Below are 42,040 nucleotides of genomic sequence, written 5' to 3' on the forward strand. Positions count from 1 at the left end.
CTTCGGCCTCGCGCGTTCGTCGAACACGACGCCGGTCGTCGTGATGCGTTTCGAATCGGAGACGCAGGAAGGGCTCGCGCGCATCCAGGCGGACTTCCGCCGCGTGCTGACGGCCGCGAAGCCGGACGTCAAGCTGCCGTTCTGAGCCTGGGCGGCCTGCGGGCCGCCGCCGGCGCGACGATGGTCGAAGGATCGTCGCGCCATTCCCGAAAAGCGGCGCACGCCGACGGCGTGCGGCCGCTTTTTGCCTGTGTGGTCCCCCGGGCGCGATAAAATCGCGTCTTTATGCCTGTCGCCGGCCGTCCGCCGGCGTTTTTTCAGCGTGCAAAAGATTCTGATCGTGCGCGTGTCGTCGCTGGGCGACGTCGTGCACAACATGCCCGTGATCGCCGATATCCGGCGCCGCCACCCCGACGCGCAGATCGACTGGCTCGTCGAGGAGAGCTTCGTCGACCTCGTGCGGCTCGTCGACGGTGTGCGCGACGTGCTGCCGTTCTCGCTGCGCCGCTGGCGCAAGAAGCCGCTCTCGGGTGCGACGTGGCGCGAGATCCGCGCGTTCCGCAAGCGCCTCGCGGCCGAGCAGTACGACCTCGTGATCGACTGCCAGGGTCTCATCAAGACGGCCTGGGTCGCGAGCTGGGCGCGCGGCCCGCTCGCGGGCCTCGGCAACCGCACCGACGGCGCGGGCTACGAATGGCCGGTGCGCTTCTTCTATCGCAAGCGCGTGCCGATCGCACCGCGCACGCACGTGGTCGAACGTTCGCGCCAGCTGGTCGCGGCCGCGCTGGGCGACCCGGCGCCGACGCCGGCGGATCCGGTCGACTTCGGCCTCGATACGCGTGCGGCGGCGCTCGCGGTCGCGGCGCTCGGCCTGAACCTGCCGGTGCCGTACGTGGTGTTCGTGCATGCGACGTCGCGCGCCGACAAGCAGTGGCCGGACGCCGCCTGGATCGAGCTCGGCCAGGCGCTCGTGCGGCGCGGCGCGTCGCTCGTGCTGCCGTGGGGCAACGACGCGGAGCGCGCGACCAGCGAGCGGCTCGCGAAGGAGTTCGGCGCGGCGGCGATCGTGCCGCCGAAACTGTCGCTGCCGGCCGTCGTCGGCCTGATCGACGGCGCAGCCGCGACGGTCGGGGTTGATACAGGTCTGGTTCACATCGCGGCCGCGCTGAAGCGTCCGACGGTCGAACTGTACAATTTCGCGACGGCCTGGCGCACCGGTGGCTACTGGTCGCCGAACGTCGTCAACCTCGGCACGGCGGGGCAGCCGCCGTCGATCTCGCAGGTGAAGGCGGTGCTCGCGGGCTTCGGTCTGCTGTGATGCCCGTCATGCCTGCCCTGCCCGTCACGCACGCGAACCGATCATGAGCGAATCCCAGATCATCGAAGTCCCGTCCGCCGACTGGAGCGGACACAACCTGTCGGCGCCGCGCGAGCAACTGCTCGCCGCGGTCGAGGAAGGCAAGGTGCTGTATTTCCCGCACCTGCGCTTCGCGATCGAAGGCGGCGAGGAAGCGCTGCTCGATCCGGCGCTCGCCGATCCCAAACGCAAGAACATCAGCCTCGCGCCGAACGGCGGTGCGCTCGCCGGCGTGCTCGGCGACAGCGTCACGCAGTCGGCCGTGCGCGCGCTGGTCGCGCGCTTCCAGCAGCAGGCCGGCACGCTCGTCGACGGCCTCTTTCCCGAATATCGCGGCAAGCTGCGCGTCGCGCCGACGAGCCTGCGGCTGATGCAGGTCGAGACGCGCCAGACGTCGTGGCGCAAGGACGACAGCCGGCTGCACGTCGACGCGTTCCCGTCGCGGCCGAACTACGGCGAGCGGATCCTGCGCGTGTTCACGAACGTGAACCCGGCCGGCCAGCCGCGCGTATGGCGCGTCGGCGAGCCGTTCGAGGACGTCGCAAAGCGCTTCCTGCCGAAGATCCGGCCGCAGTTCCCGGGTTCGGCGTGGCTGCTGAACCTGCTGCACGTGACGAAGTCGCCGCGCAGCGCGTACGACCACCTGATGCTGAACCTGCACGACAGCATGAAGGCCGATCTCGACTACCAGAAGACGTGCCCGCAGCAGACGATGCCGTTTCCGCCGGGCAGCGTGTGGATATGTTTCTCGGATCAGACTTCGCACGCTGTGATGTCCGGCCAGTTCATGCTCGAGCAGACCTTCTTCCTGCCGGTCGACGCGATGGTGCGTCGCGAATGCGCGCCGCTCGGGATTCTCGAGCGCCTGCAGGGCAGGGCGCTGGTTTGAGCGCGCACCGCATCCTCCGCGGTGACGGAGTCCGCTCATGCTGAGGGCGATCTATCGCGCGCTGTGGTGGCTCGTTGCACCGATCGCGGTCATCCGGCTCTGCGTGCGCTCGCGCAAGGAGCGCGGCTATCGCGAGCACATCGGCGAGCGCTTCGGCCACGTCGTCGGCCGTTCACCGGACGATCGCGCGCCGCTGATCTGGGTGCATGCGGTGTCGGTCGGCGAGACGCGCGCCGCGCAGCCGCTGATCGACGCGCTGATGCGCGCACGTCCCGACGCGCGCATCCTGCTCACGCACATGACGCCGAGCGGCCGCGCGACCGGCGAGCAGATCTTCGGCGACCGCGTGCTGCGCTGCTACCTGCCGTACGACATGCCGGGCGCGGTGCGGCGCTTCCTGCGCGCATGGCGGCCGACGCTCGGCCTCGTGATGGAAACCGAGGTGTGGCCGACGCTGATCGACGAGTGCCGCCGCGCGGACGTGCCGCTCGTGCTGACCAACGCGCGGATGTCCGCGCGCTCGCATCGGCGCGCGGCGAAGTTCGGCGCGGCGACGCGCGACGTGTTCGGCGGTTTCTCGCGCGTGCTCGCGCAGAGCCCGGCCGACGCGGAGCGGCTGACGTCGCTCGGCGCGCGTAACGTGACGGTGCTGGGCAACCTGAAGTTCGACATGACGACGCCGCCGGAGCTGGCGGCGCGCGGCCACGCATGGCGCGACGCGATCGGCACGCGGCCCGTGTGGGTCGCAGCAAGCACGCGCGAGAACGAAGAGGCGCTGGTGCTGCAGGCATTTGCGGCGATGAAGACGCCCGGTGCGCTGCTGATTCTCGTGCCGCGTCATCCGCAGCGTTTTGCCGAAGTCGAGGCGCTCGTCGCGCGCAACGGATTCAAGTGCGTGCGGCGTTCAGCGTGGGGCGCGGACGCGGCGGCGCTCGCGGCCGGCCGGCCCGCCGCGGCGGAACCGCTGCCGGCCGACGTGACGGTGCTGCTCGGCGATTCGATGGGTGAACTCGGCGCGTACTACGCGGCCAGCGACGTCGCGTTCATCGGCGGCAGCCTGCTGCCGCTCGGCGGGCAGAATCTCATCGAGGCGTGTGCGGTCGGCGTGCCGGTGCTGATCGGCCCGCACGTGTTCAACTTCACGCAGGCGACCGCCGATGCGGTCGCGGCCGGCGCGGCGATGCAGGTCGCGGATCCGCTCGATCTCGCGCATGTGCTCGACGCGCTGTTCGCCGATCACGCGCGCCGTATCGCGATGGGCGCGGCCGGTGCCGCGTTCGCGTCGCGTCATCGCGGCGCGACCGCGCGCTCGGTCGACGTGCTCGCGGCGTTGCTGCCGCCGGTCGAGCGCGGCAGCGGCGCGATGCCCGGCGCAACGGACGCGTCGGAAGCATCCGGCGACTGAGCGGGCGGCGCAAGGCCGCCCCGGGCAGGCGAGGCGGCAGCGGGCCGCCGCGCCGCCGTTCACACCGTCAACAATCCCTTCTTCTCGATGAACGCGACGACGTCCGCGAGGCCTTCGAGCGCCTTCAGGTTCGTCATCACGTAAGGCCGCTCGCCCCGCATCTTCTTCGTGTCCGAGGCCATCACGTCGAGGTTCGCCCCGACGAGCGGCGCGAGATCGGTCTTGTTGATCACGAGCAGGTCGGATTTCGTGATGCCGGGGCCGCCCTTGCGCGGAATCTTCTCGCCGCCGGCGACGTCGATCACGTAGATCGTCAGGTCCGACAACTCGGGGCTGAACGTCGCCGCGAGATTGTCGCCGCCCGACTCGATGAACACGATGTCGGCGTCCGGAAAGCGCGACAGCATCCGGTCGACGGCCTCGAGGTTGATCGACGCATCCTCGCGGATCGCCGTGTGCGGGCAGCCGCCCGTCTCGACGCCCATGATGCGTTCCTCGGGCAGCGCGCCCGCGACCGTCAGCAGGCGCTGGTCTTCCTTCGTATAGATGTCGTTCGTGATCGCGACGAGGTCGTAGCGCTCGCGCATCGCCTTGCACAGCATTTCGAGCAGTGTGGTCTTGCCGGAGCCGACGGGGCCGCCGATGCCGACGCGCAGCGGCGGCAGTTTCTTCGTGCGGCGGGCGGAGGAGGGAGCGGGTGCGTTCATGGTGTGGGTCGGGTTCAGGAGCGGAACAACCGCGAGTACTGGGTTTCGTGCCGCGCGGACAGGATGCCGAGCTGCGGCGCGAACGTGTTGATGGCGTCGGGTGGTGTCGCAAGCGCGCGGCGTACGGCCGCGTCGATCGCGCCGCGCAGCGCGACGATGATGCGCTGGCCCGCGAGCTGGCCGAGCGGCACGGCCTTCAGCGCGGCCGACGTCTGGTTCTCGACCCAGCCGAATGCGTACGCGGCGAGCGTGGCGTCGGCACCGGCGTCGTGCGCGGCGGCCGCGTAGGCGAATGCGGTCGGCAGTGCGACCGGCGACAGCGACGCGAGCGTCGCGCGGCGCGCGGCATCGCCCCATTCGAGCGACGCGCAAAGCTGCCCGAGCGACCAGCCCATCTGCTCGGTCTCGCGGCGTAATTCCGCCGATTCGCGGCTCGCGACGAACCATGCGTTTTCGCGCGCGAGCGCGTCCGCGTCGTGCGCCTGCCAGCGCGCGAGCTGGTGCGCGAGGAACGGCAGCTCGCCGTGCGCGAGCACGTCGGTCAGCCCGCTGGCGATCCAGTCGCGCGCGGTGTCGGCGTCGCGGATCAGGTTCGCGTCGAGCGCGGCTTCGAGTCCCTGCGAATAGCTGTACGCACCGATCGGCAGCGCGGGCGACGCGAGATGCAGCAGCGCGACGAGTTCAGTGGTGGTCATGACCGTGGTGGCCGTGCGAGCAGCCCGGACCATGCTGGTGATCGTGATCGTGCGAGTGGCCGTGGTGTTCGCCGAATACCTGCTGCGCGAGCGCGTAATCCTCGGCGAACGTGGCATCGTGCCCGTGCTTGTGGCCGCCGCCGTACGCACCGGCTTCCGGCTGGAATGGTGCGCTCGCTTCGTCGACCTGCGTGCCGAGCCGGCGCAGCATGTCGGCAAGCACCGGATCGGCTTCGAGCTTCAGATAGCCGTCGCCGATCTCGACCGGCGTGTGACGATTGCCGAGGTGATACGCGGCGCGCATCAGCGTGAGCGGGTCGGCCGCGCGCACGAGCAGCACGGTCTCGGGCGCCGCGGCGATTCGCACGAGCGCGCCGTCGTCGGCGACGAGCACGTCGCCGTCGCGCAGCACGGTGCCGCGCGGCAGCAGGACCGCGACGTCCTCGCCCGTGTCGAGCGTCGCCGCGAGGCGGCTCTTGCAGCGGGCGTCATAGGCGAGCGTGAGCGTCGGCGCACGCGCGACGAGCGACGCGGCGAGCTTCACGTTCGGGGCAATGCGTTTGTCGAGGGTGCGCATGGAGCGAAAACCGGAAATCAGAACAGGAAATAGCGCTGCGCCATCGGCAGCACCGACGCCGGCTCGCAGGTGAGCAGCTGGCCGTCGGCGATCACGTCGTAGGTTTCGGGATCGACGCTGATCGACGGACGCCACGCGTTGTGGATCATGTCGGCCTTCGTCACGTTGCGGCAGTTGCGCACCGGCACGATGCGCTTCGCGAGTCCGTAGCGTTCGGCGATGCCGGCATCGGCGGCCATCTGCGACACGAAGGTCAGCGACGTGCGCGCGAGTGCGCCGCCACGCGTGGCGAACATCTCGCGGTAGTGGACCGGCTGCGGCGTCGGGATCGACGCGTTCGGGTCGCCCATCTGCGCGACCGCGATCATCCCGCCCTTCAGGATCATCGACGGCTTGATCCCGAAGAACGCCGGCTCCCACAGCACGAGGTCGGCCCACTTGCCGGGCTCGATCGAACCGACTTCATGCGCGATCCCGTGCGTGATCGCCGGGTTGATCGTGTATTTCGCGACGTAGCGCTTCGCGCGGAAGTTGTCGTTGCGCGCGTTGTCTTCCGGCAGCGCGCCGCGCTGCACCTTCATCTTGTGCGCGGTCTGCCAGGTGCGGATGATCACTTCGCCGACGCGGCCCATCGCCTGCGAATCGGACGACAGCATCGACAGCGCGCCGAGATCGTGCAGGATGTCCTCGGCCGCGATCGTCTCGCGGCGGATCCGCGATTCGGCGAACGCGAGATCCTCGGCAATCGACGGATCGAGGTGATGGCACACCATCAGCATGTCGAGATGCTCGTCGAGCGTGTTGATCGTGTACGGGCGCGTCGGGTTGGTCGACGACGGCAGCACGTTCGCCTCGCCGCACACCTTCAGGATGTCGGGCGCATGGCCGCCGCCCGCGCCTTCGGTGTGATACGTGTGGATCGTGCGGCCCTTGAACGCGGCGACCGTCGATTCGACGAAGCCGGCTTCGTTCAGCGTGTCGGTGTGGATCGCGACCTGCGTGTCGGTGTCGTCGGCGACGGAAAGGCAGTTGTCGATCGCGGCGGGCGTCGTGCCCCAGTCCTCGTGCAGCTTCAGCCCGATCGCGCCGGCTGCGATCTGTTCGACGAGCGGCTGCGGCAGGCTCGCGTTGCCCTTGCCGAGAAAGCCGAGGTTGATCGGCCAGCCGTCGGCGGCCTGCAGCATCCGCTCCATGTGCCACGGGCCCGGCGTGCAGGTCGTCGCATTGGTGCCGGTGGCCGGCCCCGTGCCGCCGCCGAGCATCGTCGTGACACCCGACGCGAGCGCCTCGTCGATCTGCTGCGGGCTGATGAAGTGAATGTGCGTGTCGATGCCGCCCGCGGTCACGATCAGCCCTTCGCCGGCGATCACTTCGGTCGCCGCGCCAATGGCGATCGTCACGCCCGGCTGGATGTCCGGATTGCCGGCCTTGCCGATCGCGGCGATGCGGCCGTGCTTGATCGCGATGTCGGCCTTCACGATGCCCCAATGATCGAGGATCACCGCGTTCGTGATGACCGTGTCGGGCACGTCGGCGGCCACGCGCTGCGACTGGCCCATGCCGTCGCGGATCACCTTCCCGCCGCCGAATTTCACTTCCTCGCCGTAGGTCGTGAAGTCGCGTTCGATCTCGATCAGCAGTTCGGTATCGGCGAGCCGCACGCGGTCGCCCGTCGTCGGCCCGAACATTTCCGCGTATGCGCGGCGGCTCAAGCGTAATGTCATGTGCTGTTCCTGAAGAGCGGGGCGCGGCTTACAGCGGCCCCATCACCTTGCCCTGAAAACCGTAGACGGCGCGTTCGCCGGCCAGCTCGACCAGCTCGACGGTGCGCGTCTGGCCCGGCTCGAAGCGCACGGCGGTGCCGGCTGCGATGTTGAGCCGGAAGCCGCGCGCGGCCGTGCGGTCGAACGACAGCGCGTCGTTGACTTCGAAGAAGTGGTAGTGCGAGCCGACCTGTACAGGGCGGTCGCCGGTGTTCGCGACGACGAGCGAGCGCGTCGCGCGGCCCGCGTTCAGTTCGTGCTCGCCGTCGTCGGTGAGGATTTCGCCGGGGATCATGCGTGCTACCTCGGTCACGGAATCGGGTGGTGGACGGTGACGAGCTTGGTGCCGTCGGGGAAGGTCGCCTCGACCTGGATGTCGGGGATCATCTCCGGCACGCCTTCCATCACGTCGTCGCGCGTGAGCAGCGTCGTGCCGTAGTGCATCACCTCGGCGACGGTCTTGCCGTCGCGCGCGGCTTCCATCAACGCGGCGGTGATGAACGCGACCGCTTCCGGATAGTTGAGCTTCAGCCCGCGCGCGCGGCGGCGCTCGGCCAGCAGCGCCGCCGTGAAGATCAGCAGCTTGTCCTTTTCTCGGGGAGTCAGTTTCATGAAGGCAATCGTTCAGGAAAACGTAATTTTTATCGGTGCGCGGGGTTCCGGCCGGGGCGCGGGTCATCGTAGCACCGCGCCGTTTTTCGTGCGTCGTGTAGCCGTTATGTAAGCAGCAAGGCGCGTGCCATGTCGATGGAACGCGTCTCGATGCGCGATCGTGGTGCGCGATGCATGAATCGTGGGCAGGGTAGGCGGCGCGGCTGCGCCGAAACGGTGCGTGCCGGGCCGAGCGCTCAGGTCTGCCAGAGGCGCAGCGGCCGTGCGTCGACGCCGTGCACGAGCGGCCGCAGGTAAAGCCAGCAGTCGGCGAAGTGACGCTGCAGTGCTTCCATCGACGTCGATACCGCGCGCACCAGCACGATGCCCGGCGTCACGCAGGTCGCGCCCGCGCGCAGTGTGTCGTCGAACGGCATCCGCACGGCGAGCGCTTCGGCGAGCGCGGTATCGCACGCGGCGCCAGCCGCCCACAGCGTGCCGTACACGGGAAAGCCGGCGAGACCCTGCAGTGCGCCGCGCAGCGGATCGTGCGCGTCGAGCAGCGCGCGCTCGGTCCATAGCGGCCGTCCATCGGCATCGACGAGTGCCGAACCCGATGCGATGCGGCCCGCCGACCACGTTTCGCCGGCCGCCTGCCGGCCGAGCTGCGTCGCGTCCCAGCCGATCGCGCTCGCGCCGGCGCCGAGCGTTACCGTGAAGTCGAGCGCGGCGTGGGCCGCGTCGAAGAACAGATTGTTTTGCGGCAGCCAGTCGAGCTTCGCGTGCTCGCCGACCGTGATGCCGATGCGCTGCGTCGCGTCGAGCCCGTTCGACTTGTACCACTTGGTCGCGCCGGGTGTCGTCAGCACCGCGTGCGTGCCGTCGCCGAGCGTGATGTCGATGTCGAGTCGGTCGCCGCCCGCGACGCCGCCCGGCGGGTGAACGATGACCGCGTGACAGATCGCGTCGCCCTCCGGATACAGCGGCCGCTGGACGCGCAACGGGCCGTCGTGCAGCCGGTGGACGAGCGTCGTGCGCGCGCCGTGCCGTTCGAAGCCGAGTTCGAGACGGCCGCGCCACGACTTGGCGACGGCGGGGCGGGACAGCGGGGCGTGGGAGTCGAGGGCGGACATCGGCGGCAAGCGGGAAACGACGGAAACGGGCGCGAAGAACGTGGATGCTACCGGAACAATAATGCAGATGCCGCGTTCGTTGGAAGCGCGGCGTGCGGCCGCACCGCGAACCGGCCGCCCGTGCGCGCTGCCGTGCCGCCGCTCACACCGCGATCAGTTCGCGCACACCGTTCGTTTCCATGTCGCGCGCATCGCCGCCCGCGATGACCTCGCCGCGGCTCATCACCCAGTAATGGTCCGCGATCGAGCGCGCGAAGTCGTAATACTGCTCGACGAGCAGCACGGTCATTTTCGATTCGTCGACGAGCTGGCGCAGCGTGCGGCCGATGTCCTGGATGATCGACGGCTGGATGCCCTCGGTCGGCTCGTCGAGGATCAGCAGCTGCGGCTCGCTCATCAGCGCGCGGCCGATCGCGAGCTGCTGCTGCTGGCCGCCCGACAGGTCGCCGCCGCGTCGCACCCGCATGTCCTTCAGTACCGGGAACAGGTCGTAGATGCGGTCGGGCACTTTCGACGGCGCCTTGCGGCTCGCCGCGCCGACGAGCAGGTTTTCCTCGACGGTCAGCCGCGGAAAGATGTCGCGGCCCTGCGGCACGTACGCTAGCCCGGCCGCGACGCGCGCATACGGCGGCAGCGCGCCGAGCGCCGTGCCGCGCCACGACACACTGCCACTTTTCGCGGCGACCACGCCCATCAGGCAGCGCAGCAGCGTGCTCTTGCCGACGCCGTTGCGGCCGAGCAGCACGGTGAGCTTGCCGTCGTCGGCGGCCAGCGTCACGTTGCGCAGGATATGGCTGCCGCCGTAGTACTGGTTCAGTGCGTCGATCTTCAGCATTGGATTACCGTCCGAGGTAGGACTCGATCACCGCGTCGTCGCGCTTGACCTGGTCGAGCGTGCCTTGCGCGAGCACCGCGCCTTCGGCCATCACCGTTACGCGGCCCGTGTCGCCCGCGAGCGCCGCGACGAATTCCATGTCGTGTTCGACGACCATCATCGAGCAGGTGCCGCGCAGCGTGTTCAGCAGCTTCGCGAGTTCCATCGTCTCGTGGTCGGTCATCCCGGCGGCCGGCTCGTCGAGCAGCAACAGAGCCGGGCGCTGCATCAGCAGCATGCCGATCTCGAGCCGCTGCTTCTGACCGTGCGACAGCTCGCCGGCCGCGCGATACGCGTCGCTTTCGAGGCCGATCAGCGCGAGCGTCTCCTCGATCTTCGCCTGTGCGGCGCGATCGAGCCGCGCGCGCAGCGACGCGAGCCAGCCCTTGTCGGTCTGCATCGCCAGTTCGAGGTTTTCCCACACCGGATGCTGTTCGAACACGGTCGGCTTCTGGAACTTGCGGCCGATCCCCGCACGTGCGATCTCGGGTTCGTTCATCCTCGCGAGGTCGATGGTCTGGCCGAGAAAAACCTTGCCCGCATCGGGTCGCGTTTTGCCGGTGATCACGTCCATCATCGTCGTCTTGCCCGCGCCGTTCGGGCCGATCACGCAGCGCAGTTCGCCCGCGTCGATCGCAAGCGACAGCTTGTTCAACGCGCGAAAGCCGTCGAAGCTCACCTCGATGTCCTCGAGGTAGAGGATCGTGCCGTGCGACGTGTCGATGCCGGGCGGCACCACGCGGCCCATCGATGCGGTGCCGCTGACGGCCAGCAGCTCGTCCTCGGCCGGTGGCGTGAACTGGTAGAGGGCCGTGCCGTTCATGCGCGTTTCCCCTTTGCGAGCAGCGTGTCCACGAGGCCCATGATGCCGCGCGGCAGCAAGAGCGGCACGAGCACGAAGATCAGCCCGAGAAAGAACAGCCAGTATTCGGCGAAGTACGCGGTGAAGAGGCTCTTCGCGCCGTTCACCGCGAAAGCGCCGACGATCGGACCGATCAGCGTCCCGCGCCCGCCCACCGCGACCCAGATCGCCATTTCGATCGAGTTGCCGGGCGACATCTCGCCGGGGTTGATGATGCCGACCTGCGGCACGTACAACGCGCCCGCGATACCGCACAGCACGGCCGACAGCGTCCATACGAACAGTTTGTACGCGAGCGGGCTGTAACCGAGGAACATCAGCCGCGTCTCGCCGTCGCGCACCGCGGTGACCACGCGTCCGAGCTTGCTGGTGACGATCGCGCGCGCGGCGATGAACGCGAGTACGAGCGTCGCGAAGGTCAGCAGCAACAGCACCGTGCGCGTGCCGGGCGACGTGACGGAGAAGCCTGCGATGCGCTTGAAGTCGGTGAAGCCGTTGTTGCCGCCGAAGCCCGTCTCGTTGCGAAAGAACAGCAGCATCGCGGCGAACGTCAGCGCTTGCGTGATGATCGACAGGTAGACGCCCTTCACGCGCGAGCGGAACGTGAAGAAGCCGAACACCCATGCGAGCACGGCCGGCACGAGCACGACCAGCGCGAGCGCCCACGCGAGATGCTGCGTGCCGCTCCAGTACCAGGGCAGCTGATGCCAGTCGAGGAACACCATGAAGTCGGGCAGGTCGCTGCCGTACTTGCCGTCGCGGCCGATCTCGCGCATCAGGTACATGCCGATCGCATAACCGCCGAGCGCGAAGAACAGGCCATGGCCGAGGCTCAGGATTCCGCAGTAGCCCCACACGAGATCGAGCGCGAGCGCGGCGATCGCGTAGCACATCAGCTTGCCGGCGAGCGTCATCGCATACGCTGACAGGTGGAACGCGCTCGACTCGGGCGCGACCAGCGCGGCGAGCGGCACGCCGACGCCGATCGCGACGCACAGCGCGACGAGGGCAAGCCATGCGCGGCGCGACAGCAGCGCGGGGCGGGGCGGCAGGCGGAGCGCGAAACCGTCCTCGGCACGCGCGGTTGCGGCGGGCTTCGGCGCGCCGGCGACCGGATTCGACAACGAATCGGTGATTGAAGTCATGTCAGGCCTCCGCGCTGCGTCCCTTCGGGGCGAACATGCCCTGCGGACGTTTCTGGATGAACAGCACGATCATCACGAGCACCGCGATCTTCGCGAGCACTGCGCCCCAGAACGGCTCGATCGCCTTGCTGACGAGGCCGAGCCCGAAGCCGCCGAGCACGGTGCCGGCGATCTGGCCGACGCCGCCGAGCACGACCGCCATGAACGAATCGATGATGTAGTTTTGCCCGAGGTCCGGGCCCACGTTGCCGATCTGCGACAGCGCGCACCCGCCGAGGCCCGCGATGCCCGCGCCGAACGCGAACGCATACGCGTCGACGCGCGCGGTCTTCACGCCGACGCACGCGGCCATCCGGCGGTTCTGCGTGACCGCGCGCACGAACAGGCCGAGCCGGGTCTTCGTCAGCACGCCCCAGGCGACGCACACGACCGCGAGCGCGAACGCGAGGATCGCGAGCCGGTTGTACGGCAGGATCAGGTTCTGCATCACGGTCACGCCGCCGCTCATCCACGACGGGTTCACGACCTGCACGTTCTGCGCGCCGAACAGCATGCGCGTGGCCTGGATCAGGATCAGGCTCACGCCGAACGTCGCGAGTAGCGTCTCGAGCGGGCGGCCGTACAGGTGCCGCAGCACGAGCCGCTCGAGCACGATGCCCACCAGCGCCGCCGCCGCGAACGACACCGGCACCGCAACGAGCGGATACCAGTCGAACGCGGCCGGCGCATAGCGCTGGATCAGCGTCTGCACGACATAGGTTGCGTACGCACCGATCATCAGGAATTCGCCGTGCGCCATGTTGATCACGCCGATCAGCCCGTACGTGATCGCGAGGCCGAGCGCCGCGAGCAGCAGCACGCTGCCGAGCGACAGGCCCGCGAACACGGTGCCCACGATCTCGCCGCGGCGCTGCAGCGTGTGCAATGCATCGAGTCCTTGCTGCGCGGCTTCGCGCACGCGCGCGTCCGGTTCCGCATGGCTGCCGTCGGCGTTCTGCGCGACGAGCGGGCGCAATTGCTCGATCATGTCGAGATCGTGGCGCGCGGCCACCACCTGCACGGCTTCGAGACGCTTCGCCGGATCGGCGTCGTGCAGCGCGGCGATCGCCCACAGTGCGTCGAGACGGCGTTTCAATGCCGGATCGGTTTCCTTGGCGCGGGCGCGCTCGATCATCGGCTTGAGCGCCGGGTCGGGCGACTTCAGCAGCGCGTCGATCGCGTCGCGACGCGCGGCGACATCCGGCGACGCGAGAGCGAGACCCGACAGCGCGCCCGCGATCTTCGTGCGCAGCAGGTTGTTCAGCATCACGGGCTGCGCGTCGCCGGCCGGCGTCGCGGCCTGCGTGAGCGCGTCGTGCGCGGTGTCGCCGGTCTGGATCAGCAGGTGTCCGTCGCCGGTCGCGAGCGCGTCGCCGGTCGACAGCGCATTGAGCAACGCGACGGCGCGCGGATCGGCATCGGCGGCGAGATGTTCGATCGCGGCCGTTTTCGCGTCGAAGTCGTCGCCGGCAAGCGCGGCGGTATCGGCCGCCGTCAGGGCGAACGCGGCGTGCGGCAGCGCGCCCGTCAGCGCGGCACAGGCGACGACCGCGACGGCGGCGCGGCGAAAGCGTGTAGGCATCGAGAAATCCTGTCGGGCGTGGGAAAGCGAATGCGTGCGGCGGTGCGCGAGCGGCGCGTTACCGCAATCGCGGCGGCGCGCCTGCGCCGGCCTGCGAACGGAGCGCCACGCCGGTGCGCGGCGCTCCGCATCGCATCAGGCGAGCGCCGCGCGCTGCCGGCGCAGGAACGCCGGGATCGAGCTGACGATGTCCGGCTTGCCCTGGTTGCCCGCGATGAACGGGCTCCACGGCTGCGCGCGCACGACCGTCTTCGTCTTCCACACGACGTTGAACTGCCCGTCGCCGCGGATCTCGCCGATCATCACCGGCTTGTGCAGGTGATGGTTGCCGTCCATCGAGAGCGTGAAGCCCGACGGCGCGGCAACCGTCTGTCCGATCATCGCGACGCGCACCTTGTCGACGTCGGTGCTCTTCGCCTTCTCGACCGCCTGCTTCCACATGTGGATGCCGACGTAGGTCGCTTCCATCGGATCGTTGGTCACGCGCTTCGCGCCGCCCGGCAGATTGTTCGCCTTCACCCACGCGGCGAACTGGTCCTTGAACTTCGTGTTCGTCGGGTTCTTCACCGACATGAAGTAGTTCCAGGCGGCGAGATGGCCGACGAGCGGCTTCGTGTCGATCCCGCGCAGCTCTTCCTCGCCAACCGAGAACGCGACCACCGGCACGTCGGTCGCCTTGATCCCCTGGTTGCCGAGCTCCTTGTAGAACGGCACGTTCGAATCGCCGTTGATCGTCGAGACCACGGTCGTCTTGCCGCCCTGCGCGAAGTTCTTGATGTTCGCGACGATCGTCTGGTAATCGCTGTGGCCGAACGGCGTGTAGACCTCCTGAATATCGGCGTCCTTGACGCCTTTCGATTTCAGGAACGCGCGCAGGATCTTGTTGGTCGTGCGCGGATACACATAGTCGGTGCCGAGCAGGAAGAATCGTTTCGCGCCGCCGCCTTCCGCGCTCATCAGGTACTCGACGGCGGGGATCGCCTGCTGATTCGGCGCGGCGCCCGTGTAGAAAACGTTGCGCGACATTTCCTCGCCTTCATATTGCACCGGGTAGTAGAGCAGGCCGTTCAGTTCCTCGAACACCGGCAGCACCGACTTGCGCGACACCGACGTCCAGCAGCCGAACACGCATGCGACCTTGTCCTGCGTGAGCAGCTGGCGCGCCTTCTCCGCGAACAGCGGCCAGTTCGATGCGGGGTCGACGACCACGGGCTCGAGCTTGCGGCCCATCACGCCGCCGCTCTTGTTGATGTCGGCGATCGTCATCAGCGCCGTGTCCTTCAGCGACGTTTCGGAGATCGCCATCGTGCCCGACAGCGAATGCAGGATACCGACCTTGATCGGACCCGTGCCCGCATCGGCCGCGTGCGCAAACGGACTCTTGCCCGCCAGCGCGAGTGCACCGGCCATCGAACCGAACTTCAGCAGACTGCGACGTTTCATCGAGTTCCCCTTGACGTGTTTGGTAGGCGTGCGCCATGACGGCGCCGGCATCCGACTAACGCAAGGCATGTGCCAGTCGCGCGGATGCACGCCGGGCGTGCCTGTGCGGGGTGGCGCGGGGCGTCGGCGTGGTGCGCGTGACGCGTCGTGCAGCATGCGCGATCCGTTGCGGTGCAGTCGCGCGGGCGCAATTGGTGCACGGTATGCGCCCGTGTCCGAGCGCGCACGTCACGCGTTGAGGGACGTGCGGAACGTGATGGATGCGCACGCATCCAGCCGCGTCGTGTCGTGTCGTGTCGTGTCGTGTCGGCGTCGCTGTGCGCGCGGGGGGAAGTGGAGTACGACGGCAAGCGCGAAGCGATCCGTTCGACGGGTGCCATGCTCGGGTGCTCGCCGCCGTTCGACATGAACACACGCGGATAGCCGACGGGCTGAAGCAATCGGGGGAGGGGGAACAGAGAAGCGGAAATGCAAACGGGCGCGCCATGCGCGCCCGTTCGGCGGATCGGGGCGATCGGCTGCAACGTGCCGGTCGCCGTGGCGGCGCGCGATGCGCCGCCGGGAAGGTCAGTCACTCAGTAACGCGGCACGGACGGATCGACGTCACGCGACCACGCGTCGATCCCGCCCTGCAGGTTGTACAGCTTCGTGAAGCCGCGCGATTCGAGGAACATCGCGACCTGGGCGCTGCGCATCCCGTGATGGCACACGCAGACGATTTCCGCTTCGTCGTCGAGCTCCTCGCTGCGCGCGGGGATCTGTTGCATCGGGATCGACACGCTGCCGGCGATCTGCGCGGTCGAGATTTCCCAGGGCTCGCGCACGTCGAGCACGAGCGGCGCGGGACGCGCCGGATCGCGAAGCCATTCCGCGAGCATCGCGGGTGTCAGGATCTGCATGGAAGCTCCGCCGCTCAGAACTTGAAGCGCGACGGCTCCATCGCGTTGACGAGGTGATTGACGTAGGTTTCGAACACGTCGGCGACACGGTACTGCTTGTCGTCGATGCGCGTGATGATCTGCGCCTTCATCACCGGACGGCCGCCGACGAACGCCGACAGGCGGCCGCCGATCTTCAGCTGTTCGAGCATCTGCTGCGGCACGACCGGCAGGCCGCCCGCGACGCAGATCACGTCATACGGCGCCTTGTCGGGCCAGCCGAGCGAGCCGTCGCCGAGCACGACTTCCGCGTTCGTCACGCCGTCGTTGCGCAGGTTGTCCGCCGCGAACTTTGCGATGGTCGGATCGATATCGACAGCCGTCACGTGCTGTGCGCGATGCGCGAACAGTGCGGCCAGGTAGCCCGAACCCGCGCCGATCACGAGCACGTTCTCGTGCTTCTTGACCGACAGTTCCTGCAGCACGCGCGCTTCGACGCGCGGGAACAGCATCTTGCTGGTGCCGCCGGGCAGCGGCAGCTCGAGGTCGGCGAACGCGAGATCGCGGTGTTCGGGCAACACGTAGTTTTCACGCTTGACGATCGACAGCAGGCCCAGGACGTCCAGATCCAGCACATCCCACGGCCGGATCTGTTGTTCGATCATGTTGAAACGCGCGTTTTCGATATTCATGGTGTGGTCACGCAGCCAGGTCGGCCATCAGCGGGGATAGAGAAACTTCGTGATTGTACCAAAGGGGGCGGCCGCGAAGCCTTCAGACGGCCTGCAACAGACCTTTATCCCTTGCTCTTCTTGATCTGCGCCTCGAATGCGAGGTCGAGCTTGCTCGCCTTGCGCGGCTTTTTGGGGCCGAATTCGTCGACGAACCTGACGAATTCGTCGAGCGGCAGCGGCTCGCTGCGCTTCTCGGCGGTGCCGCCGGAGCGGTCGACCAGATAGAACAGGCCGCCCGCCATCGCGACGGCCGCGAACTGCGGGTTGCCGGAACGCGTTTTGAGGCGTTCGACCGCGTTGGTTGCTTTGGTGGTGCGCATCGTGCGGATTCTTGCAGGGGCGTTGAGCCCCGTACTTTATCAAACCGGCCGCCCGCATGCGGCCGTGCGGCGTCAGACGGTGCGCGAGTAGCGTTGCCGCGGCGTCTGGCCGAGGTAGGCGTCGAACGCCATCGCGATGTTGCGCACGACCATCCGGCCGGCCGGGTGGATCGTCAGGCGGTCGCCGGCGATGGTCAGCAACCCGTCCTGCTCGAACGTGCGCAGCGCGTCGAGCTCGCGCGCGAAGTGATCGGCGAAGCGGATCCCGTGCGCGGCCTCGATATGCGAGAACGGCAGTTCGAGGTTGCACATCAGCTGGGTGATCACGTCCCGGCGCAGCCGGTCGTCGGGCGTGAGCCGCACGCCGCGCGTGATCGGCAGCCGGCCCGCGTCGAGCGCGGCGCCATAGGCCGGCAGGTCCTTCGCGTTCTGCGCGTAGACGTCGCCGACCTTCCCGATCGACGACACGCCGAAGCCGACCAGATCGGTATCCGCGCGCGTGCTGTAGCCCTGGAAATTGCGCTGCAGCGTGCCGTTGCGCTGCGCGCGCACAAGTTCGTCGGTCGGCCGCGCGAAGTGATCCATCCCGATGTACACGTAGCCGGCCTGGGTCAGCATGTCGATCGCGAGGCCGAGCAGCGCGACGCGCGTTGCGGGCGGCGGCAGCGTCGCGTCGTCGATCTGCCGCTGCATCTTGAACAGGTGCGGCATGTGCGCGTAGCCGAATACCGAGAGGCGGTCGGGCGCGAGTTCGATGATTGTCTCGAGCGTGCGCGCGAATACGGCGACCGTCTGGTGCGGCAGCCCGTAGATCAGGTCGACGCTGACCGAATGGAAGCCCGTCGTGCGTGCTGCCGACAGCAGGTCGGCCGTCATCGCGAGCGGCTGGATCCGGTTGATCGCCTGCTGCACGATCGGATCGAAATCCTGCACGCCCAGGCTCAGCCGGTTGAAGCCGATGTTGCGCAGGTGGACGAGCGTCGCGGGCGTGACCGTGCGCGGGTCGATCTCGATCGAGAACTCCGCGTCGGCGTCCGGTGCAAGCGCGAAGTGCTCGCGGGTGGCCACCATCAGCTCGGCCGTTTCGTCGTCGGACAGGAAGGTCGGCGTGCCGCCGCCCCAGTGCAGCTGCGTGACCGGGCGCGCGGGATCGAACAGCGCGGCCTGCAGCGCCAGCTCGCGCTTCAGTTGCTCGAGATACGGGCGCGCGCGGCGGCGGTTGTTGGTCGCGATCTTGTTGCAGCCGCAGTAGAAGCAGGCCGTGTTGCAGAACGGGATGTGGAAGTACAGCGACAGGTCGCTCGACGACGCGCCGGGATCGCCCGCGGCGCGCACGTAGTCGGCCGGGTCGAAATCGTCGCGGAATTGCAGCGCGGTGGGGTAGGACGTATAGCGCGGCCCGTTCGCGCCGTACTTCGCGAGCAAATCGGGACGGAACATTGTGTCGGCAGAACCGGAACTCATGATGGTCTCGCGCTTTTTAGATGCTTTCGAGTATATAAACGCGCGTTTCGGCTGCATTGTGTAATAACGTCGCAGCCGGCGGTGGCACAATGCGCAGTGGGCTGCCGCACGCTGCGTCCGGTTGCCGCACCGTTTTTTGTTGTTCGTGAGAGAGCCGAGTGTCCGTCGAAATGCCTGTCCGTCCGGCGCCCGCCGATGTCCCGCCGCCGCATGCGTGCCGCGAGGGGTGCGGCGCATGCTGCATCGCGCCTTCGATTTCCTCGCCGATTCCGGGGATGCCCGACGGCAAGCCCGCCGGCGTGCGTTGCGTGCAGCTCGGCGACGACCTGCGCTGCCGGATCTTCGGCCGGCCCGAGCGTCCCGCGTGCTGTTCCGGACTGCAGCCGTCCGCCGAGATGTGCGGTGCGTCGCGCGACGACGCGCTCGCGTGGCTGACGCGCCTCGAGGTCGCGACGCAGCCGGCGCCGGGCGCCGGCGCGGCCCGCTGACGCATTGCCCGCGCTGCCCGTCACCGGCACGCGCATGGAACCGGCGACATCCGCCGAAGCACTAACTTCGGTCCACGGCCCTGCTTGCGGCCGAGCCGGTAACCCGACGGACGCTTCGCCCGATACAGGAGATTGTTCAGCATGACCGCATCTTGCACGTCCGGCCGGCGCCGCTTCCTCGCCGCTTGCGCCGGCGCCATCGGCGTGTCGGTATCGCTCGCCGCCTGCGCGTCGACTTTCCCGTTCATCCCCGATCACTACACGTTCTCGCGCGGCGATGTGCAGAAAGCCGTCGCGCGCAAGTTTCCCTACCAGAAGACGGTCGCGCAGGTCGTCGACGTGTCGCTCGCCAATCCGGCCGTCAACCTGCTGCCCGACCAGAACCGCGTCGCCGTGCAGCTGGACGCGCATTTCGCGAGTCCGTTCCTGAGCGAACCGGTGAGCGGCAAGTTCATCGTGTCGGGCCAGCTGGCTTACGACGCGCCGAGCCGCTCGGTCGTGCTGAAGGCGCCGGCCGTCGACAGCCTCGTGCTCGACGGCAACGCGCAGATGTACGCGCAACAGGTCGGCGCGGCCGCCGGCCTGCTCGCGACGCAGGTGCTGACCAACTATCCGATCTACACGTTCAAGCCCGAACAACTGCAATTTGCCGGCGTGAACTACGAACCCGGTACAATTACGATTCTTACAAACGGCATACGCGTAGCGATCGTCGAAAAGTGACGGCGCACCGCGCGCGGCCGGGCGGGCCGCGACGGTGACGCGGCCCTTTCTTTCGACTACTTCGGAGTTGGGCCACGGATGGACTGGATCCTGATCTGCAAGGCATTGATCCTCGGCGTCGTCGAGGGGCTGACGGAATTCCTCCCGGTGTCGAGCACCGGCCACCTGATCGTCGCGGGCAGCTTCCTGAATTTCAACGACGCGCACGCGAAGACCTTCGACGTCGTGATCCAGTTCGGCGCGATCCTCGCGGTCTGCTGGGAATACCGGCAGCGGATCGTCTCCATCGTGTCCGGGCTGCCGAGCCGCCCCGACGCGCAGCGCTTCACGCTGAACGTCGTGATCGCGACGATTCCCGCGATCGCGCTCGGCCTGCTGTTCGAGAAGAAGATCAAGGCCGTGCTGTTCTCGCCGGTGCCGGTCGCGTTCGCACTCGTCGTCGGCGGCGCGATCATCCTGTGGGCCGAGGCGCGACAGCGCGAACGCCGCGAGCCGCCGCGCGTGCAGTCGGTCGATGCGCTCACGCCGCTCGACGCGCTGAAGGTCGGCATCGCGCAATGTTTCGCGCTGGTGCCGGGCATGTCGCGCTCGGGCTCGACGATCATCGGCGGGATGCTGTTCGGCCTCGACCGGCGCGTCGCGACCGAATTCTCGTTCTTCCTCGCGATTCCGATCATCTTCGGCGCGACGCTCTATGAAACCGTCAAGGACTGGCAGGCGTTCACGGTCGATTCGCTCGGCCTGTTCGCGCTCGGGCTCGTTGCCGCCTTCGTCAGCGCGTTCGTGTGCGTGCGCTGGCTGCTGCGTTTCGTCGCGACGCACGACTTCACCGTGTTCGCGTGGTACCGGATCGCGTTCGGCCTGTTCGTGCTGTTGGTGGGGTATAGCGGGTGGCTGAACTGGGCGTGATGCCGGTGCGGGGGCAAGGGCGCATCCAATAGAGAACGGCCCGACCGGTAGCAGATGCCGGTCGGGCCGTTTGTCATTGCGCGACGCGCGTTGTGTTCAGCCGGCGCGTTTGCGGAACACCAGGTCCCACACGCCGTGGCCGAGCCGCAGCCCGCGCCGTTCGAACTTCGTGACGGGGCGGTAGTCTGGGCGCGGCGCGTAGTCGGCAGCCGTGTTTTCGAGCGTCGGTTCGGCGCCGAGCACTTCCAGCATCTGTTCCGCGTAGTTTTGCCAGTCGGTCGCGCAGTGCAGGTACGCGCCGGGCTTCAGGCGCGATGCGAGGTGCGCGACGAGCGGCGGCTGGATCAGTCGGCGCTTGTGATGGCGCGCCTTGTGCCACGGATCGGGGAAGAAGATGTGCACGCCGTCGAGGCTTTCCGGCGCGAGCATGTGCTCGAGCACCTCGACCGCGTCGTGCTGGATGATGCGGATGTTCGGCAGGTCCTGCTCGCCGATCAGTTTCAGCAGCGCGCCGACACCCGGTTCGTGCACTTCGACGCCGAGGAAGTCGTCGCCCGGGCGGTGCGCCGCGATTTCCGCGGTCGATGCGCCCATCCCGAAGCCGATCTCCAGGATGCGCGGCGCGCGGCGGCCGAACACGGCGTCCCAGTCCGGGATTTCCGCCGCGTACGGGACGACGAAGCGCGGGCCGAGATCGTCGAGCGCGCGGCGCTGGCCGGTCGACACGCGGCCGGCGCGCGTCACGAAGCTGCGGATGCGGCGGCGGTGCAGCGGGTTGACTTCGTCGGCGCCGTCGGCGGCTTCGTCGGGAAGGGCGGCGTCGTCCGGCGGCAGGCCGGCTTCGTTCGGATCGTCGTGCATCATCGGTGACAGAGAAAGGCTTGGTTCGGGCGCGGGCCCGTCATGCGCAGCGGTGCTGCCAGATGAACCGGCAGACGGTACAAAAAAGCCGCCTTCGACGAGGCGGCTCTTGCGCAGGCTGCCGAGCAGCCGAAGGTGGAGCGGGCGATGGGAATCGAACCCACGTCATCAGCTTGGGAAGCTGAGGTAATGGCCATTATACGACGCCCGCAGAACGCGTAATTCTACAGGGTTTGGCGCTGATGTTGCAAGCAAGGCGTTTTTGGCGGCCTGCCTCGAAGCACGCATGGGCTCGGTGGTTGGGCGACGGATCCCTGGTACTGGCGTCAAGGATCGGCCGGAAGCGGTCGGTCATCGTAAGGCCGACCGGAACACGCAGGCGGCGCGCCAGCACGCAAGCCCTTGTCGAAAATAGACGAGTCGATGTCGGACGCATACAAGCCCCGGTGAAGCTTTCGAACTAACGTGACAGACCTTCTACCCGATCGTTAGTCTGGAGCCGACATGTCCGATTTCATCACCGTTCTGCGCAAAACCTGCCCGACCCCGGTCGTCGACGCGACCAAGTGGAAGCGCATCGGCGGCGATCCGCACACCGTGAACCTCAACGCCTACCTCTCGAAGGATGGCAGCAAGATCATGGGCACCTGGATCTGCACGCCGGGCAAGTTCGAAGTGAACTACGAGAAATGGGAGTACTGCCACTTCCTCGACGGCTACTGCATCATCACGCCGGAAGGCGAGGAGCCGGTGCACCTGAAGGCCGGCGACGTGTTCGTGATCGAACCCGGCATGAAAGGGACGTGGGAAGTGGTGGAGACGGTGCGCAAGTACTTCGTGTTTGCCTGAGCGGGCCTGTCGATTCGACTCGCGTACCAGCGCTGGTTGAATCGATGCGTTGAAACGCACCCGTACCCGTGCCGACGAGCAAGGGTTCAGTCGGGATCGCAAGCAGGGGATTCCGGCTCAACAAACTCGCTCCGGTTCGGAAACAACTCGCCGAGCGTGGCCGCACGCTCGGCCGATTCCGCTATCCCGTCGATCTCACCGATCGCGCCGGGTGTCTGCCGCTCAGGATAGGCGCTCGGCGCCATCCCGCACGCCCCGCCGAAATTTGCCCCCAAGGTGCGACGCATGGGCAAATCGGCAGGTCGACGCGATCTCCAAAATGCTCTTGTCCGGATACATCAGCATCCATGCTGCCGGGCGCTTCCTTGAACAGCCGCCGTTCCGCGAGCATGTCCCGCAAGTAGGTCAATCGTTTCGTGATCCGCGGCAGAACGGTGGTGATCGGAGGGGTGTCGAACGACCTTGCGGGGGTTAGGCGATGGGCAAAGAAGCGCGGCCAGTCCGGAGTCAATCAGAGCGCTCGCGTGCATCGCGATGTCCGCGCAGCACCGCCCGGCACGACGCGATTCGACAACGTCGGGGCGACGTTCACTGCTCGATGCTCAGGGCTTTTTCGATCGCGGCAATCAATCTGAATGCATCGTCTCGGCCGATCAGGAGGCCGCGACTGGTGTACTCGCAGCCGAACGCGTAGAAGCTAGGCAGAAGCGTGATCGCATCCTTCTGTCGATCGAAATCGACCTCGCACTTCGTCAACGGGAAGAATGGAGGGTCCTCGACGGTCGGCTGATACACGGCGTTCTCCTAATAGAGCTTGCGAGGCGGCAGCATGCGTTTCGCGAGCAGGCACTGTCTCGCGACGGCGCTGGCTTTCTTGCGCTTGCGCTCGGTAGTTGGCTTTTCATAGCCGGTGCGACCACGCAACTCGCGGATCAGGCCCGTCTTCTCGATGTTTCACCGGAAGCGCCGCAGCGCGACATCGACAGGTTCGTCGGGCTTGCGGATGATCGTCGTCATGCAGGTGCTGTTTCAAGACACGCGTGGCGGAACACTAGCCGAGCCGGGTCATGACGGCACTCGCGATCTCGTCGGATTCGAATTCGGAATATCCGGCGCTGATCGTCAATGCGCGCACTGCAGCGAACATCTGCAACTCGGGTTGGTGACGCAACGCAGAACCGGCGAGGCCGTCGTGCGGGACTGCGTCGGTACTGGAAATCTCTCGCCGTTCGATCAGGCGGAGGAGTTCATCGATAATCATTTCGTCATCCGAATCAGGGTGCAGCCGCGCTGCCGCGACAGGAAGCGTCAATGGGAATCTGCGAAGAGCGGTTGCTTGCCGCGATTGCCGTCGATGATCTGCTCCGCGTAGCGAACGGACGCGCGGCGCGCTTCGCCCGCCGATTCGAACGGTGCGTTGTCGAGCAGCCGGAATGTTTCGCTGCGGGTCAGCGTGTCGGTGGTGCCGCGCAGGCAGATCTTCACGGCCGCGTCGAAGCCGGCGTCGTAGTTGTGCGTATTACCGTTCAGCGACGGAGTGTGCGGGTAGATCAGCGGATAGATTTCGAAGCCACGATAGAGATGCATGCTCATGATGAACTCCTGGGTTCGGGCGCGACAAATCGCGTGGACGAACGCATCCGACCGGTATCACCGCGGCGCGGTGTGACGGGTGGGGTGAAAAGGACAGCAATGCGCGCGGGTAACGGAGGGTAACGGCGCGACGCAGCGAGAGGGTAGACGGCGGGGCGAGCGGCGAGTGGAGTGACGCGGGCTCGGACAAAAATCATCATACGCGCTTCGCGTCGGATGTCTATCTAATTCGCGGCCGTGCCAGTGGGGTGCGATGATTGGCGTCGAGGCGCGCGACGCGCCTCGCACGTGATGCGGCGGTCGTCCGCACGTCGACGCGGCACGGCGCGGTTCGGATGATGTCGAGCGAGTCGGATCCCTTCGCCGCATCGCGACGGTCGCGCGTCTGCACGACATCGCGCAGGCGCCTATGATGCAGCGATCCGCCATTCGCGCCGTCCGAAATGCGCGCATGGTCCGCAAACGCCGAACGTTTTCCCGGAACCCCGACCATGCGCATCGTCGACATCCGCGAGCAAGCGATCCTCGTTTCCCGCCATGCAGATCCGGCGCTTCCGTCGGGCGACCTGACGACGAGCGTCGTCGCGATCGTCACCGATGTCGTGCGCGATGGCCGGCCGATCACGGGTTATGGCTACGCTTCGGTCGGTCGTCATGCACAGGGCGGGCTGATTCGCGAACGGTTCGCGCCGCGTCTGCTGGCCGCCGCGGACGCCATCGCCGACGACGCCGGCACGAACCTCGATCCGTTTCGCGCATGGCGCGCGATGATGGCAGGCGAGAAGCCCGGCGGGCACGGCGAACGCTGTGTCGCGGTCGGCGTGCTCGACATGGCGATCTGGGATGCCGCCGCGAAGATCGCGGGGCTGCCCCTCCATCGCTTCGTCGCCGACGGGCTCGCGCGCAACGCGGCACCTCGCGTGCGTGTCTATGCGGGCGGCGGTTACCGCTATCCGCACGACGATCTCGCGCACCTGTCGGACGAGATGCGCCGCATCGTCGATCTCGGCTACACGCACGCGAAGATCAAGATCGGCGGCGCGGATATCGATGACGACAAAAGACGCATCGAAGCGGCCGCGGCGCGTCTTGCCGACAGTTCGCATCTCGCGGTCGATGCGATGAATAGGTACGACGCGACGAGCGGCCGCGCAGCCGTCGCGATGCTGGCACCGTTCGAACTCTGGTGGTTCGAGGACCTTTGCGATCCGCTCGACCTGCCGCTTCATGCGGACCTGACCGCGCAATACGCGCCGCCGGTCGCGGCCGGTGAGGCGTTGTTCTCGCTCGCGGAAGCGAAGCTGATCGAACGTTACGGCGGCCTGCGCCCGGACCGCGACGTCCTTGTGTTCGATCCGGTGCATTGCTATGGCCTGCCGGGCTATCTGCAGATCGTCGACCATTTCGTGTCGAACGGCTGGCGGCGCGATGCGTTCTGGCCGCACGGTGGTCACCTGTTCTCGTTGCACGTCGTGTCGGCGCTCGGGCTCGGCGGTGCCGAAGTGAGCCCGTTCGCGTTCCGCCCGTTCAACGGGCTGGCGGACGGCGAATCGGTCGACGCCGGCTACGCGGCCGTGCCACAGGCGCCGGGCATCGGCTTCGAGCGTCATGCCGATGCGTACCGCGCGTTTCGCGCGGTAGCCGGCTTGTGAACTGCGCGGCCGGTCTCGGCGCGCGTCGATCGCGAAGCGGACCGCGAACCCGAGCATCATCGCGGCGACGACGCGCCCGAGCACACACTACGTGAGCGCGCGGTCGAACCATGCGCGGCACGCCCGTGCGCCATAGGCGAGCCGCCGTCACCCGATCGCGTGCGCGCCGACCAGCAGCAACGCGCCGACGACGATCAGCAGCAGCGCGTGAATGCGCGTGACCATCACGCATATCGTCGACACGACCGCGATCGCCCGCGCGGGCCAGCCGCCGTCGAGCGCCTGCAGCAGCACCCAGACCGACGCGAGGATCATGCCGGCCGCGACCGGGCGCAGGCCTGCCTCGAGCGCGACCTGCCAGCGTGCGCCCTGGTGGCGCCGCCACAGATGCGCTGCGCCGTAGATCAGGAACGCGGTCGGCCCGAACAGCGCGAGCGTCGCGATGACCGCGCCCCAGAAGCCGGCCACCTGCCAGCCGATCAGCGTCGCGAGCAGCGAGCCGGGGCCCGGCGCCATTCGCGCGATCGCGAAGTCGTTCACGAACTGCGAGGCCGTCATCCAGTGATGCACGTCGACGACCTGCCGCTGGATGTCCGCGATGATCGTCTGACCACCGCCGATCGTCGCGATCGACAGCGGTGCGAATACGCCGAACAGGGCGGCGTAGCGTGACGAGGCAGTCATCGTTCGTCGCTCCCGACGATGGATGCGGCCGCGCGCCGGTATTCGAGCGCGACGCTCAGCGCGCCGGCGATAAGTACGGTCCATACGAGCGGCCAGTGCAGCACGGCCACCGACACGAACGTGAGCGCCGCCACCGCGAACGGCAGCGCGCGACGCGGCAGCCGGCGCACCGCGGTGATCGCCATCGAGATCGACAGCCCGATCGCCGCGGCGGCCGCGCCCGCGAGCGCGACGTGCGTGAGCGTGAAGCGCGTCAGCGTCGAGAACGCGACGCCGAACAGCACGATCAGCACGGCCGGCGGCGCGATGATGCCGGTGAAGCCGGCCACCGCGCCGCGCCATCCGGCCAGCCGGTAGCCGATCCAGATCGCGAGGTTCTTCACGTTGACGCCCGGCAGCGCCTGCGACAGCGCAAGGCCGTTGAGGAACGCTTCCTCGTCGAGCCAGCGCCGCTCGTGAACGAAGTCGCGCATCATGCGCCCGCTCAGCCCGCCGCCGAAGCTGGTCAGGCCGATCTGCGCGAACGCGATGAACAGTGCGAGGACGCCGGGCGGCGGGGCAGGGCCGTCGGATGGCGCGGGTGTGATCGGGTTGCAGGGTGAAGACATCGGGCGGACGGGGCGCGGCGGGTGGGCAGTCGCCCATCGTAGCAAGCGGCACCTGTCGGCACGCTGACATCGCGCCGACGACGATGTCGGTGCCGCCCCACCGACGTGCAGACGTCGAAGCCGCGGCTCGGCTACGCGCGCACGACCGTCACGCCCGCGGCCTCGATCGGCTCGGTCAGCGCTGCATCGGTTTCCCGTTCGACCACGATCGCTTGTGCGAGCGTGAGTTCGCCGATCGCGAACTGCGACGCCGCTCGCAGCTTGGATTGCGAAGCCAGCACGATCGTCTCGCCGGCGCGCCCCGCGAGTGCGCGCTTGATCGCCGCTTCCTCGAAGTCGCCGGTGCTCAGCCCCGCGACTGGATGAACGCCGGTCACACCCATGAAATACAGGTCCGCGTGGATGCGCGAGATGCCTTCCATCGCCGCGGCGCCCACCGCGACGATCGAATGCTTGTACAGCCGTCCGCCGATCAGGATCACGTCGATCGACGGATGCGCGGCCAGTGCGACGGCGACGCTGGGGCTGTGCGTGACGATCGTCGCGCGCAGGTCGGGCGGCAGCTCGCTGACGAGCAGTGCCGAGGTCGTGCCGCCGTCGACGATCGCGACCTGTCCGGGCGCGATCATCTGCGCGGCCCGGCGCGCGATGCGCCGTTTTTCCGCGGTTTCGAGCAGCTCGCGCTGCGCGAACGGCGCGACCGCCGGCGACGCCGGCAGCGCGCCGCCGTGCACGCGCTGCAGCAGGCCCTCGGCCGCCAGTTCGCGCAGGTCGCGCCGGATCGTGTCCTCGGACACGCCGAATTGCGCGCTCAGTTCGACGGCCAGCACTTGGCCGTCGCGGGCGAGCGCGTCGAGGATCGCTTTCTTGCGTTGGGTCGTCAGCATCGGGTTTGCACGAAATTTCTTGAAATTGCACGAATATGCACGCTACCATGAGTGCCGTCACTTGTCGAATGGGAGACCACCATGGCCGCAACGCGGGACCGCGTCCGCATCGTCGATACGACGGTGCTGTCCGATGACTGGTATGTGCTGAAGAAGGTGACGTTCGATTTCCTGCGCCGCGACGGCACGTGGCAGCGCCTGAGCCGCGAAACGTACGACCGCGGCAACGGCGCGACCATCCTGCTGCGCAACGCGAGGACGGGCGACGTGCTGCTCACGCGGCAGTTCCGGATGCCGGCGTTCGTCAACGGACACGACGGGATGCTGCTCGAAGCCGCCGCCGGCCTGCTCGACGACGCGACGCCCGATGCACGCATTCGCGCGGAGGCCGAAGAGGAAACCGGTTATCGCGTGCGCGGTGTGCGCAAGGTGTTCGAGGCGTTCATGAGTCCCGGCTCGGTGACGGAAAAGCTGCATTTCTTCGTCGGCGAATACGATGCGTCGCTGCGCACGGGCGACGGCGGCGGCATCGCGGAGGAGGGCGAGGATCTCGAGGTCGTCGAGATGCCGTTGCACGCGGCGCTGGATGCCGTCGAGCGGGGCGAGATCGTCGACGCGAAGACGATCATGCTGCTGCAGTACGTCGCGCTGCGGGAACCCGCGGGCGTGCGCGCCGCGGCTGCGTGATGTCGCGGCGCGGCGCCCGAACCGGCGTATGATCGCGCGACGCCACTCGCGCACCGTTCGACGCTTCCGCTGCTCCGTCATGCCGATTTCCGACTCGTCCGATTCCACCGATTCCAGCGATTCCAGCGCCGCTGCCGAGCCACTGCCGGCTCATCTGGTCGCGTCCGCCGTCGAGGCGCTCGCGCGCGCCGATGCGCTGCTCGTGACGGCCGGCGCGGGCATCGGCGTCGATTCGGGGCTGCCCGATTTCCGCGGCACGGACGGCTTCTGGCGCGCGTATCCGGCGCTGCGCCACGAGCGTTTCGAATTCCACGAGATCGCTTCGCCGCAGGCGTTCCGCGCACATCCGCAGCTTGCGTGGGGCTTTTACGGACACCGTCTCGGACTCTACCGGCAGACGGTGCCGCACGCGGGCTTCGCGATCCTGCGGCGCTGGATGGACGCGATGCCGAACGGCGGCTTCGTGCTGACGAGCAACGTCGACGGCCAGTTTCAGAAGGCCGGTTTCGATCCGGCGCGTGTCGCCGAGATTCACGGTTCGATTCATTCGATGCAGTGCCTGCGGCCCTGTTCGGACGACACGTGGGACGCCGCGCCGTTCACGCCCGATGTCGACACGGCCGCGTGCCGGCTGGTCGGCGAGCTGCCGCGCTGCCCGCGTTGCGGCGGCCTCGCGCGACCGAACATCCTGATGTTCGGCGACGACGGCTGGCTCGGCGAACGCTACGACGCGCAGGAGCGGGCCCTTCAGGACTGGATCGCGCAGGCGGGATGGGTGACCGTCGTCGAGATCGGCGCGGGCACCGCGATTCCGACCGTGCGTCTCTCGAGCGAACGGCTCGGTGCCGACGTGATCCGCATCAATGCACGCGAGGCCCATGCCCGCCGCGCGGACGTGATCGGGCTGAAGGGCAGCGCGCTCGCGACGCTCGTGGCGCTCGACCGTGCATGGCACGGCGGCTGAGCGGCGCGGGACGAATCGGCCGGCCGCGGCCGCGCGATCACGGCTGTGCGACGAGCGCCTGGACGAGCGCCGGCGCGATCGGCGAGCCGAGGCCCGTCACGTAGTCGTAGCCGCCCGCTGCATTGCAGATGCTGCCGCAAGTGCCGTTGGATCCGGTCGTGACGTCGTGATAGTCGCTGCCGTAGGCGTTTTTCCCGACCGTATAGAGCGTGTCGTAGGTGCCGCTCAGCGCGTGTTTGCCGGCCGCCGTGCGCAGCGAATTCGCGATGGCGACGAGCGCCGACCATTGCGGCGCGCCCGCGCTCGTGCCGCCGACCTGGAACCAGCCGGCCTGCCCCTGATAGGTGACGGAGTCGTACACCGCGAAGCCGCTTGACGGATTCGCGTCGTAGCTGACGTCGGGCACGCCGCGCTTGCCGGCCACCGGCACCGGCCAGCCGGTCTGCCCGGCCGGCTCGGCCTCGATCGAGCTGACGCCGCCGCCGCTGCCGCTCCACGCGGCCTCGCTGACGTAAGTGCCGGATGCGTCGGTGGACAACGTCGTGCCGCCCACCGCCACCACGTACGGCGACGCCGCCGGGTACTCGGTGCCGGTGCCGCTGTCGCCGGACGACGCGACGAACGTGACGCCCGATGTGTTGAAATGGCTGTCGAAGCCGGTCTCGCTGCCGAACTCGTTGCCGCCGAAGCTCATCGACACGACCGATGCGCCGCGCTTGACCGCTACGTCGACCGCGGCCATCAGGTCACTGAAGCTGGCCGACGCGGCCTCGACGAGCACGATCTTCGCCTTCGGTGCGATCGCATGCACCCATTCGACGTCGAGCGACATCTCGAGCGACCAGCCCGCGTCGGTCTTGGGTCGCGTGCCGCGCGCGTAGACCTTGGTGAAACAACCGTTCGACGAAGTGCAGGCCGGCAGCGAGAACGCGTTGCTGAACACGCCAAGATCGGCTTCGATCTTCGGATCGTCGTACGCGTCGACGATCGCGACGACCATCCCGTCGCCCTGGTTGGCGATCGAATCGAACCCGTACGCATGGCGTACGAGCACGGGTGTGAGGCCGGCCACCGTGGCCGTGCTGGCGCGCTGTTTCGTGTGGAACGGCGGGCGCGCATAGCCTTTCGGCGCGCGGTTGCCTTCGACGTAGGACGGGGGGCCGTTGTCCTCGGCGAGCGCGACGCTCGACGCGAGCAGCGACGCGCACAGTGCCGGAATCAACATGAATGACAGGCGGTAATTGTTCATTTTTCGAGCTTCCATGTCGATGGAGTGGGGGAGCGAAATGATTTTACGAAATCAGCAGAGCGAATTGCATTGAATATCGACCCGATTCGGGAATGTCTGGATTAGGGAAAACACGCGAAATGCCCATGAAGAAAGGCTTACATGGCTGGCGCGGGGCTGACTTTTCGAATTCTGGAAAATCTGATGAATAATCGATTCGTTTCCAACAATTTGTAATGACCTGCGTAATGCATTGGAAAATATCGAGCTCGGCGGTGCATGGAAATAATGAAATGCACGGTTCCGGCGCGACACCATCCGGTGCGCGCCGGGGGCCGGCCGGCATTGCCGTCGCGGCGCGATTCCGCATACAGTTCGGCGTAGGCCGCGCCCGCGATGCGGCCTCGTCAGCGAGGAGCTCCCTTGTTCTATTCGATCGTCGCGATCTTCGTCGGCGCCGGGCTCGGCGCATTGCTGCGCTGGTTCCTGAGCCTTGCGCTCAACGCGTTCTTTCCCGCCGTGCCGCTCGGTACGCTCGCCGCAAACCTGATCGGCGGCTACGTGATCGGCATCGCGGCCGTCGCGTTTACCACCCGCGTCGGGCTGCCGCCCGAGTGGCGGCTGTTCGTGATCACGGGCTTCCTCGGCGGCCTCACGACGTTCTCGACCTATTCGGTCGAAGTGATGACGCACGCGGTGCAGGGCGAATTGGGATGGGCGTTCGCGGTGGCTGCCCTACACTTGACTGGATCGTTCACGCTGACGGCGCTCGGCATGTGGACCGCGCGCGCGTGGTTCGCGGCAGCCTGAGCGCGCCGGCATCGGGAGGACGCGATGGACAGGGTTTTCTTGCGCTTCTACGTGCACGAGCAGCACCGGCTGCACTGGAAGCCGCTGTGGGAGTGGTTGCTGGAGGAGGGAAACCGGATGGGCGTCGCGGGCGGTTCCGCGTTTCGGGCGATGGCCGGCTTCGGCCGGCATCGGGTGCTGCACGAGGACCGCTTTTTCGAGCTGCAGGGCTCGCTCGCGATCGAGGTCGAGTTCATCGTCACCGAGGACGAGGCGCAGCAACTGCTCGAGCGGCTTGCGCGCGAGAAGGTGCGCGTGTGCTACGCGATGATTCCCGCGCGCTTCGGGGTGATCGACACGCTCGAGGTGTCGCCGGCGCAGGGGCCGGCAGCATAGCGCAACGCGTCAGATGCCGAACATCGTCAGCGACACGGCGGCGCGCGTGACGATCATCAGCAGCACCTGCACGATCACGAACAGCAGGATCGGCGACAGGTCGATGCCGCCCAGGTTCGGGATCACGCGGCGCAGCGGGTTCAGGAACGGCGCGGTGAGCTGGTAGAGGATCGGCATCGCCGGCGAGCGCGGATTGAGCCACGACAGCAGCGCCATCAGGATCGTCATCCAGATCACGAGATTGAGCGCCCACTTCACGACGGTGAGCAGCGCGACCACGACGAGCGTCGCGATCACCGAGGCCGGATCCAGGCCGGCCATCACGACCATCAGCACCACATAGACGAGCGCGGTGAGGAGGGCGGCGACGACGCTTGCCCAGTCGATGCCGCGCACGCCCGCGATCACGCGGCGCAACGGCAGCACGAGCCAGTTGGTCGCCTGCAGCACGGCCTGCGTGACGGGGTTGTACGGCGGCACGCGGACGGCCTGCATCCAGACGCGCAGAATCAGCGCCGCGCCGAACAGTGTGAAGACGGTATTGAGCAGAAAACGGGCGATCTCGCCGAACATCGTTGGCATCCTTTTTATACAGTCGGGTAGCGTGCGGCCGCCAACGCCGGATGGCGGCGCATCGGCCGACACCTTATCACGCCTCGTCTCGCGGCGGGGAGGGGTGCCCGGTCGTGCGCTCGAGCGACGTTTCGACGGCCTGCGCAAGCGCCGGCAGCGCGGCCGGCGGCGCCGCGCGCTTCGCCGCGAGCGCGACCGCGCGGCGGGTCATCAGCGCATACAGGGTCGCGTGGTCGCCGCCGCGCGCTTCGAGCAGCGCGAGCTGACGCTCGACGATGCCGGTGTCGCCGCGCGACACCGGGCCTGCCAGTGCGTTCGCGAGGCCTTTGTCGCGCGCGGTGGCGATCGTGCCGGCGAGCATCGGCAGCAGCGCGCGCAACGCCGCTTCCTCGTCGAAGCCGAGGCCGCGCCACAGCTCGACCGCTTCCGACAGCCCGCACAGCGCGAAGCTCGCCGCGTAATGCGCGGCCGCGTGATACAGCATTCGGCCGCCGGCCGGAATCGACAGCGGATGGCAACCGAGTGCGGCAGCAAGTCGCAGCAGCGTCGCGTGCAGCGCGCCGTCGGCTTCGAGCGTGACCGAGCAGCCGTCGATGCGGGAGAGATCGGCGTCCGTGCCGCCGAACAGGTAGAGCGGGTGGAAGCCGCCCGTGGCCGCGCCTTGGCGCTTTGCCGGATCGAGCAACTCGACCGCCGACGCGCCGCTGCAGTGGATGAGCGCCTGACCTGCCGCGCGCGCCGCGTCGAACCGCAGCGCGGCGGCGGTCGATGCGAGATGGTCGTCGGGCACGGTCAGGAAGATCAGGTCGGCGGCGTCGACAACCCGCTGCGGCGTGTCGACCGCCCGGCAGCCGTCGATGCGCGCGGCAAGTGCCGCGGCCGATGCCGTCGTGCGACTCGCGATCGCGATGACCGGAAAGCCGGCCGCCGCGAAGCGCAGGGCAAGGCAGCGCGCCAGGCGGCCGGCGCCGATGAAGCCGAGGCGGGGGAGAGCGGGGAGGGGCATGGCGGGTCACGCAGCGAAAACGGAGCAGACGTCAGTATCGCAGGAATGACGGGGCGGTCGTGGATCGGCGGCGATGCCGAACGGGGACGGCCTGGACGGCAGCGTTCGGTGCGGACAAGGTAAATTCGCGCGGCGATTTCGCCTCCGACGAAGATGGTCTAATCCGGCCCCAAATCGCGCGGGGGCTGTGTCCCGCCTGGATTGTCGGCGTCCTGTTTCAAATTTGTAATCGTTCATTACGGAAGCGTGCCGGCCGCGCTTACCGGATCCGGTAAGACTGACCGGCCGGCGCGTCGCGGTTTGGCTGCTCGGACGGAATCGCGGGACTCGCGGCGGGGATTGCCGGGCCTCGGCGCCCTGCTGCACGGTGGCCGCCGCCGCGTGGAATTGCAATTTGCAACAAATGCGCCATACGCGAGCGGTGGGTTTTCGCTACATTGCATCCATGCGACGTGCATGCCCGCCGTTGCCGACAGGAGCGTACAAATTACCGCTCCAGCAGGAGAATCGAAGTGAAAAAGCTCATTCCGTTCATCGCCGCCGCCGCGCTGGCCTTGGGGGCCGCAAGCGCCGCTCAGGCTCACGTGTCGATCGGGGTCGGCATCGGGGTCCCGATCGCACCTGCGTATCCCGTGTATGCACCGCCTCCGCCCGTTTATTACGCACCGCCCCCGCCGGTGTATTACGCGCCGGCGCCGGCCTACTATGCACCGCCCGCCGTGGTCGTCGGCGGCTACGGCGGCTACTACGGCCGTCCGTACTGGCGTCACGGCTACGGCGGCTGGGGTCACCACGGCTGGCGTCGTTGACGAATTCCGCGCGGCGGCCTGACCGCGCGCGGCAAAACGGCGCAACGTCCCTCGCGGGGCGTTGCGCCGTTTTTCATTTGGGGCGCGGGTGTGCGTGCGGCGGTTACGCCGCGTGGGCAATCAGGTCGCGGTAGCCGCCGACGATCACGCTGTACGAGAAATACGCGAACAGCAGCGCCGACGCGACGTGGCACGCGCGCATCATCCCTGCGCCCGCGCGCTTGCGGCCCTGGCTCGCGAGCGTGCACATGAAGAGCGTCCACGCGAGGCCGCCGAGGAAGAAGCCGGACAGGAACACCGACGCCGTCGCCGGCGTGGTCGCGCCGGCTTTCGCGATCAGCGCGCCGCCGACCGCCGCGAACCACAGAATCGCACTCGGCGACGACATCGCCAGCAGCATTCCGCGCACGAAGCTGCGCCGCGCGCTGGCACGCGGCTCCGGCGTGTCGTCCGCCGTGCCGTCGTGGCCGCTGCCGGCCGGCGCGAGCGCTTCACGCGCCATCTTCCACGTGAGGAACAGCAGCACCGCACCGCCGCCGATCCAGACGATCCAGCGCACGGCCTCGAACTGCAGCAGCACGGCCATGCCCGCGAGCGCGAGCGCCGCGTAGACGAGATCGCCGACGCACGAGCCGACGCCGAGCCAGAAGCCCGGCCGGAAGCCGTGCGACAGCGTCAGCGACAGCATCGCGACGTTGACGAGGCCGATGTCGAGACACAGCGACAGCGACAGGAAGAACCCGTCGGACAGCATCGAGGTGGGGGGAAAGCTCATCGTCGTTCTTGTCGGGTGCGTTCAAGGCGCGGACTTACAGTCCGATTTCCTGCCAGAGACGGTCGACACGCGCCTTCACGGCCGCATCCATCTCGATCGGGCGACCCCATTCGCGGGTCGTCTCGCCCGGCCACTTGTTGGTCGCGTCGAGCCCCATCTTCGAGCCGAGGCCCGCGACGGGCGACGCGAAATCGAGATAGTCGATCGGCGTCCTGTCGACCATCACGGTGTCGCGCACGGGGTCGACGCGCGTCGTGATCGCCCAGATCACCTCGTTCCAGTCGCGGATGTTGACGTCCTCGTCGACGACCACGATGAACTTCGTATACATGAACTGCCGCAGGAAACTCCACACGCCGAACATCACGCGCTTCGCATGGCCGGCGTAGCTCTTCTTCATCTGGACGATGGCCATCCGGTAGCTGCAGCCTTCCGGCGGCAGGTAGAAGTCGGTGATCTCGGTGAACTGCTTCTGCAGCAGCGGCACGAACACCTCGTTGAGCGCGACGCCGAGCACGGCCGGCTCGTCGGGCGGTTTGCCCGTATAGGTCGAGTGATAGATCGCGTCGCGGCGCATCGTGATCCGCTCGACGGTGAACACCGGGAACCATTCCTGCTCGTTGTAGTAGCCGGTGTGGTCGCCGTACGGGCCTTCGAGCGCGTGTTCGTATGCGGCGGCCGCGTTGCCGGCCGGCCGCGGCGGTGCGCCGGCCGGGGCAGGGGCGGGTGTGCCTTCCTGCGGATGGATGAAGCCTTCGAGCACGATCTCCGCGCGGGCGGGCACCTGCAGCGTATCGACGCCGGGCGTCAGGCACTTCGCGAGCTCGGTGCGGCTGCCGCGCAGCAGGCCGGCGAACTGATACTCGGACAGTGAATCGGGCACGGGCGTCACCGCGCCGAGTGTCGTGGCCGGATCGGCGCCGAGCACGACCGCGACCGGATACGGCTTGCCGGGGTTCTTCAGCGCGAATTCGCGGAAGTCCAGCGCACCGCCGCGATGCGCGAGCCAGCGCATGATCAGCTTGTTGCGGCCGATCAGTTGCTGGCGGTAGATGCCGAGGTTCTGGCGTGGCTTGTTCGGCCCGCGCGTGACCGTGAGGCCCCACGTGACGAGCGGCCCTGCGTCGCCGGGCCAGCAGGTCTGGATCGGCAGCTTGTTCAGGTCGACGTCGGCACCTTCCCAGACGATCTCCTGGCACGGCGGCGACGACACCGATTTCGGCGCCATGTCCCATACGGCCTTCGCGAGCGACAGCAGCTTGCCGGCGTCCTTCAGGCTCTTCGGCGGATCCGGCTCCTTCAGCGCGGACAGCAGCCGCCCGAGGTCGCGCAGCGAGCCGAGCGCGGCGTCGTCGCCCGCATCGACACCCATCCCGAGCGCCACGCGGCGCGGTGTGCCGAACAGGTTGCCGAGCACCGGGAACGCATTGCCGGGCGGCGCTGCGAACAGCAGCGCCGGGCCGCCGGCGCGCAGGACGCGGTCGCACAGTTCGGTCATTTCGAGCACGGGCGACACGGGCTGCGTGACGCGCCGCAGCTCGCCGAGCGCCTCGAGGCGCTGGATGAAATCGCGTAAGTCTTTGTATTTCATGAAGAAGGTCCGAGCCACCCGCAAGGCGGGCAGCGATGGGCGGGCGCAGCGGCCGGCTGCGGCCCCGAATCGACCGACGATTTTACCCGGGCGGCCGCTCGCACGCCCGGCGGAGAAAAAAGTCGACGGCGCGCAGAGCCCCTACGGCAGCGGGCTTGCGATCTGAAGGGCGATTCAAAATTACTTTTTGTTATGATTTTGAGGTTTTATAGTGTTGACGATCTATAAAACCCTGCTAGAATCCGCTCACATTGGTTGCAGGGTAAAAGGCTTCGAGCCGCCAATCACCGATCTTTGACGCAGCGCGTCACCGTCCGCCGAAACCTGCACGGCGTATTCGACGGCCTTTGTCGTAGTCCCAGCCAGCGCCACGAGACGCTGGTTTTTTTGCGTGGGTGCCACCGCGTATGCCCGCCTCGCCCAATGTGCGAAGGTGCCGGCCCTCTTACACCGTGGCCTCGAACGGTACTTATACCGTTTCCCCGATGCTTGCGCGTCCCAACCAAGGCGTGCGGCGTCGTGATTCCGCGGCGCGTTTTCCGTCTCGCCATCGAGCTGAGCGAGCCGCACGAGTCATGTTCATGGGAGATGATCTGAATGAACGCTTGGTTATCGTGGCGTCCTAGTGAGCAGCATGCACAAATCGTGCGCAACATGCTGCGTCGCGGGACGCGTGTCAGTCACCATCTATTCAGCGTTGTCGGCTGTCTCGCTGTCGCGGTCGCACTTGCCCTGTGGTTGCTGCCGACCGTGCGCGGGAATCTCGCCGCGAAGCTGATGCCGGTCGTATCCGCGGCCGTGCAGGCCGGTCCGGCCCGTCTGCTGACCGGCCATCCGCTGCCGAACTTCGCGCCTGCTGGCGCGCAGCCGCAGCAGGAAGACGCCCCGGAAACGGATGCGCTCGCCGTCGGTCTCGACGTCACGCCGGAAACCGCCGCGCAGAACGATGCGTCCGATCCGTCCCGTAGCGGCCCGTCGCCCGTCGCGCTGGCGAAACTGATCCCGACCCAGCGGGTCCCGGCCGATGCGCGCGACGATCGTGCGCTCGCGTCGAACCGCGAACAGGCGCTCGTCGCCACCTACCTGTCGCGCCGTTACAGGGTCGCGCAGGAGCCGCTCGGCCAGCTCGTCAAGGCTGCGTTCCAGACCGGCCGCGACGTCGGCCTCGATCCGCTGCTGCTGCTGTCCGTGATGGCGATCGAATCGGGCTTCAACCCGTACGCGGAAAGCGGTGTTGGCGCGCAAGGCCTGATGCAGGTCATGTCGAAGGTTCATTCCGACAAGTTCGAGTATTTCGGCGGCACGGACACCGCGCTGCAACCGCTCGCGAACCTGCAGGTCGGCGCGCTCGTGCTGAAGGACTGCATCGCCCGCGGCGGCTCGCTCGCGAACGGGCTGCGTCTGTACAACGGCTCGACCAACCCGGACGACACCGCCTACGGCTCGAAGGTCATGGCCGAGCGCGGCCGCCTGCGCGATGTCGCGCATGGCCGCAGCGTGCCGGTCAATGCGCCGCAGGCGCCGGCCCAGCCGTCGAAGCCGATCGTGACCGCGGCCGTGACGGCAGCAGCCGGCGGCGCCAAGCGCGTGCATGCGACGCTCGACGGCGCGCAGCCGATCACCGCGAAAGCGGCTGCCGCGCCGAAGGGCGCACCGCAGCAGGACGACGCAAGCGTCGACACCGCGAAGCAGTCGCACGGCGACCACTCGGAACTCGGCGCGTAACGTCCCGCGGCTCCGGCCAGACTCCAGCAAAAAGGCACCCGATTCGGGTGCCTTTTTCTTTTTTTGCGCGGGGCAACGGCCGGTGTGGCGGCCGGGAAAGCGGATCGGCGGTCAGTGCTGGCCGAACAGTGCCGCGAGCCGCTCGACGGCCTCTTCGAGGCGCGAGTAGGCGGTCGCATAGGACAGCCGGATATAGTCGCGCGGCGCATGCACGCCGAAATCCATGCCCGGCACCAGCACGACGCCCGCATCGTGCAGCATCGCGTGCGTGAGCGCCGCGCTGTCGCCGGCCGCGGGATGGGCGACGCCACCGCAGTGCGCATATACGTAGAACGCGCCGTCCGGCATCACGGGCACCGTGAAGCCGAGCTTCTCGAGCGCTGGCGCGATGAAATCGCGGCGACGCTTGAATTCGAGGCGGCGCGCCTCGTAGATGTCGAGTGTTGCCGGTTCGAAGCATGCGAGCGCCGCGTGCTGCGCGAGCGCGGACGGACAGATGAACAGGTTCTGCGACAGCTTTTCGAAGGTGCCGACGAGCGCGGGCGGCACGACGAGCCAGCCGAGCCGCCAGCCGGTCATGCTGAAGTACTTCGAGAAGCTGTTCACGGTGACGACATCGTCGCCGAACGACAGCGCCGACACGGGCGCCGCGTCGTAGCTGAGCCCCTGGTAGATTTCGTCGACGATCGTGAAGCCGCCGCGTGCGCGCACGGCTTCGACGATCCGCTTCAGTTCGTCCGGCTCGAGCGACGTGCCGGTCGGGTTCGACGGTGACGCGAGCAGCACGCCGCGCGTGTGGCTGCCCCAGCGCGTGCGGACGTCGTCCGCGGTGAGCTGGAAGCGCACTTCCGGGCTGCTCGGCACGAGCACCGGCCGACCTTCGGCCGCCGCGACGAAGTGCCGGTTGCACGGATACGACGGGTCGGGCATCAGCACCTCGTCGTCACGGCCGACCAGCGCGAGGCACGCGAGCAGCAGCGCTGCGGAGGCGCCGGCCGTCACGACGATCCGCTCGGGGCTGATCGTGAGGCCGTAGGCGCGCGCATAGTGCGCGGCGATCGCTTCACGCAGCGGCGCGATGCCGAGCGCGCTCGTGTACTGCGTGACGCCGCGGCGCAACGCGGCCGCGGCCGCCTCGACGACGGGCTCCGGCGCGGTGAAATCCGGTTCGCCGATGCCCATGTGGATAACATCGCGCCCGGAGGACTCGAGCCGCTGTGCCTCCTTCATCAATTCCATCACGTAGAAGGGCTGGATCGCGTCGACGCGTGCGGCGAGCGTGACGAGCGAATCGGCGGTGGTATTCATCGGTCGGGCGGGGCGGGGGAGAGAATGAAAAACGGGCGCTTGCGCGCCCGTGGACAAACAAACGGTATCAGCCGTTGCGGCGCGCCTGCGTTTCGGCGGGGCGCAGCTTCGCGGCGAGCTTGTCGAGCACGCCGTTGACGTACTTGTAGCCGTCGGAGCCGCCGAACGTCTTCGCGAGTTCGACCGCTTCGTTGATGATCACACGGTACGGCGTTTCGACATGGTGAGTGAGCTCGAACGTCGCGATCAGCAGCACCGCACGTTCGACCGGAGACAACTGGTCGATCGGGCGGTCGAGCGACGGCGTCAGCGCTTCGACGAGCGTCGCGTGCTCGCGGATCACGCCGTGCAGGATGGCTTCGAGCAGTTCCTTGTCAGCCTTGTCGTAACCGAGCGCGCCGCGCAGCTGCGCGTCGATCTCGCCGGAGGCCGCGTTCGACAGCAGCCACTGATACAGGCCCTGCGTCGCCAGCTCGCGCGATTGTCGGCGGGCGCTCTTCTTCATGCGCGCTCCTCTTCGTCTTCTTCCTCTTCGTCGTCCTCGTCGTCGTCGCCGAGCTGGTCGAGTGCCATCGTCAGGTTGGCCATCTCGACTGCGACGCGCGCGGCGTCACGACCCTTTTCGGTCATGCGCGCGACGGCCTGCTCGTCGTTTTCGGTCGTCAGGACCGCGTTGGCGATCGGCAGGTTGAAGTCGAGGCCGATGCGGGTGATGCCCGCGCCGCTTTCGTTCGACACGAGTTCGAAGTGGTACGTCTCGCCACGGATCACCGCGCCGAGCGCGATCAGCGCGTCGAACTGGCCGCTTTCCGCGAGTTTCTGCAGCGCGAGCGGGATTTCCAGTGCGCCGGGCACCGATACGAGCAGCACATCTTCACCGGAGACGCCGAGGCGCTCGAGTTCCTCGACGCACGCATCGGCGAGGCCGTTGCAGACGGGTTCGTTGAAGCGGGATTGCACGATGCCGATACGCAGGCCGTCGCCTTCGAGATTCGGTTGGTATTGTCCGATTTCCATGATCTGGTCCGTGGTGTGGATGAACGGTTATAGGGCGAAAGCGTCGTGGCGGGTTACGCGTGGGACGCCGGGCAGGACTTGGCTTCGCCGCCGGGCATCGGAATGAAGCCCGTGACTTCGAGGCCGTAGCCGGACATGCTGCCCAGCTTGCGCGGATTCGACAGCACCTGCATCTTGCTGACGCCGACATCGCGCAGGATCTGCGCGCCGATGCCGAACGTCTTGAAATCGACCGGCCGGCGCTTCAGCGCAGCGGCCTTTTCTTCCTCGTCGAACGCCTTGAAGACGTCGATCAGATGTTCCTTCGTGTCGCCGCAGTTGAGCAGCACGATCACGCCGAGGTCGCGTTCCGCGATCTCGCGCATCGCCGCGTCGAGCGTCCACGAGTGCGTCGAGATGCTCGTCTCGAGCAGATCGAGGACCGACAGCGGCTCGTGCACGCGCACGGGCGTATCGACGTCGGGCGACGGCGTGCCGCGCACCAGCGCGATGTGCGGCGAGCCGCTCGGCTGGTCGCGGTACAGCACCGCGCGGAACGTGCCGTGCGCGGTCTGCATCGTGCGCTCGGCGATCCGCTCGATGATCGATTCGGTGCGGCTGCGATAGTGGATCAGGTCGGCGATCGTGCCGATCTTCAGACCGTGTTCCTTCGCGAATTCGATCAGGTCGGGCAGGCGCGCCATCGTGCCGTCGTCCTTGATGATCTCGCAGATCACCGCGGCCGGCGTGAGGCCCGCGAGCGCGGTGAAGTCGCAGCCGGCCTCGGTGTGGCCGGCGCGCACGAGCACGCCGCCCGGCTGCGCCATGATCGGGAACACGTGCCCCGGCTGCACGATGTGCTCGGGGCGGACGTCGTGCGCGACCGCCGTGGCGATCGTGTGCGCGCGGTCGGCGGCCGAGATGCCGGTCGTCACGCCTTCGGCCGCTTCGATGCTGACCGTGAACGCGGTGCCGTACTGCGTGCCGTTGCGGTAGGTCATCAGCGGCAGGTGCAGCTGCTTGCAGCGTTCCTGCGTCAACGTCAGACAAACGAGGCCGCGGCCGTACTTGGCCATGAAGTTGATCGCTTCCGGCGTGACGAATTCGGCGGCGATCACGAGGTCGCCTTCGTTTTCGCGGTCTTCTTCGTCGACCAGGATCACCATCCGGCCGGCTTTCAACTCCGCGATGATGTCGAGCGTGGAGGCGAGCGTCATAAGGGGGCGAGAAAGAGGAAAGTGCGTATTTTACGCCAGCCGGGCGACGTTTCGGCTGGCACCGGCTGCGCGCGGCCGGCGAGCGCGCGGGAAAGCGGTGCGACCGGCCGTCGGGCCGGGCCTGCCCGGGCCGTCGCGGCCCGCCCGAAGACGGGCCACCGCAGGCCGGCCGAGCCCCGGCCGTGCGTCACGCTTGTTCGTTACGGCCGCCGAGGTAATCGAGCTTGCCAAGTTCGACGCCGCTGTGGCGCAGGATGTCGTATG

At 67.8% G+C, this 42,040-nt stretch carries 48 protein-coding genes, 1 tRNA gene and 2 pseudogenes; 15 read left to right on the top strand and 36 right to left on the bottom strand.

Translation table 11 applies throughout. The annotated features are described in order from the left end of the window. From DIE11_RS33705 to waaA, 4 genes and pseudogenes are all read left to right on the top strand, one after another. Positions 1 to 145, top strand: a pseudogene (locus DIE11_RS33705) (phosphomannomutase/phosphoglucomutase); the annotation flags it as partial. Between the two features lie 177 nt (positions 146 to 322). Beyond that, positions 323 to 1,318 carry a lipopolysaccharide heptosyltransferase I gene (gene waaC, locus DIE11_RS33710; RefSeq protein WP_059605585.1) on the top strand — a complete coding sequence of 332 codons (996 nt, stop codon included), beginning with the start codon at positions 323 to 325 and terminating at the stop codon, positions 1,316 to 1,318. Positions 1,319 to 1,361: 43 nt separating this feature from the next. Beyond that, a complete protein-coding gene (locus DIE11_RS33715; protein ID WP_059605588.1) occupies positions 1,362 to 2,246 on the top strand; it encodes a Kdo hydroxylase family protein in 885 nt (294 codons plus the stop codon). Positions 2,247 to 2,283: 37 nt separating this feature from the next. Further along, positions 2,284 to 3,651, top strand: a complete 1,368-nt coding sequence (gene waaA / locus DIE11_RS33720) for a lipid IV(A) 3-deoxy-D-manno-octulosonic acid transferase (protein ID WP_124629643.1) — start codon at positions 2,284 to 2,286, stop codon at positions 3,649 to 3,651. A gap of 59 nt (positions 3,652 to 3,710) precedes the next feature. Here waaA and ureG read toward each other — a convergent pair whose 3' ends face one another. The 16 genes from ureG to hemN form a co-directional block, all read right to left on the bottom strand. Beyond that, complete coding sequence (ureG, locus tag DIE11_RS33725; protein ID WP_059605594.1) at positions 3,711 to 4,358, bottom strand: urease accessory protein UreG; 648 nt, start codon at positions 4,356 to 4,358, stop codon at positions 3,711 to 3,713. A gap of 14 nt (positions 4,359 to 4,372) precedes the next feature. Then, a complete protein-coding gene (locus DIE11_RS33730) occupies positions 4,373 to 5,053 on the bottom strand; it encodes an urease accessory protein UreF (RefSeq protein WP_124629644.1) in 681 nt (226 codons plus the stop codon). Then, a complete protein-coding gene (gene ureE, locus DIE11_RS33735) occupies positions 5,040 to 5,630 on the bottom strand; it encodes an urease accessory protein UreE (RefSeq protein ID WP_124629645.1) in 591 nt (196 codons plus the stop codon). The genes DIE11_RS33730 and ureE overlap by 14 nt, the downstream gene beginning before the upstream one ends. A 17-nt stretch (positions 5,631 to 5,647) precedes the next feature. Continuing rightward, complete coding sequence (gene ureC / locus DIE11_RS33740) at positions 5,648 to 7,354, bottom strand: urease subunit alpha (RefSeq protein WP_124629646.1); 1,707 nt, start codon at positions 7,352 to 7,354, stop codon at positions 5,648 to 5,650. A gap of 28 nt (positions 7,355 to 7,382) precedes the next feature. Next, the gene (locus DIE11_RS33745) at positions 7,383 to 7,688 is read right to left on the bottom strand and encodes an urease subunit beta (RefSeq protein ID WP_124629647.1); all 306 of its coding nucleotides are present in this window, start codon (positions 7,686 to 7,688) and stop codon (positions 7,383 to 7,385) included. Between the two features lie 14 nt (positions 7,689 to 7,702). Beyond that, positions 7,703 to 8,005 (bottom strand): urease subunit gamma, encoded by a 303-nt coding sequence (ureA, locus tag DIE11_RS33750; RefSeq protein WP_006048588.1) that lies wholly within the window; start codon positions 8,003 to 8,005, stop codon positions 7,703 to 7,705. A 236-nt stretch (positions 8,006 to 8,241) separates the two neighbouring features. Beyond that, entirely contained in the window at positions 8,242 to 9,117 is an 876-nt protein-coding gene (locus DIE11_RS33755; protein WP_124629648.1) for an urease accessory protein UreD, read from the bottom strand. Between the two features lie 142 nt (positions 9,118 to 9,259). After that, complete coding sequence (gene urtE / locus DIE11_RS33760) at positions 9,260 to 9,952, bottom strand: urea ABC transporter ATP-binding subunit UrtE (RefSeq protein ID WP_124629649.1); 693 nt, start codon at positions 9,950 to 9,952, stop codon at positions 9,260 to 9,262. A gap of 4 nt (positions 9,953 to 9,956) precedes the next feature. After that, positions 9,957 to 10,814, bottom strand: a complete 858-nt coding sequence (gene urtD / locus DIE11_RS33765; protein WP_059509652.1) for an urea ABC transporter ATP-binding protein UrtD — start codon at positions 10,812 to 10,814, stop codon at positions 9,957 to 9,959. After that, positions 10,811 to 11,998, bottom strand: coding sequence for an urea ABC transporter permease subunit UrtC (gene urtC, locus DIE11_RS33770; protein ID WP_124629650.1), 1,188 nt, complete (start codon positions 11,996 to 11,998; stop codon positions 10,811 to 10,813). The genes urtD and urtC overlap by 4 nt, the downstream gene beginning before the upstream one ends. Position 11,999: 1 nt before the next feature. Then, entirely contained in the window at positions 12,000 to 13,619 is a 1,620-nt protein-coding gene (gene urtB / locus DIE11_RS33775) for an urea ABC transporter permease subunit UrtB (RefSeq protein WP_059680823.1), read from the bottom strand. 135 nt (positions 13,620 to 13,754) lie between these two features. Continuing rightward, positions 13,755 to 15,062: an urea ABC transporter substrate-binding protein gene (urtA, locus tag DIE11_RS33780; RefSeq protein WP_059605640.1), complete on the bottom strand. Its 1,308-nt coding sequence runs from the start codon at positions 15,060 to 15,062 to the stop codon at positions 13,755 to 13,757. A gap of 575 nt (positions 15,063 to 15,637) precedes the next feature. Then, a complete protein-coding gene (locus DIE11_RS33785; protein WP_059605618.1) occupies positions 15,638 to 15,961 on the bottom strand; it encodes a rhodanese-like domain-containing protein in 324 nt (107 codons plus the stop codon). A 14-nt stretch (positions 15,962 to 15,975) separates the two neighbouring features. Further along, a complete protein-coding gene (locus DIE11_RS33790) occupies positions 15,976 to 16,632 on the bottom strand; it encodes a protein-L-isoaspartate O-methyltransferase (RefSeq protein ID WP_059605621.1) in 657 nt (218 codons plus the stop codon). Positions 16,633 to 16,736: 104 nt separating this feature from the next. Then, a complete protein-coding gene (locus DIE11_RS33795; RefSeq protein WP_059448113.1) occupies positions 16,737 to 16,994 on the bottom strand; it encodes a hypothetical protein in 258 nt (85 codons plus the stop codon). Between the two features lie 72 nt (positions 16,995 to 17,066). Then, on the bottom strand, positions 17,067 to 18,458 hold the full coding sequence (gene hemN / locus DIE11_RS33800; RefSeq protein ID WP_124629651.1) for an oxygen-independent coproporphyrinogen III oxidase: 1,392 nt from the start codon (positions 18,456 to 18,458) through the stop codon (positions 17,067 to 17,069). A 170-nt stretch (positions 18,459 to 18,628) separates the two neighbouring features. On the opposite strand from hemN, the gene DIE11_RS33805 reads away from it, so the two are divergent. The 3 genes from DIE11_RS33805 (at position 18,629) to DIE11_RS33815 (ending at position 20,578) form a co-directional block, all read left to right on the top strand. Next, positions 18,629 to 18,946 (top strand): YkgJ family cysteine cluster protein, encoded by a 318-nt coding sequence (locus DIE11_RS33805; RefSeq protein ID WP_059680838.1) that lies wholly within the window; start codon positions 18,629 to 18,631, stop codon positions 18,944 to 18,946. Between the two features lie 141 nt (positions 18,947 to 19,087). Then, complete coding sequence (locus DIE11_RS33810; protein WP_059605627.1) at positions 19,088 to 19,669, top strand: DUF1439 domain-containing protein; 582 nt, start codon at positions 19,088 to 19,090, stop codon at positions 19,667 to 19,669. 78 nt (positions 19,670 to 19,747) lie between these two features. Beyond that, a complete protein-coding gene (locus DIE11_RS33815; protein WP_059605630.1) occupies positions 19,748 to 20,578 on the top strand; it encodes an undecaprenyl-diphosphate phosphatase in 831 nt (276 codons plus the stop codon). A gap of 96 nt (positions 20,579 to 20,674) precedes the next feature. On the opposite strand, the gene trmB is transcribed toward DIE11_RS33815, so the two are convergent. After that, a complete protein-coding gene (gene trmB, locus DIE11_RS33820) occupies positions 20,675 to 21,442 on the bottom strand; it encodes a tRNA (guanosine(46)-N7)-methyltransferase TrmB (RefSeq protein WP_059605632.1) in 768 nt (255 codons plus the stop codon). A gap of 133 nt (positions 21,443 to 21,575) precedes the next feature. Continuing rightward, a tRNA-Gly gene (locus DIE11_RS33825) sits at positions 21,576 to 21,650 on the bottom strand. A 293-nt stretch (positions 21,651 to 21,943) separates the two neighbouring features. On the opposite strand from DIE11_RS33825, the gene DIE11_RS33830 reads away from it, so the two are divergent. After that, positions 21,944 to 22,288, top strand: coding sequence for a cupin domain-containing protein (locus DIE11_RS33830; protein WP_059466993.1), 345 nt, complete (start codon positions 21,944 to 21,946; stop codon positions 22,286 to 22,288). A gap of 86 nt (positions 22,289 to 22,374) precedes the next feature. Here DIE11_RS33830 and DIE11_RS33835 read toward each other — a convergent pair whose 3' ends face one another. The 5 genes and pseudogenes from DIE11_RS33835 to DIE11_RS33855 form a co-directional block, all read right to left on the bottom strand. Then, complete coding sequence (locus tag DIE11_RS33835) at positions 22,375 to 22,575, bottom strand: hypothetical protein (protein WP_260437243.1); 201 nt, start codon at positions 22,573 to 22,575, stop codon at positions 22,375 to 22,377. A 301-nt stretch (positions 22,576 to 22,876) separates the two neighbouring features. Further along, a complete protein-coding gene (locus DIE11_RS33840; protein ID WP_059605430.1) occupies positions 22,877 to 23,083 on the bottom strand; it encodes a hypothetical protein in 207 nt (68 codons plus the stop codon). Positions 23,084 to 23,092: 9 nt separating this feature from the next. Beyond that, positions 23,093 to 23,305 (bottom strand): annotated as a pseudogene (gene rpsU, locus DIE11_RS33845) (30S ribosomal protein S21). A gap of 34 nt (positions 23,306 to 23,339) precedes the next feature. Next, positions 23,340 to 23,549 carry a hypothetical protein gene (locus tag DIE11_RS33850; protein WP_059605427.1) on the bottom strand — a complete coding sequence of 70 codons (210 nt, stop codon included), beginning with the start codon at positions 23,547 to 23,549 and terminating at the stop codon, positions 23,340 to 23,342. 47 nt (positions 23,550 to 23,596) lie between these two features. After that, positions 23,597 to 23,881, bottom strand: a complete 285-nt coding sequence (locus DIE11_RS33855; protein WP_124629652.1) for a hypothetical protein — start codon at positions 23,879 to 23,881, stop codon at positions 23,597 to 23,599. Between the two features lie 491 nt (positions 23,882 to 24,372). On the opposite strand from DIE11_RS33855, the gene DIE11_RS33860 reads away from it, so the two are divergent. Continuing rightward, positions 24,373 to 25,533: an enolase C-terminal domain-like protein gene (locus tag DIE11_RS33860; protein ID WP_124629653.1), complete on the top strand. Its 1,161-nt coding sequence runs from the start codon at positions 24,373 to 24,375 to the stop codon at positions 25,531 to 25,533. A 147-nt stretch (positions 25,534 to 25,680) separates the two neighbouring features. On the opposite strand, the gene DIE11_RS33865 is transcribed toward DIE11_RS33860, so the two are convergent. The 3 genes from DIE11_RS33865 to DIE11_RS33875 all read right to left on the bottom strand — a co-directional run bounded on the left by DIE11_RS33865 (position 25,681) and on the right by DIE11_RS33875 (position 27,712). Next, the gene (locus tag DIE11_RS33865; protein ID WP_124629654.1) at positions 25,681 to 26,217 is read right to left on the bottom strand and encodes a chromate transporter; all 537 of its coding nucleotides are present in this window, start codon (positions 26,215 to 26,217) and stop codon (positions 25,681 to 25,683) included. Next, the gene (locus DIE11_RS33870; RefSeq protein WP_124629655.1) at positions 26,214 to 26,825 is read right to left on the bottom strand and encodes a chromate transporter; all 612 of its coding nucleotides are present in this window, start codon (positions 26,823 to 26,825) and stop codon (positions 26,214 to 26,216) included. Before DIE11_RS33870 ends, DIE11_RS33865 begins: the two co-directional genes overlap by 4 nt. A gap of 131 nt (positions 26,826 to 26,956) precedes the next feature. Continuing rightward, positions 26,957 to 27,712 carry a DeoR/GlpR family DNA-binding transcription regulator gene (locus tag DIE11_RS33875; protein WP_124629656.1) on the bottom strand — a complete coding sequence of 252 codons (756 nt, stop codon included), beginning with the start codon at positions 27,710 to 27,712 and terminating at the stop codon, positions 26,957 to 26,959. An 81-nt stretch (positions 27,713 to 27,793) separates the two neighbouring features. Here DIE11_RS33875 and DIE11_RS33880 point away from each other — a divergent pair, with 81 nt between their 5' ends. Further along, the gene (locus DIE11_RS33880; protein ID WP_059605406.1) at positions 27,794 to 28,399 is read left to right on the top strand and encodes an NUDIX domain-containing protein; all 606 of its coding nucleotides are present in this window, start codon (positions 27,794 to 27,796) and stop codon (positions 28,397 to 28,399) included. Between the two features lie 79 nt (positions 28,400 to 28,478). Next, positions 28,479 to 29,363, top strand: coding sequence for a Sir2 family NAD-dependent protein deacetylase (locus DIE11_RS33885; RefSeq protein WP_124629657.1), 885 nt, complete (start codon positions 28,479 to 28,481; stop codon positions 29,361 to 29,363). Positions 29,364 to 29,400: 37 nt separating this feature from the next. On the opposite strand, the gene DIE11_RS33890 is transcribed toward DIE11_RS33885, so the two are convergent. Continuing rightward, the gene (locus DIE11_RS33890; RefSeq protein ID WP_124629658.1) at positions 29,401 to 30,612 is read right to left on the bottom strand and encodes a S53 family peptidase; all 1,212 of its coding nucleotides are present in this window, start codon (positions 30,610 to 30,612) and stop codon (positions 29,401 to 29,403) included. Between the two features lie 402 nt (positions 30,613 to 31,014). Between DIE11_RS33890 and crcB the strand changes: the two genes are divergently transcribed. After that, the gene (gene crcB, locus DIE11_RS33895; protein WP_059530237.1) at positions 31,015 to 31,401 is read left to right on the top strand and encodes a fluoride efflux transporter CrcB; all 387 of its coding nucleotides are present in this window, start codon (positions 31,015 to 31,017) and stop codon (positions 31,399 to 31,401) included. Positions 31,402 to 31,425: 24 nt separating this feature from the next. Then, positions 31,426 to 31,776 (top strand): DUF190 domain-containing protein, encoded by a 351-nt coding sequence (locus DIE11_RS33900; protein ID WP_124629659.1) that lies wholly within the window; start codon positions 31,426 to 31,428, stop codon positions 31,774 to 31,776. A 9-nt stretch (positions 31,777 to 31,785) separates the two neighbouring features. On the opposite strand, the gene DIE11_RS33905 is transcribed toward DIE11_RS33900, so the two are convergent. Further along, on the bottom strand, positions 31,786 to 32,349 hold the full coding sequence (locus DIE11_RS33905) for a YggT family protein (protein ID WP_059530230.1): 564 nt from the start codon (positions 32,347 to 32,349) through the stop codon (positions 31,786 to 31,788). Between the two features lie 76 nt (positions 32,350 to 32,425). Continuing rightward, the gene (locus DIE11_RS33910) at positions 32,426 to 33,355 is read right to left on the bottom strand and encodes a Rossmann-like and DUF2520 domain-containing protein (RefSeq protein WP_124629660.1); all 930 of its coding nucleotides are present in this window, start codon (positions 33,353 to 33,355) and stop codon (positions 32,426 to 32,428) included. Between the two features lie 512 nt (positions 33,356 to 33,867). On the opposite strand from DIE11_RS33910, the gene DIE11_RS33920 reads away from it, so the two are divergent. Then, complete coding sequence (locus tag DIE11_RS33920; protein ID WP_124629662.1) at positions 33,868 to 34,164, top strand: hypothetical protein; 297 nt, start codon at positions 33,868 to 33,870, stop codon at positions 34,162 to 34,164. A gap of 103 nt (positions 34,165 to 34,267) precedes the next feature. On the opposite strand, the gene DIE11_RS33925 is transcribed toward DIE11_RS33920, so the two are convergent. Together DIE11_RS33925 and DIE11_RS33930 are read right to left on the bottom strand one after the other, a co-directional pair. Then, a complete protein-coding gene (locus DIE11_RS33925) occupies positions 34,268 to 34,939 on the bottom strand; it encodes a LysE family translocator (RefSeq protein ID WP_124629663.1) in 672 nt (223 codons plus the stop codon). Positions 34,940 to 34,973: 34 nt separating this feature from the next. Next, positions 34,974 to 36,530 carry a UbiD family decarboxylase gene (locus DIE11_RS33930; protein ID WP_124629664.1) on the bottom strand — a complete coding sequence of 519 codons (1,557 nt, stop codon included), beginning with the start codon at positions 36,528 to 36,530 and terminating at the stop codon, positions 34,974 to 34,976. Between the two features lie 597 nt (positions 36,531 to 37,127). Between DIE11_RS33930 and DIE11_RS33935 the strand changes: the two genes are divergently transcribed. Then, a complete protein-coding gene (locus DIE11_RS33935) occupies positions 37,128 to 38,255 on the top strand; it encodes a lytic transglycosylase domain-containing protein (protein WP_124629665.1) in 1,128 nt (375 codons plus the stop codon). A 111-nt stretch (positions 38,256 to 38,366) separates the two neighbouring features. Here the strand turns inward: DIE11_RS33935 and DIE11_RS33940 are convergent, their stop codons facing one another. The 5 genes from DIE11_RS33940 to DIE11_RS33960 all read right to left on the bottom strand — a co-directional run. Further along, entirely contained in the window at positions 38,367 to 39,563 is a 1,197-nt protein-coding gene (locus DIE11_RS33940; RefSeq protein ID WP_124629666.1) for a pyridoxal phosphate-dependent aminotransferase, read from the bottom strand. 67 nt (positions 39,564 to 39,630) lie between these two features. Continuing rightward, positions 39,631 to 40,068 (bottom strand): transcription antitermination factor NusB, encoded by a 438-nt coding sequence (nusB, locus tag DIE11_RS33945; protein ID WP_059605377.1) that lies wholly within the window; start codon positions 40,066 to 40,068, stop codon positions 39,631 to 39,633. Continuing rightward, positions 40,065 to 40,580, bottom strand: coding sequence for a 6,7-dimethyl-8-ribityllumazine synthase (ribH, locus tag DIE11_RS33950; protein WP_059680803.1), 516 nt, complete (start codon positions 40,578 to 40,580; stop codon positions 40,065 to 40,067). The genes nusB and ribH overlap by 4 nt, the downstream gene beginning before the upstream one ends. Before the next feature lie 53 nt (positions 40,581 to 40,633). After that, positions 40,634 to 41,776, bottom strand: coding sequence for a bifunctional 3,4-dihydroxy-2-butanone-4-phosphate synthase/GTP cyclohydrolase II (gene ribBA / locus DIE11_RS33955; RefSeq protein ID WP_059605371.1), 1,143 nt, complete (start codon positions 41,774 to 41,776; stop codon positions 40,634 to 40,636). 187 nt (positions 41,777 to 41,963) lie between these two features. Next, a partial coding sequence (locus DIE11_RS33960; RefSeq protein ID WP_124629667.1) for a DUF1993 family protein occupies positions 41,964 to 42,040 on the bottom strand: 77 nt, incomplete at its 5' end.

This window comes from Burkholderia sp. Bp9012, assembly GCF_003853825.1.
Lineage (GTDB): Bacteria > Pseudomonadota > Gammaproteobacteria > Burkholderiales > Burkholderiaceae > Burkholderia > Burkholderia diffusa.

Coding starts and splice junctions, on each gene's coding strand:
- DIE11_RS33880 (WP_059605406.1), top strand. CDS start 27,794: ATGGCCGCAACGCGGGACCGCGTCCGCATCGTCGATACGACGGTGCTG.
- DIE11_RS33855 (WP_124629652.1), bottom strand. CDS start 23,881: ATGAGCATGCATCTCTATCGTGGCTTCGAAATCTATCCGCTGATCTAC.
- DIE11_RS33790 (WP_059605621.1), bottom strand. CDS start 16,632: ATGAATATCGAAAACGCGCGTTTCAACATGATCGAACAACAGATCCGG.
- DIE11_RS33870 (WP_124629655.1), bottom strand. CDS start 26,825: ATGTCTTCACCCTGCAACCCGATCACACCCGCGCCATCCGACGGCCCT.
- nusB (WP_059605377.1), bottom strand. CDS start 40,068: ATGAAGAAGAGCGCCCGCCGACAATCGCGCGAGCTGGCGACGCAGGGC.
- DIE11_RS33900 (WP_124629659.1), top strand. CDS start 31,426: ATGGACAGGGTTTTCTTGCGCTTCTACGTGCACGAGCAGCACCGGCTG.
- DIE11_RS33875 (WP_124629656.1), bottom strand. CDS start 27,712: ATGCTGACGACCCAACGCAAGAAAGCGATCCTCGACGCGCTCGCCCGC.
- DIE11_RS33925 (WP_124629663.1), bottom strand. CDS start 34,939: ATGAGCTTTCCCCCCACCTCGATGCTGTCCGACGGGTTCTTCCTGTCG.
- urtA (WP_059605640.1), bottom strand. CDS start 15,062: ATGAAACGTCGCAGTCTGCTGAAGTTCGGTTCGATGGCCGGTGCACTC.
- urtE (WP_124629649.1), bottom strand. CDS start 9,952: ATGCTGAAGATCGACGCACTGAACCAGTACTACGGCGGCAGCCATATC.
- ribBA (WP_059605371.1), bottom strand. CDS start 41,776: ATGACGCTCGCCTCCACGCTCGACATCATCGCGGAGTTGAAAGCCGGC.
- DIE11_RS33730 (WP_124629644.1), bottom strand. CDS start 5,053: ATGACCACCACTGAACTCGTCGCGCTGCTGCATCTCGCGTCGCCCGCG.
- DIE11_RS33865 (WP_124629654.1), bottom strand. CDS start 26,217: ATGACTGCCTCGTCACGCTACGCCGCCCTGTTCGGCGTATTCGCACCG.
- DIE11_RS33835 (WP_260437243.1), bottom strand. CDS start 22,575: ATGCGTCGCACCTTGGGGGCAAATTTCGGCGGGGCGTGCGGGATGGCG.
- DIE11_RS33805 (WP_059680838.1), top strand. CDS start 18,629: ATGCCTGTCCGTCCGGCGCCCGCCGATGTCCCGCCGCCGCATGCGTGC.
- urtD (WP_059509652.1), bottom strand. CDS start 10,814: ATGAACGGCACGGCCCTCTACCAGTTCACGCCACCGGCCGAGGACGAG.
- waaA (WP_124629643.1), top strand. CDS start 2,284: ATGCTGAGGGCGATCTATCGCGCGCTGTGGTGGCTCGTTGCACCGATC.
- ribH (WP_059680803.1), bottom strand. CDS start 40,580: ATGGAAATCGGACAATACCAACCGAATCTCGAAGGCGACGGCCTGCGT.
- DIE11_RS33885 (WP_124629657.1), top strand. CDS start 28,479: ATGCCGATTTCCGACTCGTCCGATTCCACCGATTCCAGCGATTCCAGC.
- DIE11_RS33810 (WP_059605627.1), top strand. CDS start 19,088: ATGACCGCATCTTGCACGTCCGGCCGGCGCCGCTTCCTCGCCGCTTGC.
- DIE11_RS33940 (WP_124629666.1), bottom strand. CDS start 39,563: ATGAATACCACCGCCGATTCGCTCGTCACGCTCGCCGCACGCGTCGAC.
- DIE11_RS33935 (WP_124629665.1), top strand. CDS start 37,128: ATGAACGCTTGGTTATCGTGGCGTCCTAGTGAGCAGCATGCACAAATC.
- ureG (WP_059605594.1), bottom strand. CDS start 4,358: ATGAACGCACCCGCTCCCTCCTCCGCCCGCCGCACGAAGAAACTGCCG.
- DIE11_RS33850 (WP_059605427.1), bottom strand. CDS start 23,549: ATGATTATCGATGAACTCCTCCGCCTGATCGAACGGCGAGAGATTTCC.
- DIE11_RS33795 (WP_059448113.1), bottom strand. CDS start 16,994: ATGCGCACCACCAAAGCAACCAACGCGGTCGAACGCCTCAAAACGCGT.
- DIE11_RS33890 (WP_124629658.1), bottom strand. CDS start 30,612: ATGAACAATTACCGCCTGTCATTCATGTTGATTCCGGCACTGTGCGCG.
- ureA (WP_006048588.1), bottom strand. CDS start 8,005: ATGAAACTGACTCCCCGAGAAAAGGACAAGCTGCTGATCTTCACGGCG.
- DIE11_RS33715 (WP_059605588.1), top strand. CDS start 1,362: ATGAGCGAATCCCAGATCATCGAAGTCCCGTCCGCCGACTGGAGCGGA.
- hemN (WP_124629651.1), bottom strand. CDS start 18,458: ATGAGTTCCGGTTCTGCCGACACAATGTTCCGTCCCGATTTGCTCGCG.
- urtB (WP_059680823.1), bottom strand. CDS start 13,619: ATGCCTACACGCTTTCGCCGCGCCGCCGTCGCGGTCGTCGCCTGTGCC.
- DIE11_RS33830 (WP_059466993.1), top strand. CDS start 21,944: ATGTCCGATTTCATCACCGTTCTGCGCAAAACCTGCCCGACCCCGGTC.
- DIE11_RS33745 (WP_124629647.1), bottom strand. CDS start 7,688: ATGATCCCCGGCGAAATCCTCACCGACGACGGCGAGCACGAACTGAAC.
- DIE11_RS33755 (WP_124629648.1), bottom strand. CDS start 9,117: ATGTCCGCCCTCGACTCCCACGCCCCGCTGTCCCGCCCCGCCGTCGCC.
- DIE11_RS33785 (WP_059605618.1), bottom strand. CDS start 15,961: ATGCAGATCCTGACACCCGCGATGCTCGCGGAATGGCTTCGCGATCCG.
- DIE11_RS33815 (WP_059605630.1), top strand. CDS start 19,748: ATGGACTGGATCCTGATCTGCAAGGCATTGATCCTCGGCGTCGTCGAG.
- ureE (WP_124629645.1), bottom strand. CDS start 5,630: ATGCGCACCCTCGACAAACGCATTGCCCCGAACGTGAAGCTCGCCGCG.
- DIE11_RS33860 (WP_124629653.1), top strand. CDS start 24,373: ATGCGCATCGTCGACATCCGCGAGCAAGCGATCCTCGTTTCCCGCCAT.
- ureC (WP_124629646.1), bottom strand. CDS start 7,354: ATGACATTACGCTTGAGCCGCCGCGCATACGCGGAAATGTTCGGGCCG.
- trmB (WP_059605632.1), bottom strand. CDS start 21,442: ATGATGCACGACGATCCGAACGAAGCCGGCCTGCCGCCGGACGACGCC.
- urtC (WP_124629650.1), bottom strand. CDS start 11,998: ATGACTTCAATCACCGATTCGTTGTCGAATCCGGTCGCCGGCGCGCCG.
- DIE11_RS33930 (WP_124629664.1), bottom strand. CDS start 36,530: ATGAAATACAAAGACTTACGCGATTTCATCCAGCGCCTCGAGGCGCTC.
- DIE11_RS33905 (WP_059530230.1), bottom strand. CDS start 32,349: ATGTTCGGCGAGATCGCCCGTTTTCTGCTCAATACCGTCTTCACACTG.
- DIE11_RS33910 (WP_124629660.1), bottom strand. CDS start 33,355: ATGCCCCTCCCCGCTCTCCCCCGCCTCGGCTTCATCGGCGCCGGCCGC.